The organism is Candidatus Methylopumilus universalis, from assembly GCF_006365315.1.
GTDB lineage: Bacteria > Pseudomonadota > Gammaproteobacteria > Burkholderiales > Methylophilaceae > Methylopumilus > Methylopumilus universalis.
Window position 1 is genome coordinate 801,615 of sequence record NZ_CP040968.1, and the last position, 57,671, is coordinate 859,285.

44 protein-coding genes, 4 tRNA genes and 3 rRNA genes (2 of these 51 cut by a window edge) are annotated in these 57,671 nt (G+C 40.3%); 11 read left to right on the forward strand and 40 right to left on the reverse strand.

Annotated elements, in window-relative coordinates; all coding sequences use genetic code 11:
- Positions 1–350: the 3' portion of an ABC-F family ATPase gene (locus FIT79_RS04265; protein WP_139875738.1), read on the forward strand. It extends 1,249 nt beyond the left edge of the window; the window shows 350 of its 1,599 coding nt (coding positions 1,250–1,599); its start codon lies off the left edge, out of view; the stop codon is at positions 348–350.
- 1 nt (position 351) lies between these two features.
- Here FIT79_RS04265 and typA read toward each other — a convergent pair whose 3' ends face one another.
- On the reverse strand, positions 352–2,160 hold the full coding sequence (gene typA / locus FIT79_RS04270) for a translational GTPase TypA (protein ID WP_139868861.1): 1,809 nt from the start codon (positions 2,158–2,160) through the stop codon (positions 352–354).
- 195 nt (positions 2,161–2,355) lie between these two features.
- Here typA and FIT79_RS04275 point away from each other — a divergent pair, with 195 nt between their 5' ends.
- Positions 2,356–4,104: a DEAD/DEAH box helicase gene (locus FIT79_RS04275; RefSeq protein ID WP_139875740.1), complete on the forward strand. Its 1,749-nt coding sequence runs from the start codon at positions 2,356–2,358 to the stop codon at positions 4,102–4,104.
- 5 nt (positions 4,105–4,109) lie between these two features.
- Here the strand turns inward: FIT79_RS04275 and FIT79_RS04280 are convergent, their stop codons facing one another.
- The 4 genes from FIT79_RS04280 to FIT79_RS04295 all read right to left on the reverse strand — a co-directional run bounded on the left by FIT79_RS04280 (position 4,110) and on the right by FIT79_RS04295 (position 7,941).
- The gene (locus FIT79_RS04280; RefSeq protein WP_139875742.1) at positions 4,110–4,520 is read right to left on the reverse strand and encodes a group II truncated hemoglobin; all 411 of its coding nucleotides are present in this window, start codon (positions 4,518–4,520) and stop codon (positions 4,110–4,112) included.
- Positions 4,520–5,716 (reverse strand): formate-dependent phosphoribosylglycinamide formyltransferase, encoded by a 1,197-nt coding sequence (gene purT / locus FIT79_RS04285; protein ID WP_139875743.1) that lies wholly within the window; start codon positions 5,714–5,716, stop codon positions 4,520–4,522. Before purT ends, FIT79_RS04280 begins: the two co-directional genes overlap by 1 nt.
- 224 nt (positions 5,717–5,940) lie before the next feature.
- Positions 5,941–6,582, reverse strand: a complete 642-nt coding sequence (locus FIT79_RS04290; RefSeq protein ID WP_139875744.1) for a response regulator — start codon at positions 6,580–6,582, stop codon at positions 5,941–5,943.
- Complete coding sequence (locus FIT79_RS04295; protein WP_139875745.1) at positions 6,583–7,941, reverse strand: sensor histidine kinase; 1,359 nt, start codon at positions 7,939–7,941, stop codon at positions 6,583–6,585.
- Between the two features lie 156 nt (positions 7,942–8,097).
- Between FIT79_RS04295 and FIT79_RS04300 the strand changes: the two genes are divergently transcribed.
- On the forward strand, positions 8,098–8,502 hold the full coding sequence (locus FIT79_RS04300; RefSeq protein ID WP_139875747.1) for a zinc ribbon domain-containing protein: 405 nt from the start codon (positions 8,098–8,100) through the stop codon (positions 8,500–8,502).
- A gap of 58 nt (positions 8,503–8,560) precedes the next feature.
- On the opposite strand, the gene FIT79_RS04305 is transcribed toward FIT79_RS04300, so the two are convergent.
- The 4 genes from FIT79_RS04305 to dnaE form a co-directional block, all read right to left on the reverse strand.
- Entirely contained in the window at positions 8,561–10,963 is a 2,403-nt protein-coding gene (locus tag FIT79_RS04305; RefSeq protein ID WP_139875749.1) for a TonB-dependent receptor, read from the reverse strand.
- Between the two features lie 202 nt (positions 10,964–11,165).
- Positions 11,166–12,566, reverse strand: a complete 1,401-nt coding sequence (tilS, locus tag FIT79_RS04310; RefSeq protein ID WP_139875750.1) for a tRNA lysidine(34) synthetase TilS — start codon at positions 12,564–12,566, stop codon at positions 11,166–11,168.
- Positions 12,538–13,506, reverse strand: coding sequence for an acetyl-CoA carboxylase carboxyltransferase subunit alpha (locus tag FIT79_RS04315; RefSeq protein ID WP_139875752.1), 969 nt, complete (start codon positions 13,504–13,506; stop codon positions 12,538–12,540). The genes tilS and FIT79_RS04315 overlap by 29 nt, the downstream gene beginning before the upstream one ends.
- Before the next feature lie 27 nt (positions 13,507–13,533).
- On the reverse strand, positions 13,534–16,995 hold the full coding sequence (gene dnaE, locus FIT79_RS04320; RefSeq protein WP_139875753.1) for a DNA polymerase III subunit alpha: 3,462 nt from the start codon (positions 16,993–16,995) through the stop codon (positions 13,534–13,536).
- A 125-nt stretch (positions 16,996–17,120) separates the two neighbouring features.
- Between dnaE and tpx the strand changes: the two genes are divergently transcribed.
- Positions 17,121–17,621 carry a thiol peroxidase gene (tpx, locus tag FIT79_RS04325; RefSeq protein ID WP_139874660.1) on the forward strand — a complete coding sequence of 167 codons (501 nt, stop codon included), beginning with the start codon at positions 17,121–17,123 and terminating at the stop codon, positions 17,619–17,621.
- Here the strand turns inward: tpx and FIT79_RS04330 are convergent.
- From FIT79_RS04330 to FIT79_RS04350, 5 genes are read right to left on the reverse strand one after another with little or no spacing between them, the layout of a single operon-like run.
- Entirely contained in the window at positions 17,618–18,769 is a 1,152-nt protein-coding gene (locus FIT79_RS04330; protein WP_139875754.1) for a THUMP domain-containing class I SAM-dependent RNA methyltransferase, read from the reverse strand. The two genes, tpx and FIT79_RS04330, sit on opposite strands and share 4 nt — an antisense overlap.
- A gap of 19 nt (positions 18,770–18,788) precedes the next feature.
- On the reverse strand, positions 18,789–19,586 hold the full coding sequence (locus tag FIT79_RS04335; protein WP_139875756.1) for a polyamine aminopropyltransferase: 798 nt from the start codon (positions 19,584–19,586) through the stop codon (positions 18,789–18,791).
- On the reverse strand, positions 19,583–23,344 hold the full coding sequence (hrpA, locus tag FIT79_RS04340) for an ATP-dependent RNA helicase HrpA (protein ID WP_223259618.1): 3,762 nt from the start codon (positions 23,342–23,344) through the stop codon (positions 19,583–19,585). The genes FIT79_RS04335 and hrpA overlap by 4 nt, the downstream gene beginning before the upstream one ends.
- A 10-nt stretch (positions 23,345–23,354) precedes the next feature.
- Positions 23,355–23,783, reverse strand: coding sequence for a hypothetical protein (locus FIT79_RS04345; RefSeq protein WP_223258060.1), 429 nt, complete (start codon positions 23,781–23,783; stop codon positions 23,355–23,357).
- A gap of 15 nt (positions 23,784–23,798) precedes the next feature.
- Positions 23,799–24,620, reverse strand: a complete 822-nt coding sequence (locus tag FIT79_RS04350; protein ID WP_139875757.1) for a class I SAM-dependent methyltransferase — start codon at positions 24,618–24,620, stop codon at positions 23,799–23,801.
- 74 nt (positions 24,621–24,694) lie between these two features.
- Between FIT79_RS04350 and ylqF the strand changes: the two genes are divergently transcribed.
- Entirely contained in the window at positions 24,695–25,597 is a 903-nt protein-coding gene (gene ylqF / locus FIT79_RS04355) for a ribosome biogenesis GTPase YlqF (protein WP_139875759.1), read from the forward strand.
- 285 nt (positions 25,598–25,882) lie between these two features.
- Here the strand turns inward: ylqF and FIT79_RS04360 are convergent, their stop codons facing one another.
- The gene (locus tag FIT79_RS04360; protein ID WP_139871737.1) at positions 25,883–26,362 is read right to left on the reverse strand and encodes a ribonuclease H-like YkuK family protein; all 480 of its coding nucleotides are present in this window, start codon (positions 26,360–26,362) and stop codon (positions 25,883–25,885) included.
- Positions 26,363–26,424: 62 nt separating this feature from the next.
- The gene (locus FIT79_RS04365; protein WP_139875761.1) at positions 26,425–26,625 is read right to left on the reverse strand and encodes a hypothetical protein; all 201 of its coding nucleotides are present in this window, start codon (positions 26,623–26,625) and stop codon (positions 26,425–26,427) included.
- Positions 26,626–26,896: 271 nt separating this feature from the next.
- Between FIT79_RS04365 and FIT79_RS04370 the strand changes: the two genes are divergently transcribed.
- Positions 26,897–27,280 (forward strand): surface-adhesin E family protein, encoded by a 384-nt coding sequence (locus FIT79_RS04370; RefSeq protein WP_139875762.1) that lies wholly within the window; start codon positions 26,897–26,899, stop codon positions 27,278–27,280.
- Positions 27,281–27,352: 72 nt separating this feature from the next.
- Here FIT79_RS04370 and FIT79_RS04375 read toward each other — a convergent pair.
- Positions 27,353–27,428, reverse strand: a tRNA-Arg gene (locus FIT79_RS04375).
- A 12-nt stretch (positions 27,429–27,440) separates the two neighbouring features.
- Entirely contained in the window at positions 27,441–28,895 is a 1,455-nt protein-coding gene (locus tag FIT79_RS04380) for a M17 family metallopeptidase (RefSeq protein WP_139875764.1), read from the reverse strand.
- 248 nt (positions 28,896–29,143) lie between these two features.
- On the opposite strand from FIT79_RS04380, the gene aceE reads away from it, so the two are divergent.
- The 3 genes from aceE to lpdA are packed head-to-tail and all read left to right on the forward strand — an operon-like array spanning position 29,144 to position 34,908.
- Entirely contained in the window at positions 29,144–31,798 is a 2,655-nt protein-coding gene (gene aceE / locus FIT79_RS04385) for a pyruvate dehydrogenase (acetyl-transferring), homodimeric type (RefSeq protein ID WP_139875765.1), read from the forward strand.
- Between the two features lie 2 nt (positions 31,799–31,800).
- The gene (gene aceF / locus FIT79_RS04390; RefSeq protein WP_139875767.1) at positions 31,801–33,120 is read left to right on the forward strand and encodes a dihydrolipoyllysine-residue acetyltransferase; all 1,320 of its coding nucleotides are present in this window, start codon (positions 31,801–31,803) and stop codon (positions 33,118–33,120) included.
- A 6-nt stretch (positions 33,121–33,126) separates the two neighbouring features.
- Positions 33,127–34,908 (forward strand): dihydrolipoyl dehydrogenase, encoded by a 1,782-nt coding sequence (gene lpdA, locus FIT79_RS04395; protein ID WP_139875768.1) that lies wholly within the window; start codon positions 33,127–33,129, stop codon positions 34,906–34,908.
- Between the two features lie 9 nt (positions 34,909–34,917).
- Here the strand turns inward: lpdA and FIT79_RS04400 are convergent, their stop codons facing one another.
- Positions 34,918–35,658, reverse strand: coding sequence for a type III pantothenate kinase (locus FIT79_RS04400; RefSeq protein WP_139875769.1), 741 nt, complete (start codon positions 35,656–35,658; stop codon positions 34,918–34,920).
- 2 nt (positions 35,659–35,660) lie between these two features.
- Positions 35,661–36,653 carry a biotin--[acetyl-CoA-carboxylase] ligase gene (locus FIT79_RS04405; protein ID WP_139875770.1) on the reverse strand — a complete coding sequence of 331 codons (993 nt, stop codon included), beginning with the start codon at positions 36,651–36,653 and terminating at the stop codon, positions 35,661–35,663.
- 118 nt (positions 36,654–36,771) lie between these two features.
- On the opposite strand from FIT79_RS04405, the gene FIT79_RS04410 reads away from it, so the two are divergent.
- The gene (locus FIT79_RS04410; RefSeq protein ID WP_139875771.1) at positions 36,772–38,541 is read left to right on the forward strand and encodes a glutamine--tRNA ligase/YqeY domain fusion protein; all 1,770 of its coding nucleotides are present in this window, start codon (positions 36,772–36,774) and stop codon (positions 38,539–38,541) included.
- 73 nt (positions 38,542–38,614) lie between these two features.
- Here FIT79_RS04410 and rrf read toward each other — a convergent pair.
- The 20 genes from rrf to rpoE form a co-directional block, all read right to left on the reverse strand.
- A 5S ribosomal RNA gene (rrf, locus tag FIT79_RS04415) occupies positions 38,615–38,728 on the reverse strand.
- A 140-nt stretch (positions 38,729–38,868) separates the two neighbouring features.
- A 23S ribosomal RNA gene (locus FIT79_RS04420) occupies positions 38,869–41,749 on the reverse strand.
- 316 nt (positions 41,750–42,065) lie between these two features.
- Positions 42,066–42,141 (reverse strand) — tRNA-Ala (locus FIT79_RS04425).
- 25 nt (positions 42,142–42,166) lie between these two features.
- Positions 42,167–42,243, reverse strand: a tRNA-Ile gene (locus FIT79_RS04430).
- Between the two features lie 84 nt (positions 42,244–42,327).
- Positions 42,328–43,869: ribosomal RNA gene (locus FIT79_RS04435) — 16S ribosomal RNA — on the reverse strand.
- The 16S, 23S and 5S rRNA genes sit together here with 3 tRNA genes alongside, the layout of an rRNA operon.
- A 265-nt stretch (positions 43,870–44,134) precedes the next feature.
- Positions 44,135–44,211: transfer RNA gene (locus FIT79_RS04440), tRNA-Met, on the reverse strand.
- An 86-nt stretch (positions 44,212–44,297) separates the two neighbouring features.
- Positions 44,298–46,187, reverse strand: a complete 1,890-nt coding sequence (htpG, locus tag FIT79_RS04445; RefSeq protein ID WP_139875772.1) for a molecular chaperone HtpG — start codon at positions 46,185–46,187, stop codon at positions 44,298–44,300.
- 77 nt (positions 46,188–46,264) lie between these two features.
- Positions 46,265–47,014, reverse strand: coding sequence for a tRNA threonylcarbamoyladenosine dehydratase (locus tag FIT79_RS04450; protein WP_139875773.1), 750 nt, complete (start codon positions 47,012–47,014; stop codon positions 46,265–46,267).
- A gap of 7 nt (positions 47,015–47,021) precedes the next feature.
- A complete protein-coding gene (gene acpS, locus FIT79_RS04455; RefSeq protein ID WP_139871762.1) occupies positions 47,022–47,399 on the reverse strand; it encodes a holo-ACP synthase in 378 nt (125 codons plus the stop codon).
- A gap of 22 nt (positions 47,400–47,421) precedes the next feature.
- Entirely contained in the window at positions 47,422–48,147 is a 726-nt protein-coding gene (pdxJ, locus tag FIT79_RS04460; protein ID WP_139875774.1) for a pyridoxine 5'-phosphate synthase, read from the reverse strand.
- 8 nt (positions 48,148–48,155) lie between these two features.
- The gene (gene recO / locus FIT79_RS04465) at positions 48,156–48,872 is read right to left on the reverse strand and encodes a DNA repair protein RecO (RefSeq protein WP_139868021.1); all 717 of its coding nucleotides are present in this window, start codon (positions 48,870–48,872) and stop codon (positions 48,156–48,158) included.
- An 8-nt stretch (positions 48,873–48,880) separates the two neighbouring features.
- Positions 48,881–49,771, reverse strand: coding sequence for a GTPase Era (gene era / locus FIT79_RS04470; protein WP_139871765.1), 891 nt, complete (start codon positions 49,769–49,771; stop codon positions 48,881–48,883).
- The gene (gene rnc / locus FIT79_RS04475) at positions 49,771–50,454 is read right to left on the reverse strand and encodes a ribonuclease III (protein ID WP_139871767.1); all 684 of its coding nucleotides are present in this window, start codon (positions 50,452–50,454) and stop codon (positions 49,771–49,773) included. The genes era and rnc overlap by 1 nt, the downstream gene beginning before the upstream one ends.
- Positions 50,454–51,197, reverse strand: coding sequence for a signal peptidase I (gene lepB, locus FIT79_RS04480; RefSeq protein ID WP_139875775.1), 744 nt, complete (start codon positions 51,195–51,197; stop codon positions 50,454–50,456). Before lepB ends, rnc begins: the two co-directional genes overlap by 1 nt.
- Positions 51,194–52,987: a translation elongation factor 4 gene (gene lepA / locus FIT79_RS04485; RefSeq protein WP_139875776.1), complete on the reverse strand. Its 1,794-nt coding sequence runs from the start codon at positions 52,985–52,987 to the stop codon at positions 51,194–51,196. Before lepA ends, lepB begins: the two co-directional genes overlap by 4 nt.
- 110 nt (positions 52,988–53,097) lie before the next feature.
- Positions 53,098–54,522 carry a DegQ family serine endoprotease gene (locus FIT79_RS04490; protein ID WP_139871773.1) on the reverse strand — a complete coding sequence of 475 codons (1,425 nt, stop codon included), beginning with the start codon at positions 54,520–54,522 and terminating at the stop codon, positions 53,098–53,100.
- A 23-nt stretch (positions 54,523–54,545) separates the two neighbouring features.
- Entirely contained in the window at positions 54,546–54,980 is a 435-nt protein-coding gene (locus FIT79_RS04495; RefSeq protein WP_049814361.1) for a SoxR reducing system RseC family protein, read from the reverse strand.
- Positions 54,981–55,937 (reverse strand): MucB/RseB C-terminal domain-containing protein, encoded by a 957-nt coding sequence (locus FIT79_RS04500; protein ID WP_189644849.1) that lies wholly within the window; start codon positions 55,935–55,937, stop codon positions 54,981–54,983. It lies immediately after the preceding gene.
- 7 nt (positions 55,938–55,944) lie between these two features.
- Positions 55,945–56,403, reverse strand: a complete 459-nt coding sequence (locus tag FIT79_RS04505) for a sigma-E factor negative regulatory protein (protein ID WP_139875778.1) — start codon at positions 56,401–56,403, stop codon at positions 55,945–55,947.
- Positions 56,404–56,426: 23 nt separating this feature from the next.
- Positions 56,427–57,146, reverse strand: coding sequence for an RNA polymerase sigma factor RpoE (rpoE, locus tag FIT79_RS04510; RefSeq protein ID WP_139875779.1), 720 nt, complete (start codon positions 57,144–57,146; stop codon positions 56,427–56,429).
- Between the two features lie 102 nt (positions 57,147–57,248).
- On the opposite strand from rpoE, the gene nadB reads away from it, so the two are divergent.
- Positions 57,249–57,671, forward strand: partial view of an L-aspartate oxidase gene (gene nadB, locus FIT79_RS04515; RefSeq protein ID WP_139875780.1) — the start only. It continues 1,200 nt past the right edge of the window; 423 of the gene's 1,623 nt are visible here — the first part of the coding sequence; the start codon lies at positions 57,249–57,251; its stop codon lies off the right edge, out of view.

Sequence of the window (57,671 nt, forward strand, 5' to 3'; positions counted from 1 at the left end):
AAGCCATCCGTAGTATTTTAGGTAGACTTTTATTTTCAGGTGAGGACACGAAAAAATCAGTGAAAGTTTTATCTGGGGGAGAACAAGGCCGCATGCTCTTCGGAAAATTGATGCTTGCAAAAACGAATGTACTTCTTATGGATGAACCTACAAATCACATGGATATGGAATCGATCGAGTCTTTAAATACCGCACTCGACAAATACAAAGGCACTTTATTTTTTGTGAGTCACGACCGTGAATTTGTGAGTTCTATTGCAACGCGTATTATTGAGATCAAAGAAGATCGCATTATTGATTTCTCTGGCAACTACGAAGACTACCTCATCAACCAGGGACAGGCGACTTAATTTATTCTTTCGATGCGCGCTTACGCTCGTGTTCGAGTAAGAAACGTTTACGAATACGAATCGATTTTGGCGTAATTTCAACTAACTCATCATCCTCAATAAATTCCACTGCGGATTCCAATGTTAACTGAATAGGTGGTACCAATCTCACCGCCTCATCCGTACCTGATGCACGCACGTTCGTGAGTTGCTTACCTTTAATTGGATTCACAATAAGATCATTGTCTCTGGAATGAATACCAATCACCATACCTTCATATAGTTTATCGCCCGGGCTTGAATACATGCGACCGCGGTCTTGGAGTTTCCATAAGGCATAAGCAACAGCTTCACCGTGCTCCGCTGAAATCAATACACCGTTTCGACGTCCTGGCATATCAGGTTTCACGGGTGCGTATTCATCAAACACGTGAGCCATCAATCCAGTACCTTTAGTCATCGTCATGAATTCACCTTGGAAACCAATAAGTCCTCGTGCAGGAATTTTATATTCTAAACGTGTACGGCCATTACCATCGGATTCCATATTTTGCACTTCGCCACGGCGACGGCCTAATTCTTCCATCACAGCACCTTGCGTATCATCTTCTAAGTCAACTGTTAAGACTTCATAAGGCTCACACTTTTGACCATTGATTTCACGATAGACGACACGTGGTTTACCCACAGCCATTTCAAAACCTTCACGACGCATATTCTCTAATAAAATAGTAAGGTGAAGTTCTCCCCGACCTGAAACGCGGAATACATCTGCATCTTGCGTGTCTTCCACTTTAAGTGCCACATTCACTAATAATTCTTTTGTTAAACGATCCCGAATTTGTCGACTCGTCACAAACTTACCTTCGGTACCAGCTAGGGGCGAAGTATTAACCATAAAGTCCATCGTCAATGTCGGCTCATCCACTGCCATGATAGGAAGACCCACTGGGTTATTTGTGTCAGCAATTGTCACACCAATACCAATTTCTTCGATACCAGAAATAATCACAATATCGCCAGCTTCAGCTTCTTCTACTGGAATTCTTTCTAAACCTTTAAAGCCTAAAACTTGATTGATACGGCCTTGTGAGACTTGTTTATCGCCATGCATGACAACGACAGATTGGCCTGATTTGATCACACCATTTTTAATTTTACCGACACCCAAGCGACCCGTATAAGTCGAATAATCAAGTGCTGAAATTTGTAATTGAAGCGGCTTATCACGACTGCCCTCTGGAGGTGCAACATGCTTTAGTACCGTTTCAAATAATGGTTTCATTGTGTCTGATTTTTGGTTCATATCAAGCGTTGCAAAACCATTCAATGCAGATGCATATACAATCGGAAAATCGAGCTGCTCATCCGTTGCACCTAAGTTCGCAAATAAATCGAATGTATGGTTAATCACCCAATCAGGGCGTGCACCTGGACGATCTACTTTGTTAATGACGACAATAGGTTTTAAACCTAATGCCAAAGCTTTTTTAGTCACGAAGCGTGTTTGAGGCATAGGGCCTTCAACTGCATCCACAAGCAACACCACGCCATCAACCATACCTAATACGCGCTCTACTTCGCCACCGAAGTCCGCGTGTCCTGGGGTATCCACAATATTAATGTGCGTACCTTCAAAGTTCACTGCGGTATTTTTAGCTAGAATTGTAATGCCGCGTTCTTTTTCAATATCGTTGGAATCCATAACGCGTTCAGTGACTGCTTGATGCTGTGCGAAGGTGCCTGATTGCTGAAGAAGTTTATCGACGAGGGTGGTTTTGCCATGGTCCACGTGGGCGATGATGGCAATGTTTCTTAAATTGCGTGACATAAAAAGTGCTACCAAAATTGAATTGAGGCCGAATTCTAGCATATTATGGGCAAAATAAGCTTTGATATTCATGGATTTATCTATATACTGCGCACTCACATCAAGTAACACATTGCGCGTTTAAATCTAGTGATTGGAAGTTTTGAATTTTTTAAAAGATTAAATGCACCCAACCCCTTTTTAAGGAGTACGACATTGTCTTTTGAATCATTAAACCTCGACCCACAAATCCTGCGCGCTTTAAGTAGCGTAGGTTATACAACGCCCACCCCCATTCAAGCCAAATCCATCCCTGTCATTATGGAAGGTCATGATCTCATGGCATCCGCACAAACAGGAACGGGTAAAACAGCCGCATTTATTTTGCCCGCATTAAATCTTCTTGCCACACCACATCCCCTGAAGGATCGTGGCCCACGTATTTTGGTGTTAACCCCAACGCGAGAACTAGCAGCACAAATTAATGAAGCCGCGCGCAAGTACGGCACATTTATCAAAGCTAAAACCACTAGCATCGTTGGTGGCATGCCTTATCCATTACAGAATAAATTATTGTCACAACCTTTGGATATTTTAATCGCGACCCCAGGTCGACTCTTAGACCACATGGAACGTGGCCGTATCAATTTGTCTAGGTTACAAATGTTAGTGTTAGATGAAGCTGACCGTATGCTTGATATGGGATTTATTCCTGACGTTAAAAAGATTTGTGCAGCCATTAATACAAAACATCAAACCTTATTATTCTCAGCAACACTTGACGGACAGATTAGTAAGATTGCCAAAGATCTTTTACACAATCCTAAAACGATCGAGATCTCACACTCTAAAGAGAAGCACGAAAATATTACGCAAAATATGTATTTCGTGGATAACTTAAACCACAAAAATAAATTACTTGAACATCTTCTGATTCAACCGGGTGTGAAACAAACGATTATTTTCACCTCCACTAAACGTCATGCTGATTTATTAGCTGATGAGCTCTATAACGCAGGCCACAAAACAGGGGCACTTCATGGTGATATGACACAAGGAGCTCGTAATCGAACGCTAACTAAATTTAGACATGGTGATATTAGTGTTTTAGTGGCAACTGATGTTGCAGCGCGCGGTATTGATGTCGATGGTATTACGCACGTGATCAATTACGATCTTCCTAAATTCGCAGAAGACTATGTGCATCGTATTGGTCGTACAGGTCGAGCTAAAAAAGAAGGTGTCGCAATTTCATTTGTAGCACCCATGGATGGCAAAGCACTTCGTGATATTGAAAAATATACAGGCCACAAAATTGATGCGAAAGTGATGGTAGGCTTTGAACCTAAAGTTCAATCACGTGATCAGTTAGGTGAAGAAAGAAAATCAAAATCTCGCGGTGGAAAACGTAGCTTTGGAGACAAAAAATCATTTGGTGACAAAAAGCCCTATGGAGATAAGAAATCCTTCGGAGATAGAAAACTTTTTGGTGAGAAAAAATCCTTTGGCGACAGAAGCTCTAGTGAACGAAAATCATTCGGTGATAAAAAGCCATTTGGCGATAGACCATCTTTTGGAGAAAAGAAATCCTTCGGAGATAAAAAACCGTTTAGAAAAGACTTTGGTGCGACCGATGCACCTAAGCGAGATAGCGAACCTAGAACGCCTAGAAGTCCTTTTGAGAAAAAAGCTACTGAAAAAAGATTGTTTGGAAAAACATCAGACACAAAACCTAGCTTTAATCGATCAGATGCAGATAAAAAAGCATTTGGCGATAAAAAGACTTTCGGTGAAAAAAAATCCTTTAGTGACAGAAAACCAAGTGACAGGAAATTAAGTGATCGAAAGCCGGCTGCCAAACGTGAATCCGCGCCAAAAACTTTTGCTAAAAAGCCAACAACGATTAGAACATTTAGATCTTCCGATTCAAAATCAGAAGCACCAAAACGTAAATCACGCGTTTAAAATAATTACTGATTTCGCATGAAGTCAGCGATGGGATAAAGCGCATTCAAAAGCGCTTTTATTTTTGCTTCTTCCATATTTAAATTAAGCATACCCTTCGTCATGCAATAAATCCATTGGTCACGCTCCTCTTCGCCTATTTTAAAAGGTAAGTGACGACGTCTTAAGAATGGATGTCCATATCGCTCAATATAAAGTTGCGGTCCACCTGTCCAACCACTTAAGAACATAAAAAGTTTTTCACGCGATGAAGTTAAATCTTCCGGATGCATCTGGCGAATTTTTTTGGCTTTTTCATCCTTATCCATCACATCATAAAACGCTTCAACGATGGCTCTTATTTGATTTGTGGCATCAGGCTCACCGCCTAAAAGATCAAAAAGAGATTGCGGTGTTGACGCGGAGGGTTGAGACATTAAACAGATGTTTTAACGAGGGATGCTACTTTTTGGGCTCTTGCTCTTGCCTCACTTATATTATCAGCAGATGCTAAAGCCACACCCATGCGTCGACGCTTAAATGAAGTGGGCTTACCAAAAAGTCTTAGATCTGATTCTGGAACTCCTAATGCTTTTTCAATATTTTCAAAATGAATACCATCTGCATCGTGATTACCATAAATCACAGCGCTCGCAGACGGACGGGTTAAAGTTGTATTCACTGGCAAACCTAAAATGGCACGTGCGTGTAATTCAAATTCGTTCTGACATTGGCTCGCCATGGTTACCATGCCTGTGTCATGCGGTCTTGGGCTTACTTCTGAAAACCATACTTGGTCATCTTTAATAAAGAGCTCCACACCAAATAAACCTAGACCACCTAAAGCATCCGTAATTTTTTTAGCAATATCGCGTGCTTTTTTTAATGCCACTTCATGCATGGGTTGCGGTTGCCAACTCTCTACATAATCACCCTGCTCTTGTTTGTGTCCAATCGGCTCACAGAAGGTTGTTTCGATGCCACCCTTTTCGTTTTTGGCTCTAACGGTCAGTAAAGTAATTTCATAATCAAAATCAATTTGACCTTCAACAATGACCACCCCCTTATCAACCCGTCCTGCTGACGCTGCATAATCCCAAGCGTCTTTGACTTTCGATGTATCAGTGATACGTGATTGGCCTTTGCCAGAAGATGACATGGTAGGTTTCACAAAGCATGGATAACCAATCCCACTATCAATGGCCTTTTGTAATTCATCTAAACTTTTAGCGAACGCAAATGGGGATGTAGGGAGCTTTAATTGATTAGAAGCTAAATCACGAATACCTTCGCGATTCATAGTAAGCTGAACAGCATTCACTGTTGGGATCACAATCGCATCACCACTTTTTTCAATTTGCGCTAAAACGTCAGTATTAATCGCTTCAATTTCAGGAACAATATAATGGGGTTTTTCGAGTTTAACTAAATTTAAAAGGGCATCACCATTCGTCATATCAATAACATGGGATCGATGCGCAACCTGATGTCCCGGAGCATTCTCATAACGATCTACCGCAATGACTTCCACACCTAAACGCTGCAAAGCAATAATAACTTCTTTACCAAGTTCACCGCTTCCAAGAAGCATGACGCGTGTGGCATTTGGGGATAGTGGGGTACCGATCTTCATACTTAAAATAATATCACGAGGGAGGGCTCTCTTTTGACTTCTTGGGATAAAAAAAGGGATTCAAAAATGAATCCCTTTTAAAAAAACCCTTTACTCGTGGAGTCGAGCGCGTCTCGTTATAAGCTTTAATGGCAAGTATTAAGACAAGACCACTTTAGCTTTTCCTTTTCAATCACGCCTGATCTTTACTCCCAAAATTGTTTAAGAATTCTTCCCGAAAACATCTAATTTTTAATGATGCCCACTTTAATCGCATAACGAATGAGTTCAATGGGGGTATTGATATTAAGCTTTTGCTTGATCATGGTTTGATAATTTGACACCGTCTTCGAACTTATATTAAGTGTCGATGCAATCGCGTCAATATCCAAGCCCTCAGCTAACAATCTAAATATCTCGAACTCACGCGCTGATAATTCATGAACAGGGTCTTGATTCCCTGAAATTGACTGCATGGCCATTTTCTTTGCGATCTCATCACTTAAGAACACATCGCCCTGGGTCACCGTTTCAATCGACTTCACTAAGTCATCCGCCAATGTATTTTTAGTCAAATAACCCTTAGCGCCTAACTTCAAGGCTTGGTTCGCAAATGATAAATCTTCATGCATGGATAAGACTAAAATTTTAGCCTTCTCATAGCGCATGAGTATGCGTCGAATACCTTCTAACCCGCCCATGCCAGGCATAGACAAATCCATCACCATCACATCAGGCTTTAATTCACCAAAGATTTGGTATGCCTTCTCACCACTCTCAGCTTCCCCTATCACCTCAAATAAAGGCTCCTGCTCAAGAAGACGCCTCACCCCTGCTCTTACGACAGCGTGATCATCCACTAAAACGATGGTTGTTTTTTTTTCCATTTACTTTTTTCTTGTAATAGGTAATTGAATATTTAATTTAAGGCCGCGATTGATGTCACTCACGATGTTTATTTTTCCATGGATCTCATTAATACGTTCACGCATGCCTGATAATCCAAAGCCATCGCGATGTGATTTACTAAAACCTACACCGTCATCATTCACCGCAATATCAATCAAAGCGCTAGATGTATTTTTTTTAATGTAATCAATATGAATATCTACATTTTTCGCTTTTGCGTGCCTCGAAATATTCGTCAAACACTCCTGAATAATACGGTAGCTTGTAATAGATATCGTTTCATTCATTTTAGGTAATGCTTTTAAGTTAATTTGATAACTAAGGTTAATTTTTGGGTGTCTTAATTGCCATGTGTTTAATAAATCTTTTAAAGCTTCTTCCAATCCAAGTTCATGAAGGACCCCTAACTTCAGACTATTTAGCATGCCGCCCACGAGATTCATGAGATGTTTCGAGAGATCAGAGATCGCATTGACTGAGGGTTTAATCTTTGGGTAGTCCTTATTGGCTAATGCCTTTAATACAGCAGCGTCTGCATGAATGGCTGTCAGTGATTGCCCGAATTCGTCATGAAGGTCTCGTGCCAAACTCTTTCTCTCTTCTTCCTGAATGCGAATTAATTTTTGTGAGAGCTGGTGATTTTGTTCGATGCTGGTTCTTAATGTTCTAACCATGACATTAAACTTGGTACTGATCGCGGATAATTCTGAAGTTTTTAAGTTAGGCATCTTCACTTTTAAATTACCAGACTCTAATTCAGTCAAAGCTTTCAAAATAAACTCCACAGGGCTTAATGCTCTAAACACAATCCACGCCACCAAAATATTCGTCAAAATAAAAAAAGCACCGGCGAGATAAAAGATGCCAGTGAACTGGTTCCATATCTCGCCAAATTCATAACTAGGGTCAGGGGTGATCACAATCGCACCCTTTGGCTGACCCAAGATCTCAACTGTTAATCGTTTAGGCTGCCACGGCTCTGAAAATAATCCCATGAAGCCTACAAACCAGTTAGGGGCTTGGTCGATTGCCTTGGCATGAGTCTCAGACACATTACTATCCACCAACTTACCATCTAAATTAAAGAACTCTATTTTGAGGTGTCGCATGTGCACCAGGCTCTGCAAATTAAGAGGCTTAAATTCACTCTCAATCGAGTAATACTTCGGATTCTTTAAAACACCAATCTCAAATAAATAGAGCGCTAATTTTTCAGATGAGGCAACCTCAGCACGTACATTTTTCTTGGCGGTGTCTATCGCTAAAATGCCTCCTAGTATTAAGATAAGAAGCAATACCGCGTTAATAATCAAAATAAGACGAAGCTTTAAGCTCAAACTCTAACCCTTCTTAGTATGTTTACTATTGTGACTTAATTGATATCAAAGCATATCAGGAAAACTTCCTAAATAATTTTGGGATGAATTCATGGATAGCTTTGGGAAGATCGGTTTAAGATCGCAAGCTTATTTATTTGAATCAACCTCACCATTATGATTTGTTACGAATGTGGTCACCTCATCAATAAAGATTTTGCTAAGTTCTGTGATCATTGTGGATCAAGTTTAGAAACCAAACCAACAAATGCCTCTCCAAAAAAAGAGATTAAAAAAAATATCAATGATGAGATAGATCAAGCCACGAACCTATTTCTATTATGGAATGCTTCGATTACTGCAACATTTATTTTTTATATCATTTACATTGTGACAGATGGTTACATTTACCTCTTTCTTTTGGTACTCATGATGTTGACGATGTCTTGGATGCTTCTCTTAACGAAACTCCATGATCTAGTCCTAATAAAACATCAATCAACTAAGGAATTTATTTTTACGAATTTTGGAATGCCCATCATCGGTACCTTTTATTCCTTTATAAAACTCACAAAAAAATAAAATCTAGGCAATAAAAAAGGGAGCTTAAGCTCCCTTTTTAGTTCTTTAAATAAATATATTATTTAAATTCGTATCTAACGCCTAACCAGCCTGCGCGAGGCGCGCCAGGGGAAACAAAAGCTGCTCCTCTCCAAGAGTCAGTATTTGCATTAGCTGAATCACTAAATGTATTGCCTGTATCCGTAAATGCATTGACACCTAAACGTCCAGTTGTGTAGTAATCACTATCAAAGACATTAATCGCCTTAGCCCAAATCTTCCAACCGTTACCGAGATTATATTGTGAGTCTAGATTCACAATCGCAAATGCTGGAAGCTTTCCTTTAGCGCAAGGCGTATTATGAACTTCCTCACCTGCATCATATGTTTGGCATTCAGCCGAATTAGCTTGATGTCCATTATTTTCATTGCCGTGCATATAACGACTTGAGAATGCGATTAAATTACCGCCAAAGCTCCATTCCGGGGTGATTTGGTATTGCGCTCTCAACTTAAGCTGATGTTTAGGAATGCCTGGTATAAAATTACCTTTCTTAACATTCAGCTCGTCATTATCGGTTCTTGATGAATTGGTTTCGTTAACTAAAGTAAAGTCAGTATCATATGTTGCCCTTATGTAACTATACGATGCGTTCCATGTTAGTTTATTGACAAGGCCGCTTAAACCAAGGTCTAAACCTTGTCTTTTGGTTCTACCAACGTTATTAAAGTAGCCGGCTGAATTGTTGGTTGTATTCGTGTAAACAAACTGAATATCGTTATGATTAACAGCTTGAAACACTGATGCAGACCATTTCATATCGAATGGAAGTTTGCCTCTTGCGCCAAAATCATATGTCTTAGCTACGACTTGTTTTAAAGGTGGGTCACTTGCCATCGCATTAGGGAGTAGGCATGGGTTGGCTGGATCTGAACAACCTAATTCCATGGCTGAAGGCGCTCTTGCTGACTCACTATAAGAACCGAAAACGGTCACATTTTCATTTGGCGTAAGTGTAAGACCTAAAGATGGGTTGATACGTTGAAATAGATGATTTCCACCCGAGTTAGAGTCTTTTGCGCCACTTAAATATAATTGGTCAGTATTTTTCACTTCCGTCCTATTGTACCGTGCCGCTCCTGTCAGATGAATCACATCATTAAGGGATATCGTATCAGTTGCCAACAAATGGAATGTTTCCGTTTTTCCTTTAAAGGCTGTCGTTAATGTGAGTTCATCAGGGCTATTTGGCATTCTGGTAGCATCAAAACCTTCCATCTCATGCTCTGTTTGATTAAATCTTTGAATTGAACGATCAAAACCCGTGCCGACTATGAATTGATTTTTCTTGTCGAAAAGTTTCTGATTGAATGTTAATTGTCCTTGGACACCGTAACTATTAGAACGCGTCCATGTTCTGTTATTTACGCCAGGGGCACATTGTTCACCAGCATTTAAATTATTATTACTTGCAAGAGTGTCTGAACTTGAACAAGTATTAGCGTTAGTTGAAGTGCTTAATGCTCCGGTATATTCATCATTTACATCACCGTTTAAAGTATTTCGATTAGATCTTCGATAGTAAGCATTCGCACTCGCCATCACATCATTGTTAATCCAATGGGAGGCATTCAAAGTAAATTGGTTTAAGAAATTACGCGTTTGGTCAGGACGTGAATAGATTGCATCTCTGCCCTCTGATGAAATTATTGACTGAGGAACCAAGCCATTGCCAATCATATCGTTATTAACATTTAAATAACTTAAGTCAATCTTGGTTGACTCATTTTGCCAGCCCACCTTACCGAAGGTTTGCTTGACTGTGGTAGGTGAATATTTTCTCCAACCATCTTCATCAAAATAATTAGCGCCTAGGTAGTAGTCGACAGAGCCATCTTTTGAAACACCGCCATATTCAGCAGATACATTTTTACGACCCCAAGATCCGCCTGAAGCTTCGAGCGCAGCGCCTTGGTTAGTGCGGCCACTCTTAGTTTGAAGGGCGATAGCTCCACCGAGGGTATTTAAACCATAAAGTGGATTGGAACCCGGAATAAGTTGCATGCCTTGAATTGCAAATGATGGGATAAGATCCCAACGCACGGAGTCGCCAAAAGGCTCATTCACACGAACGCCATCTAAGAATACTGACAAACCTTGAGGATTGCCGTCTAATGGCGACGCTGAGTAACCTCTGAACGTGACATCAGGCTGGAATGGATTACCTTGCGTCTCTTGAATGCTAACACTTTGCAAATTATTGTTAGCAAAATCAGCTATGGTGACACCCACTTGATTTTTTAAATCCTCACGCTTTATCACCTGAATATTTGCAGGCACTAAATCAAGAGGTAATCCGATCGATGGAAGCGGGGTTGCGCTATAAACATTGATGGTGCTCGTTGTGAACTTTTCAGCGGCACCAAGAGAGGCTGAACTTGCAAGGGCTAAAGCAACGATTGCAGATAATTTTAGTTTCATTGAGATCAATCCATACTATTTGAAGATGATGAGACTATAAGGAAGCCGTGAATAAATTTCAATCATTCGGGGCTTTAAAATGCATAGGAAAACTTCCCGAAGAAAGCCCCCCCATTTATGCAAAAAATTATCATATAAATCAATGGATTAATGTGTTGCGAAAATGCTAGTTATTACCCATTTGTGTTGTAAAAAAACAACACTATATTCGGCTTACAAAATTTACGTTCAAACCAAAATCTTTGGGCTTAGCTTGAAACTTAATATCGATACCAAAATTTGGCACAGAAGCTAATTCGTCACCAATAAAAATTAAGGGTAAAGACTCTCTTTCCCAAGGGGGTAAATCTGATTCCTGTAAAAGCTGCTTAATTTTTTTAGTGGGTCTTTTGGAGTCGGGTTTAAAAAATTCGCCGCCTTGTCGATTTCTAATAATTAATTTTTGATCATTCAAATGTTTAAAATTAATGCCCCTACCTTTTATTTTTTTAAAATTTAATTGGGTACCATTGGGCAATAAAATTTCTGACTCCCCCTTCCAAATAATTTCATAATTTTTTTGGTCTTTTAAATCTTTTCGAACGATATAAATCTCATCTTTATAACGACGAATTTCATAATCTTTTGAGAGCTGTATTTTCAATTCCGCATCTTTTTTGGCCGTTAAAACCTGCCTTAATAACTCATCCAAAAGGTCCTTAGATGGCATTAATTGATGGTTTAATTCAAGCCAATAACGTAATACATTTTTAGCTCTATAGTTTGATAATTTATCTAAAGTGTTTACTTTAATTTTTTGTCTATAATTACCTGATTTTAAACAATTTTTTAAATCTATTTTTGCTAAATCATCGAGCAAATGTTGCGCTTCTGCTAAATGGGTTGAAGACCTAGAAATTACTTTAATAATATGATTAAATCTATTCTTTAATATAGGTAAAACTTTTGATCTAATGAAATTTCGATCAAAATCAATATTCAGGTTACTTTCGTCCTCAATCCACTTTAATTGATGTTTTTTGGCATAACTTTCTATCTCAGTTCTTGAGGTGTTTAGTAGCGGTCTCCATAAGCGTCGGCTATAATCAAAATGCGCCATGGATGACAAACCCTTGACCCCTGCTCCCCGGATTAATTGTAATAAAAATGTCTCCGCTTGATCATCTGCATGATGTGCTAAAACCACTAAATCGGATTTAGATTTAAGAAGTTTTTCATAACGAAGTTGTCTTGCTTCCCCCTCAATTCCGAGTGACTTTTTTTGAGGTAATTTGATGTGATGTACCTCCAAAGGGATAGATAATTTCGTACATAACCTCTCACAAAACTTGACCCACTTATCTGCATTTTTGCTCAAACCATGATGCACATGGCTGGCTTTTAAAGTGAAATTTTGGGTCTTTTGAAGTTGATGTATAAGATGTAAAAGAACCACCGAATCGATACCGCCACTTAAAGCGACCGTCATCGATTTAACTTTTTTGTGTGATGCCGATAAAGATACAAAACCTTTCTCGACTACATCGAGTAAGGATAGTGGTTTAGTTTTTTTGGGGGTAGTAGCTGAAACTTTGTTACTTAGCGGTTTCTTTGAACTTGCCATAGCTAAGTAGACGTTCGTATCTTAAATCGAGGAGTTGCTTTAAAGATTTCTTTTGCAGTTTTGTGAGGTGTTCTTTTAAGGATTTTCGGACAGTTTCCATAAGCTGATTAGGGTTGCGATGTGCACCTCCTAGAGGTTCTGGAAGGATCGTATCGATCAAGCCTAATTCTTTTAAGCGGGTGGCTGTAATACCTAAAGTCTCAGCCGCAGTGGACGCCTTATCCGCACTCTTCCATAAGATAGAGGCGCAACCCTCAGGGGAAATCACAGAATAAGTTGCAAATTGAAGCATGATGAGTTGATCGACGACACCCAGTGCTAAAGCCCCACCTGAGCCGCCTTCACCAATCACAATGCCAATGATAGGCACTTTTAACTCGGCCATGACATATAAGTTACGCGCAATGGCTTCAGATTGACCGCGCTCTTCAGCGTTAATACCTGGATATGCACCTGGAGTATCGATCAAGGTCACAATAGGCACGTTGAATTTTTCGGCTAATTTATAAAGGCGTAAGGCTTTTCTATAACCTTCTGGCTTTGGCATACCAAAGTTGCGGTGTTGTCTTTCCTTCACATCGCGTCCCTTTTGATGCCCTATGACCATGACAGAAATACCTTCAAATAAAGCTAAACCACCCACAATTGCTGGGTCATCGGCAAACGCGCGATCACCATGCAACTCTTCAAAATCTGTGAAAAGTTTCTCAATATAATCAAGGGTATAGGGTCTTTGCGGGTGACGTGAAACTTGGGAGATTTGCCAAGCATTTAAATTGTCGTAGATCTCGTGGAGAAGCTTTTCAGTCTTACCTTCTAGCTGACTGAGTTCTTTTGAAATATCAAGATTCTTATTCTTGTCATGCGTCTCTTTGAGCTTCAGGGTCTGAGCTTCAAGTTCTGAGATTGGCTTTTCAAAATCTAAATAACTAATTTTCATAGATCTAAAGCTTTTAAAATCGGGAGATCAATTATAAAGGATTTTTACGTTTTCTTCGCTCAACCATTGGGTTAAACCGTCTATCAATTCATCATGTAAATCGACCTGCCAATCGTGTCCTAGCAAGAGTTCTACATGACCCTTTTCATTATGGTAATCAATCTTAACGCGGCAACGTTTGAGATTATTTTGCGATACCCCACAGTAAGGCTTTAGGATGTCTCTTAATTTAGCGGCATCCGATTGACCGTTACATGAGATCTTTAAATGGTGTGCGAATTGATTCCTTGCAGTGGCTAAATCAAAAAGTTTACGCGCAGTCACCCTTATACCGCCTGTGAAGTCATCATGACTCACACGTCCTTCGACGATTAAAAGTTGATCTTCTTGCACTAGTCTTTGTGATTGTGTGAGGAGATCATTGCCTACCACCACATCCACACGAGAAATTGCATCATCCAATGTGACAATCGCCATTTTGCCCCGAGCCGTCATGCGAATTCGAATCCCCACAATCACGCCTGCAATTAAGTATGGTTGCTCTTGCGGTTTTAATTCTTTAATTTGAGTTTTGATGAATGGTCGAACACGCTTTTCAAAGAAGGTGAATGGATGGCCACTAAAATAAAAACCAAGCGCTGCTTTTTCTTCTTGCAGTTTTTGTTGTGGCGTCCATGGATCCATATGCACCATATCCACTTTTTGTGTTTGCTCTTCACCAAATAAACTGTTTTGTGCGATGTTCGCTTTTCCTTGTTCGGCTGCGGTGATCGCTAGATTCACGCTCGCGAGTAATGAGGCACGATTAGATTCAAGTGTGTCGAATGCACCGCCACGGATGAGAGATTCCACGACACGACGATTCACTTTTCTTAAATCAAGTCTCGCACAAAAATCAAAAAGATTTTTGAATGGGCCTTTACTCTCGCGCGACTCTAAAATAAGTTCAATCGCTGCCAAGCCTGTTCCTTTGATGGCACCTAATCCATATAAGATTTGTGTCGTATTGGTTGGAATAAATTCGAAACCACTTTGATTAATATCAGGCGGCAACAATTCCACGCTATTCGGCTTGCAATCCTCAAAAAATATTTGAATGTTGTCGGTATTATTCATATCAGCCGACATGGAAGCGGCTAAGAATGCTGCGGGATAGTGTGTTTTTAAATAAGCCGTTTGGTACGCAACCATCGCATACGCTGCTGCATGAGATTTATTAAAGCCATAGCCTGCAAATTTTTCGAGCAAGTCAAAAAGTTCACGCGCTTGTCTTTCATTGAGTCCATTCTTTAAAGAGCCCGCAATAAAACCTTCTCGCTGCGCATCCATCTCCTCAACTTTTTTCTTACCCATCGCACGACGAAGTAAATCAGCCGCACCCAATGAGTAACCTGCAACCGTTTGTGCAATCTGCATTACCTGCTCTTGGTAAACAGCAATACCGTATGTTTCTTTTAAAATCGATTCGGTGGAGGGATGTGGGTATACAATGCGCTGTTGTCCGTGTTTACGTTTACAAAAGTCAGGGATCAAATCCATAGGGCCCGGACGATAAAGTGCCACGAGTGCCACAATATCTTCAAAGCAATCCGGCTTCGCTTGTTTTAACATGTCTTTCATGCCACGCGATTCAAGCTGAAAGACGGCAGTAGTATTTGCACTCTTTAAAAGTTGGAAAACTGTTTTGTCATCAAGAGGCAAATGATTAAGATCAAGCGGTGGAAGGTTTTCAGCTGCACGCAAAATATTTGCATTCTTTAATGCCATCGCTAAAATCGTGAGTGTACGAAGCCCTAAGAAGTCGAACTTCACTAAACCTAGAGCTTCAATGTCATCTTTGTCGAATTGACTCACCAAACTATCGCCATTCGCCTGACAATAAATCGGTGTGAAGTTTGAAATTTTTCCGGGAGCAATTAAAACGCCGCCAGCGTGCATACCCACGTTTCGCACCACGCCTTCTAACCTTAATGCGAGATCAATCAGCTCTTTGACTTCTTCTTCTTTGTTATAACGATCTTGTAATTGTGGTTCTTTGTTTAATGCATCTTCTAATGTGATCCCTAATTCCATGGGGATGAGTTTCGCAATACCGTCGACAAAATTAAATGGGAGGTCAAGGACGCGTCCCACATCTCGAATCACAGCGCGCGCTGCCATCGTACCGAAAGTGACAATTTGTGAAACAGAACCTGCGCCATATTTTTGTTTGACGTAATCAATCACACGATCGCGACCTTCTTGACAAAAGTCGATATCAAAGTCCGGCATCGACACACGATCAGGATTTAAGAAACGCTCAAAGAGGAGTTGGTAGCGAATCGGATCGAGATCAGTCACACCTAAGCTATAGGCTACCAATGATCCAGCGCCGGATCCGCGACCTGGGCCTACCGGGACTTCATTATTTTTAGCCCAATTAATAAAGTCAGCAACGATTAAGAAGTAGCCTGCAAAACCCATCTGGTTGATGATGGACGTTTCAAAAAGAATACGTGCATCATAATCATGTCTAACTTCATGACGTTTTACTTCATCTGGAAAAAGTTCTTTTAAGCGAACTTCTAATCCTTTTTTAGATTCTGAAATTAAAAAGTCTTCGAGCTTTTCTTGATTAGGTGTTGGGAAGTCAGGTAAGTAATTTTTACCTAAGGTGAATTCGAAGTTGCAACGCCTTGCAATCTCGACAGAATTTTGCAGCGCTTCTGGAATGTCACTAAATAAAGTGGTCATCTCCACTTCATTTTTAAAATATTGCTCGTGTGAAAATAATTTAGGTCGACGGCTATCGGCCATGATGAAACCTTCAGCGATACAAGTTCTCGCCTCATGGGCTCTGTAATCATCTTGATCCATAAACTGAATAGGCTGGGTGGCTACCACAGGAATTTCTAAACTTGTGGCCAAACTTAAAGACTGATTGATAAAACGCGCTTCATTTTTTTTATCATCGCCCTCAGCAATCCTTTGGATTTCGATATAGAAACGATTCTTAAAATGTGTTGCCCACTCTTTCATGGCATTCATCGCGATATCGGTATGTTCTTGGAGGATCGCTTGGCCCACATCTCCCATAGCAGCCCCTGAGAGAATAATGAGGCCTTCATTTTTTTCTAACAACCAAGATTTTTTCACTTCAACGCGACCACGATACTGATTTTCTAAGTAAGCACGCGATAAGATTTCGGATAAAGCTAAGTAACCTTTATCGTTTTGACAGAGCGCTAAGACGCGATAAGGTTGATCACGGTTGACCTCATTTTCAATCCAAAGATCAGCACCTAAAATAGCTTTAATACCTTTTTCTCTTGCTGCCTTATAAAACTTAACCAAACCAAATACATTATTTAAATCCGTGAGCGCCAAGGCTGGCATATTTTGAGATGAAGCCTTGTCGATATAGTCATCAATGCGCACAATCCCATCAGTGATGGAATATTCACTATGGCACCTTAAATGAACAAATGAGACGGGATGGACTTCAGACATGGCTCTATTTTAAAGGATGAATGACTTAAATCTTAGGGCTTAGTCACAAAAAAATTACTTGATCTACCCATAAAAAAATAACTGATGTATATTGTCAAGTATTACTCAATTTCAAAGGAATTTAGATCATGGCAGTGACTCTCAAAGGCGGCCCAGTCAAAATAGGTGGTCAATTTTTAAGCAAGGGACAAAAAGCACCTGACTTTAGTCTCGCAGATAAAACACGTGCTGACGTTAACCTGGCTAGCTTTGCTGGAAAACGTAAAGTACTCAATATTTTCCCAAGTGTAGACACGCCAACCTGTGCAACATCTGTGAGGAAATTCAATGAGGCAGCTGCTTCACTTAATAATACCGTAGTCTTATGTATCTCAGCTGACTTACCTTTTGCGCAGAATCGTTTTTGCGGTGCTGAAAAAATTGAGAATGTACAAACACTCTCAACATTTCGTAACACGAAAAAATTTGCCACTGACTTTGGTGTATCTATTGATGATACAAGTTTGGCTGGTTTAACTTCTCGCGCTGTGATCGTGTTAAACGAAAACAATGAAGTACTTCATAGCGAACTTGTTTCAGAAATTACAGAAGAACCTAACTACGAAGCTGCGTTAAACGTACTTTAGTCTTTTGGTTTTCGGTTACTACCTGCCACCATTTTAATTTCGAACAAACGACACTCTAATGCCCCGTTATACAACGGGGTTTTTTTTGAAGGCTTTAATCGCATATCTTTTGGCATCTCAAGATCTGCAGTTAAAAAATAAGTATTCCAACCCCCGAAGGATTCTTTCATATGCTTTGCCCAGACGGGATAGACTTCTTTTAAATCTTCATCCTCCCCTATACGTTGTCCATAAGGCGGATTGGTCACAAGCGTTCCTTCTGATGCGGGAGGTTCTAATTTTATAAAATCACTTTGCATGACTTTTGCAACCTCTTCCAAGCCTGCCACTTTTAAATTGTGACGCGCAACTCGCACTGCCCTTAAATCCAGATCCGAGCCATAAATATCCAAAAACTCAATAGGCTTCATTTTATTCATAGCTTCGGTTTCAATTTTTTTCCAAAGGCCTTCATCGAATGAAGTAAGTTTTTGAAAACCAAATGTACGTTTCATACCAGGTGGTTGATTCACTGCCATCATGGCCGCTTCAATTAAAAAAGTACCACTACCGCACATGGGATCTAAAAATGGTGTGCCTGGTATCCAACCGGACAACATAATGATGCCTGCCGCTAAGTTTTCACGTAAGGGTGCGATCACACTTACATCGCGGAATCCTCTTTGATAAAGCGGGGCACCCGAGGTATCTAGATAAAGTTGGTATTGATCTTGTGTAAGATAAGCATGAATGCGAACGTCAGGATCTCTGACACTTACTGATGGTCTTAACGCACCCTCTTCACGGAAACGATCACACACTGCATCTTTAATACGGAGCGTCACAAAGTCTAAACTTTTTAAAGGGCACTTCACGCCTGTGACTTTGACGCGAATCGTTTGATTCACTTTAAACCATGAAGGCCAATGAAGTTTAAACGTCGCTTTATAAATATCTTCTTCTGTAGCATAACTACCCTGACCTACTCGAGACATAATGCGCGTAGCTATTCGACTATGTAAATTGACGCGATACATCGTGTCCAAACTACCTTCAAACGATACGCCCCCATCAGTCACAATAATCTTTAATGCACGCTGTGCTAAAAGTTCATCTGCCAACAAAGCTTCAAGACCGCGTGGACAAGTAGCAAAAAATTGAAAATTCAAATGTCTTAACCTTTAAAAATTATTGATCGAATGTAATCATGCTCGATGCTTGGTGATTATGAAGCATAAGCTGATTAAAAAATGATAAAAATTCGAGCCCATAAGTTTTTTCAAGTAACTTCGCTTTTGCTCGTAATGTCTTTACATCCAATTCTTTTGGTGTGTCATGAAAACCCAACACAATTTGGTTGCCTGGTTTGCCTGTGGGAATGATCAGGATGAGCCCTTCGAAAACGCGATGCATACGGTCAACGTAAAGATCATAATGTGGATCACTCGCCCATATATTCATCACAAAGATACCATTTGTCCGCAAAGTCGATTTACATAGGTCAAAAAATGAGAGGCTCCTAAAATTTCGAGGAATGCCATCAGGGTCGAAAGCATCAATCATTAATACATCGGTCGACTCCGGATGTTCTTTCATAAAAGGGATACCATCGCCGTGAATCACCTTGAGTGATTTATCGTTAGGCGGAAGATGAAACATAAGGTGCGCCACACCAATCACTTTTCGATGAATCTCAACCACAACCGATTTCATATCAGGTAAAAACCGATGAATAAATTTAGGTATAGATGCGCCCCCTAAACCAATCAATAAAATTTTACGAGGTCGAGCATGAAAGAGAAGAAACATCATCATGGCTCGTGTATAAGTGAGTTCTAAGTGATAAGGTTTTTTTAAGCGCATTGAACTTTGAATTGCGTGCGATGCAAAATGCAAAGAACGTACACCTTCAGATTCACTGACATCAATACTGATATCATCATCCATCACTTCTTCACGAAATATTTTTTTAAATAAGTCTCTCATGGGTAAAAAGGAATGTCATCCAATACTTTTTCTAATCGCTTAAGTGACACGGGATATGCTGTTTTCAGATCTTGGGCGAATAATGACACATGAAGCTCTTCAATCTGCCATTGAAAATCTTTTAGGGCTTTAGGAGGTGTCATTTTTTTTGAGACATAAGGTTTTAATCGCTCACCAAGCAATTGTTGAACACGATCTATATCTTTTTGCATGATTGCGTCTTTATCTGCTCTTGAAGGATATTTCTCAATACGAATAATTAGTGCTTTCAAGTATCTTGGAAGGTGTGAAAATATCTCTGAAGGTGTCGATATAATAAATTCATTATGAATTAAGAAGTTCATACGACTTACAAAGATAGATTCTGATCTTTTCTGTATGGGACTTAACGTTTTTAATAATTGTTTAATTTGGTGGTAATAAGTAGCACTTAAATGAATAGTATCTAAGAGGGCCTTCATCGTTTGTGGCAGCGCATTTTTAATACGTTTAATCAGTGCAATAAAATCACCTGAAGTTCTTGGCATCACTTCTTCAGAATTCAAGGCTGTATCTAAAATCATTTCGATCACATCGCCTTTTAATTCTTCAGCATCAATCATATCTCTTAAAAAAAGCTGGGCTTCTTTCAATTTGTTCAAATCTTTTTCAAGCTGTTTGAGTTGTGGTTTCAATTCAAAACTGAGTAATCTTAAAACACCTTGACGATGTGATGCTTTAGCCTCCTCTTCTGAGACAAACACACGGATAGCTACCGATTCATCTTCGTCAGATAATCCCACAAAACCTTTGTAGTCTTTTTGATGCGTATTTAATTCAATAGCATGCGGTAGTTCGTCAAAATCCCACCGTTTTAAATTAAATCGTTCAACCGCATTAGTCTTATCATTCTTTTTGACATGCACTTGTGGCTTGACTGAACCTTTTAGAAGATTTAAATCACGACCTTGCGATACAAGCTCATTTTTTTGGTTCACCACTTCAATATTCATAAAACAATGACGAGGCAGACTTTCAATTTCCTCTTCACTTATCATGTAAGGTTCTTTTGTTTTCTTTAAAACAAAATCACTGATTGATTGAAATAAATGGTGATGGGTTTTGTATTGAGTTAAGAATTCGGTCACAGTATCTGAGAGTGGAAAAAGTTGAGTGCGAATATTTTTAGGCAATGACTTAAAAATACAATTCAGTTTTTCGCGAATCATCCCAGGAACTAGCCACTGCATGATATTTAAATCAAGCTGATGAAAATTAATTTCAGATATAACTGCTGTCACACCGTCATCAGGATGTCCTGGTTCAAAACGATATTTCAGCGGAATCGTGACGCCTTCGATATTTAAAGTTTCTGGGTATTGAACTTCCGTAATCTCTTTAGCGTCACGCCTCATAAGAAGTTCTTTGGTGAGGAATAAGACTTGAGGATGCTTTTCCTCTATCTCACGACGCCAATCTTCAAATCCCACACCATTGATAATACCCTGCGGTATTTTTTCATCATAAAACTGAAAAAGATCTTCCTCATTAACTAATACATCAAGTCGTCTTGCTTTATGTTCTAAAAGCTCAACCTCTTCTATGAGGTCTTGATTATGTTTCCAAAATAATCCTTTTGAAACGTAGCCCCCTGAGACCAGACCTTGTCTAATAAATATTTCGCGTGCGATTTCTGGATTGATCGGCCCAAAGTGCACATTGCGTTTCGCCACAATCGTCAATCCATAGAGTGTAATTCTTTCATGCGCATTCACACGAGATAACTTAGTATCCCAATAAGGATCTGTATGGTGATGCTCTACTAAATGTAAGCTTAAAGATTCAATCCATTCCACATCGATTTCAGCCGCTGTTCTTGCATACAGTTTTGTCGTATCGACAAGATCAGCTGCCATAACCCATTTCGATCTTCTCCTCTTAATGTTTGATCCTGGGGACAAGTGAAATTCAATATTTCTAGCGCCCACGTATGAATCATCTTCTAGTGCTTTAATACCAATATTTCCTAAAAGCCCTGAGAGTATCGATCGGTGAATTTGGACATAATTAGCCGGCTTATCATTCTCTTTATAATTCATATCTAAAATGAGTTCTCGAATTTGCTCATGCAAATCTCGCCACTCACGCATTCTCAGATAAGACAAGAAATGTGCATGACAAAGTTTTCTTAAATTGTTTTGTGTTGTCTTCTTCTGAATGACCTCATCAAAAAATGCCCAAAGTTTTAAAAAAGATACAAAATCAGATTTTTCGTCAAAGAATCGAACTTGCGCTGCTTCACTTTCGGCTTTTTTATCCAAAGGTCGCTCTCTTGGATCTTGAATACTTAACGCACTCACAATAATTAAAAGTTCAGACAGTGCATTTTCTTTTTTTGCCTGAAGCAACATGCGACCTAATCTTGGATCTATAGGAAGTTTAGCTAGATCACGGCCTATGATTGTTAACTCATATTGATCATCTACAGCACCTAATTCTTGTAACAATAAATAACCATCTTGAATGAATCGTCTGCTGGGTGGCTGAATAAAAGGAAATTGTGAGACATCGCCCAAATGAAGCGAAGCCATTTTTAGAATAACGGATGCGAGTGATGATCGATAAATTTCAGGATCTAAAAATAAAGGTCTCGCGTTAAAATCATCTTCTGAATAGAGCCTTACACAAATACCATCAGACACACGCCCACATCGACCGCTTCGTTGCTTAGCTGATGCTTGAGAAATTTTTTCAATTTGTAATTGTTCAACTTTATTTCTGGTGCTATAGCGATTCACTCTCGCAATACCAGGATCGATGACATATTTAATGCCAGGAACAGTCAGTGATGTTTCAGCAACATTGGTAGACAAGATAATACGTCGTCCATTTGAACCTCTAAAAATTTTTTGTTGTTCTTCATTGGAAAGTCTTGAAAAAAGTGGAAGGATTTCATAATGCGGTGGCAATTTATTTTTTAGAAATTCAGCGATATCTCGAATTTCACGCTCGCCTGGTAAAAATATTAGGGTATCTCCTCCTACTTTTGAGAAATCCTTCACAACGTCAAGAATAGCCTCTTCAATTTTTTCTACTTGGTCGTCTTCGTCTTTGACTTCTAAGGGTCGGTAACGAATCTCAACAGGATATGTCCTACCTGAGACTTCAATAATGGGTGCATGATTAAAATGTTTGGAAAAGCTCTCCACATCAATGGTTGCACTGGTAATAATAATTTTTAAATCAGGACGCCTAAGAGTGAGTTGCTTTAGGTATCCTAAAAGAAAATCAATATTAAGACTTCGCTCATGGGCTTCATCAATAATAATGGTGTCGTATTTTTTAAGATCCGGGTCAGTTTGTGTCTCAGCCAAGAGGATGCCGTCAGTCATCACTTTAATGAGTGTTTGTTGAGAGACTTTATCTGCGAATCGAATCTTAAAGCCAACGGCATCGCCTATAGGTGACTTGAGTTCCGATGCTATACGAGAGGCCACAGATCTCGCCGCAAGACGTCTAGGTTGTGTATGACCAATGAGGCCTTTGATACCTCGACCTAAATGAAGACATATCTTGGGGAGTTGTGTGGTTTTACCTGATCCCGTTTCGCCACACAAGATCACAACTTGATGATTAAGAATCGCTTCATTAATCTCTTTGATTCTTTGTGAGACTGGAAGTGTTTCGGGAAACTCAATAGGTAACAAGCTTTCTAGTCGAGCTTGTCTTGATGCTTCAATCGCTAAATTTTTATCTTTGTTTTTTAATGGCTCACTCACAATTTAAAAATTACTGCTTCACGCAATCTTCAAATCCTGAATTACCACCCTTAAATTGTGGTTCAAAATAAAACTTATGAAATTGCCATTGTCCTTTTGCATTTTTACTAAACTGTGAAATGCCTGTACCAAAATCATGAGTCGATTGGTTTTCTAGGGCAAAGTGCATGGCGGCACTTAAGCCATTTGCTGCCATATGGCCTGGGTACTTACCATAACCAGGTACTTCGAGTAAAAAGTCATAACTTCCATATTGAGCTTGGCTATGCTCTTTTTTTAGCTTTAATGTTACCTTGCCTTTGTATTCGCCTTCATGCATATCCAGTCCGGTACATTGATAAACGCCAGTGAAATCTGGTCCAGTGAACGCGGGGATCTTATGTGCTGCAAAGCTGAGTGACGAGGTAATTAAAAAAATAAAACTTAAAACAAAACGCATACCGCTCTCCTTTTTTTAAATGATAGGTAAAAATCTAGATTTTAAAGACTCTAGATGACATGTTTTTAAAATTTCTTCTAATCGATCTAATGCAATTTTTTTAGGATGATGAATATTCTCAGCCATGATCAGTTCATTTTTCATGGAGTGTTCCCAGCCTACCAACTCAGTGACTGTGACCTTGTAACCCATACCTTCTAGCAGTAAGCATCTTAATACATTCGTGAGATGACTTCCAAATTCTCTTGTATGCATGGGATGTCGCCATAATTCAGATAATGTATATTTTAATTGATCTGATTTCTCAGATCGTAAAGTTTTTGATACCTCTGCCTGACAACAAGGGATGAGCACAATATATTGCGCCTCCTTTTTAAGTCCAAAAAGAATGGCATCATCTGTGGCTGAATCACATGCATGAAGTGCTGTCACCATATCTACTTTTTTTGGAAGGCTCGAATCATCCAGTGAATTTTTTATATTGGATGCAAAGAAATGCATGCGATCAAATTTTAAAGTGTCAGCCAACGCTTTAGCTTTCTCAATAAGCTCTGGTCGGTGTTCAATCGCAAAGAGTGCCCCACCTTTATCTTTTAAAAAAAGATCGTACAAGATAAAGCCTAAGTAAGACTTTCCGGCACCATGGTCTACCAAGGTAAGTTGAGGATTCGTGGCTAACGCTTTTTCAAGATAAGGTTCGATCAACTGATAGAGATGATAAACCTGCTTGAGTTTCCGCCTTGAATCTTGATTCATCCGGCCATCCCGGGTAAGGATATGGAGCGCCTTTAAAAGCTCGATGGATTGCTGGGGTTTAATGTCTTTTAGATCTTCCATAACTTGATCAGTTTAACGTATACGTGTTCACTTATGACAGAGTAAAATGATGCTCTATAAATGAAAAATCAATTATGAGCATTCAGTGGTTTCCAGGACACATGGTCGCAGCGCAAAAAAAAGCTGCTGAAACCATGGAATTTACAGATGTAGTCATCGAAGTACTAGATGCGAGGATTCCGGGTGCGTCACAGAATCCAATGATTAAGGAGCTTGGTGCTGCTCGCCAACGAGCACATCTTAAGATACTTAATAAGTCCGACTTAGCAGACCCGAATGTGACTGAACAATGGATTCATTACTTCAACAAAATACCCCAAACAAAAGCCGTTGCCATCTCATGCAAAAAAGTGAATGAGCCAAAAAAAATACTAGCGCATTGTCAAACATTAGCGCCCCATCGAGGCGACACTCTCAAGCCACTTCGTATGATGATTATGGGTGTGCCTAACGTTGGTAAATCAACACTTATGAATGCCATTCTGAATCGTCGAATTGCCAAAGTTGGTGATGAGCCCGCTATCACCAAACAACAGCAACGACATCAAATTAACGACCACATGATACTCATCGACACACCTGGCATGATGTGGCCAAAAATCCGCTATCCCTCAGATGGCGATTTATTAGCGGCAAATAACAATATAGGAAAGAACGCTTATTTCGAGGAAGAGATAGCGGATAAATTAGGTGGCATTCTTTTAGAACAATATCCAACACTACTCAAGTCACGTTATAAATTAGAAAATTTAAGTACGGATGGAATTGCACTCTTAGAATCGATTGCAAAGAAAAAAGGATTTCCGCTTAAAAACCATGGTATCGATTTGGAAAGAGCGGCCATTACTTTATTGAATGATTATCGACAGGGTTTATTAGGTCGTATTAGTCTAGAAACGCCTGAATCTAGAATGCTTATGATAAGTCGCCAAAGAACGCCAGGAGAAGATAATCCTTCTCAAGATAAAGAAATATAATATTTAGAAGTGCTAAAAAACTATGTTTAGATCTCTATCTTTTGACATTATCTTTTTTATATAACTTCCATAGAGCTTTAATGCCTTTAATGATAAAAAAAATGATAAGGCCTGCGTTGATAATGTAAAAAATAAAAATAGAAATATCAAGCAAATTAATCTTTGAAATCCATTCCAAAAAATCTACTATGATTTGCATAAAAAGTTGTGCCTATATTAATTTATGTATTTAAATTTATACAGCCTACTGAAATAAATAAGCCCTTTACGTTTAAGAAAATTTTACTAACCGACCTTTCGGTCTTCAAGGGTTTTAAATTTTCCTGCAGCATAAGACGCTGCAAATGCATTTGGTTTGACCATTGGAATCACATTACATGTACCGCGAATGTAGCCGATAGCCTCATGAATAACACAATTAGAACCAAACATTTCATCTGGATTGATATCGAGATGAACTTCGACAGCTCTGTCTTCTAATATGTCGGCTAATTTAAGGTATAAGTCAGATACTTTATATACTTCGTTCATTAATCTATAGCGAGGTTTGTTCTTTTTTTGATCATAGTCCCTCTCGCGTGCTACTTCGCCAAAAATTTTGCATCCGTTATTACCATTAATATGAACGACTATTGCCATAACATAATCTGCATACCAATCTTTTCCAATTCTAATTCTTTCAGAATCACAACCAATATAAATTTTTGACTCTAAAGTTTGTGCTTCAATAAAATCTCGAACTTCTTCTAAATTTATTTTTTTCATTATTTATTTAATAGTATTTAACAAATTAGTTTCTTCATAATGGTTATACGTAGGAATTCTTTTTAACGTCTACGCTTCTTCCAAGTATAGTCTGACCCATCGGGACACTTCCCTTCAAGCACAAAATCAACACCAAATAACCCAATGATTTCAATACCATGACCTTTAATAGTCACTAGCTCATTCATTTCCTTGGCTGACTTCATAGCATCATCTAAAGTCATAACTTCGATTATTTTTGTTTTACTCTTAACTTTATACATTCTGATTAAATAGTCTCAGACTTAATAAAAAATATCTAAAAAATCTTTTACTAGATAAATCCTCATTTAATTTATAAGCCTGACTTATTGACTATATTTTGCTCTATTTAACACACTGAGTATAGCTATTACCCTATGAGATATTTCATTCTTGATCCTGGTTCAAAAAATTTATGTTTGGCACAAATCAAGAATCAGAAAAGTTATTGTTATAGTATCTAATCTAGTGATATTAGGAATTAGTGTTTAGCAGTTCTAAAATAGGATCGAAATGAAAAAACTAAATTTGTTTTTTGCTCTAATCTTTATAAGTTCCTCTGTTTATGCCGAGCGGATAAAAATTTGGGAGTCTGATACGAGTGAACATTTTATTAAATCAGATACAGTGAAATACAAAGGTAAATTGGTAACATTTTGGTTATTAACAAATAATTATTCGCCAGATGAATCAGGTCATTTATCTTATAAACAAAAAATTGAAATTGATTGTAGTTATGATCAATTAAGAATGCTTGCACAAATAGGTTATCAACAAGCTATGGGATCAGGGACATCAACCCGCTTCCGCAAAACTTATGAAGAATGGGCCGAAATTACTCCCGAGAGCCTTGGTGGTGAACTTTATAAGTATCTTTGCACAAAAAAAATAAAATGAAGTTAATTGCGATCAAATTGCGATATTTCAATTAAAACGTTACAAATTTTGACCTCTTAACGTTCTGAAGAGTGGCGCCCTCGACACGAATCGAACGTGTGACCCTCCCCTTAGGAGGGGGATGCTCTATCCACTGAGCTACGAGGGCAAAATTTAAAAGTTACTTTTGTAAAACTTTTTTCAAAACCTGAATACCAAAACCTACACCAAAGCCATTCACTTGACTTAACGCCGCACCAAGACCGCCTTTTCGATTGCTTGATGAGAGGTCGGTATGTAACCAAGGCACATTGTTTTCAATAAAACGATTTAAGAAGCGCGCGGCATGAATATGATCCGCACCGCCTTCAAGTGTGCACTGCTTAATGTCTGCAATACCACTTTCAAGATCTTCTTCGTAATCTTCATCAAACGGGAATGCTGCGATGCGCTCTCCTGATTCACTTCCAGCCCCCACTGCTAAACAAGATAACTCAGGTCGATTAGATATCACACCACTATAACGATCGCCTAATGCTGTCGCCATGCTGCCTGTGAGAGTTGCAAAATCCATCATCATGTCAGGCTTCAAACGAGAGGCCAAGGTTAAGGTGTCAGCCAAGACCATGCGACCTTCCGCATCGGTATGAATGATTTCGATGGAAGTACCATTAAGAGACTTCACCACATCATTTTGTTTATAAGCTTTAGGTCCAATATGATTTTGCGCAATGGCTAACCAGCAATCAATTTGAACTGGAAGTTTTAAGACAGTAGCTGCCAATAAAATACCAAGGGATACTGCAGAGCCATTCATATCCTCATGCATGCCATGCATATAACGTGCTGGCTTTAAATTATGTCCGCCTGTGTCAAAACAAATACCTTTACCAATGACTGCAATTTTTTTCTTAGATTGCTTAGGCTTATAGGTTAAATGAACGATCGCTGCATCTTGTGGTTCAGAACCTTGGCCTACTGCCACAAAGGAACCTGCGCCCATCTTTTTTAGTTTCGACATATCAAACTCTTCAATCTTCCAGCCATTTAACTTCGCGAGCGACTTAATTTTTGTGCGATAGATGGAGGGGGTAAGGTCGTTAGGTGGCAACATCGTCAATTCACGTGTCAACGTATTACCAGTCACTATAGCCATTTCATCTTTAAATTTATCTTCAACTTCGATACCAAATAACTCAATAGATTTGATGTTTTTTTTAATGCTTTCTTTTTTTCGAGTGGGTAATTTTTGACTATTCATAAGCGCTACATAGATAGCAGCACGTGCATTAATTTCTTTGGAATGCTCGTCGCCAAATACACCAATAACAAGCGTTTCGGGGTTTTCTACAATTAAGGGCTGGAGTGCTTTTCGAATTAAAGTATGACGCTGAAAGGTGTTATTTTTTTTGTCCAAAACAACAAAACTCAACAAGCGACCATCCTGGACCTCAATAGTGACAGGCTCCTTGGTGAGGCTCGACATTTTTTTATGGGTACGTTTCAGTTTTCGATCAAGCTCTTTTATAAAAGGAAATGTCTTTGATGTCGCATCACTTAAAACACAAAGAAAATGAGCCCCTTTGATGTTTTTTTCTGTCGCCACACTTCTTTTTTGTACAATTTGAATTGTCATAAGCCTTAACCCTTAAATATATGTCCTATAAAAAAATATCAATAAAATCAATAGAATATTGCTTTTTCTCACACTTTTAACTTACTTTTTTACTTGACCCAAACGCTTAAAAACGCCAAACTTGAAGCTATATGAGTTCATTCAATGCGTTATCGCTCACAAAATTGGAATACCCTTTAGGCGCTAGGTAAACACAGTCCTTATTATACCGTTAGCGTCCTCATAAAATTCTGGAGTTATATTAAAACATGGCATCTATACCTGACATCGACAATCAAGAAACGCAAGAGTGGCTTGACGCCCTCAATGCCGTCATTGAAACAGAAGGTGTAGAGCGCGCTCATTTCTTAATTGAATCCATGATCGATCAAGCACGAAGATCAGGGGCTAATTTACCTTACAAAGCGACCACCGCTTACGTCAATACAATACCTACGCACTTGCAACAGCGTCATCCAGGTAACCCCGATATGGAGCGTCGCATCCGCGCACTCATCAGATGGAATGCCATCATGACGGTATTACGTGCAAATGAAAAATCACCAGGTGTAGGAGGCCATATCGCAAGTTTCCAATCAGCGGCGACTTTATATGATGTCGGCTTCAACCATTTCTTTAGGGCGGCGAATGATAAATTCCAAGGAGATCTTGTGTACTTCCAAGGCCACTCATCCCCTGGTGTTTATGCAAGAGCGTTTCTAGAAGGCCGTATCAGTGAAGACCAATTAACTAACTTCCGTATGGAAACGGGCGGCAAGGGATTATCAAGCTACCCTCACCCATGGCTTATGCCTGACTTCTGGCAGTTCCCAACTGTATCGATGGGGCTAGGTCCTATCATGGGTATTTACCAAGCACGATTCTTAAAATATTTACATGATCGCGGTATTGCAGATACTTCAGATCGTAAAGTCTGGGTCTTCTGTGGTGATGGAGAAATGGATGAGCCTGAGTCGCTCGGCGCTATTTCATTGGCGTCTCGAGAAAAGCTCGATAACCTTATTTTTGTGGTCAACTGTAACTTACAGCGTCTTGATGGTCCTGTGCGTGGCAACGGCAAAATTATTCAAGAACTCGAATCAGATTTTAGAGGCTCCGGTTGGAATGTGATTAAAGTGATTTGGGGCTCTTACTGGGATCCATTAATCGCGATGGATAAAACAGGATTACTCAAAAAACGCATGGAAGAATGTGTGGACGGTGAATACCAAAACTTTAAAGCTAAAGGTGGTGCTTACACACGTGAACACTTCTTTGGTAAATATCCAGAACTAAAAGAGATGGTAGCTGCCATGTCAGATCAAGATATCTGGCGCTTAAATCGTGGCGGACATGACCCTCATAAAGTGTTCGCTGCATACGCTGCAGCCACTTCACATAAAGGCCAACCTTCAGTCGTCTTAGCTAAAACCGTTAAAGGTTACGGCATGGGAGATGCAGGTGAAGGTCAAAATATTACCCATCAACAAAAGAGCATGGATATCGATTCTTTAAAAGCTTTCCGTGATCGTTTTGATTTGCAAATTACTAATGAAGAAGTTGAGAAGTTATCTTTCCATAAACCTGCGCCTGATTCTCCTGAAATTAAATACATGATGGAAAGACGTGAAGCGCTTGGTGGATTTGTACCCCAACGTAAACGTAAAGGTAACCCACTCAAAACACCACCACTCTCTACTTTTGAAAATATGTTAACCGCTACTGGTGAGAGAGAAATATCAACAACGATGGCGTTCGTGAGAATTCTATCCACCCTTGTACGTGATAAAGAGCTCGGTAAATATATTGTACCTATTGTGCCTGATGAGGCGCGCACATTTGGTATGGAAGGCATGTTTAGACAGCTTGGTATTTATTCGTCCGTCGGTCAATTGTACGAACCTCAAGATTCAGATCAAGTCATGTTCTATAAAGAACAAACAGATGGTCAAATTCTAGAAGAAGGTATCAATGAAGCAGGCTCATTCTCTTCCTGGGTAGCAGCTGCGACTTCATATACCGTTAACGGTATTCAAATGATTCCGTTTTATATTTTCTATTCCATGTTTGGTTTCCAACGTATTGGGGACCTTGCTTGGGCGGCTGGTGACTCACGTGCACGTGGATTCTTGTTAGGTGCTACCGCAGGTCGAACCACATTGAATGGTGAAGGTTTGCAACATGAAGATGGTCATAGCCAATTGATGGCGGCCATGATTCCTAATTGCGTATCATACGACCCTACTTTTGCATACGAACTTGCAGTGATTATGCAAGACGGTTTAAAACGCATGATTGAAAATCAGGAAGATGTTTTCTACTACATCACAGTCATGAATGAAAACTATAGCCACCCTGAAATGCCAAAAGGAAGTGAAGCAGACATTATTAAGGGTATGTATTCGTTCTCCAATTCAAAAATCAAAGGTGAAAAAGTTCAGCTCATGGGCAGTGGTGTGATTTTACGTGAAGTGATTGAAGCGCAAAAAATATTAGAAAGTGATTATCGTGTGTCAGCCGATGTATGGAGTGTGACGAGTTTTAATGAGCTTCGTAAGGATGCATTAGAAGCGGATCGTTGGAATCGCATGAATCCTGATAAACCACAAAAAGAATCCCACGTCGTAAAACTGCTTAAAAAAGCAGAAGGTCCCATCATTGCATCGACCGACTATATGAAATCATTTGCAGAGCAAATCGCTGTCTTCTTGCCTCATAAATTTGTAGCTCTCGGTACTGATGGTTTTGGACGCTCTGACTCAAGAGAAAAATTACGTCACTTCTTTGAAGTCGATCGTCATTATGTCGTGGTGGCAACACTCAAGGCTTTAAGTGATGAAGGTAAGATTAAATCATCAGTGGTCACTGACGCGATTAAGAAATTTAAGCTTGATCCTAACAAACCTAATCCGGTGACGCAGTAATTATGGCTATTGAAAAAATACTTGTTCCCGACATTGGAAACTTTGATAGTGTCGATGTGATTGAAATCATCGCGAAGATAGGCGATGCCATCAAAAAAGATGATCCACTCATTACGCTAGAAACAGATAAAGCTTCGATGGATATTCCAGCGCCTCATGCAGGCACTGTGAAAGAGATTTTTTTAAAAGTGGGTGATAAGATTAAACAAGGCTCACCTATATTGATGCTTGATATTGTGGAGTCTGATAAAAAATCGGAAGTGAAAGAAAGTCCGAAAGAAACTAAAAAAGAAGAAGCGATAAAAACTTCTATGCCTGAACCTTCACGTCCAGCACCAGAGCCTCCACAAAAAATTAAGCCACAGCAAACGCCAGCGCCTATTGGCGATAGTGTGGTTGTGGCGCCCAATAAAAAATCGCACGCGAGCCCTTCGGTCAGAAAATTTGCGCGTGAACTTGGTGTTAATTTGGCCTTCGTGCAAGGATCAGGTCCTAAAAATCGTATTCTTGAATCTGACATACAAAGTTATGTGAAAGGTGAATTAGCGAGACCTCGCACAGACAATATGGGTAACGCACCGACTGTGATTCCCATGCCTGTGATTGACTTTAGTCAATATGGAGACATTGAAACCAAACCACTTTCAAAAATTAAAAAATTGTCAGGGGCTAATCTTCATCGCAATTGGGTCACCGCACCTCACGTCACTCAATTTGATGAAGCAGATATCACCGACCTCGAAGCTTTTAGAAAATCAATGCAAGTCGATGCTGAAAAAAAAGGTGTCAAACTCACTCTTCTTGCCTTCCTTATGAAGGCTTGTGTCAATGCACTTAAGACTTATCCTAACTTTAACGCCTCTCTCTCAGCGGATGGCGATCAACTTATTTTAAAAAGTTATTACAACATCGGTTTCGCATGCGACACACCCGATGGTTTGGTGGTACCTGTCGTGCGTGATGTTCACCAAAAAGATGTGCTCGCCATCGCTAAAGATTTAGGTGAGCTTTCCGCCAAAGCGCGCGAGCGCAAACTTAAGATGGAAGAGATGCAAGGTGGTTGCTTTACGATTTCAAGTTTAGGCGGTATTGGTGGCACAAAATTTACACCGATTATTAATTGTCCTGAAGTGGCCATACTTGGAATCTCGAGGTCCTCTATGGAGCCTATATACGACCCTAAAACGAAAGCATTTGAAGCAAGGCTTATCTTGCCACTCTCTCTATCATACGATCACCGCGTCATTGATGGTGCAGATGGTGCGCGTTTTACCAGCCACTTACGCATGATGCTATCTGACGTGCGTCGATTGCTTCTTTAATACTATATGGCAAATACTTTTCAAATCACGGTACCTGATATCGGCAACTTCGATAGTGTTGAAGTCATCGAAGTGATTGTCAAAATTGGTGACATGATTAAGAAAGAAGATTCACTCATTACGGTTGAATCTGATAAAGCATCTATGGATATTCCTTCCACACACGAAGGCAAAGTGACAAAGATTGATTTAAAAGTAGGTGATAAAGTCAAACAAGGATCCAATATTCTTGTCATTGAATTAAGTGAGTCTAACGACAAGCCGCAAAAGGCTGAAACTAAAACAGAAGTTAAGGTTGAAGCAAAGCCGGAAGTAAAAAAAGAAATCCCTTCGGAAGTGTCTTCACAAACCAGCACTAAAAAATCAAATATGACATCGACACATGAAACTGAACTTGTTGTTTTGGGTTCAGGCCCAGGCGGTTACACAGCTGCATTCCGCGCTGCAGATTTAGGTAAGAAAGTAGTGCTTATCGAAAGATATGGGACCTTAGGTGGTGTATGCCTTAACGTGGGCTGTATTCCATCGAAAGCACTTTTACATACAGCTAAAGTCATCACAGATGCTGAAGAAACAGCAGAGCATGGTGTAACTTTTGGTGACCCTAAAATTGATTTAGAAAAAATTCGCCATTGGAAAGCAAACGATGTGGTCGGTAAATTAACGCAAGGCTTAAGTGCTATGGCCAAACAAAGACAAGTCACTGTGATACAAGGTGTCGGTGAATTTACTTCCCCCCATCAAATTAAAGTGACAAAAGCAGATGGGAGTTCTGAAACGATAGGTTTCGAGCATTGTATTGTGGCTGCAGGATCGCAAGCGACAAAATTTCCTGGTGTTAAAGATGATCCACGTATTATGGATTCCACAGGTGCGCTAGAACTGAAAGACATACCTAAGCGTTTACTCATTGTAGGTGGTGGCATTATTGGACTTGAGATGGGAACTGTATACGATGCATTAGGCAGCCGTGTGAGCGTTGTTGAATTATCAGATGGACTCATTCAAGGATGTGATCGAGACTTAGTACGTCCATTACAAAAACGTATGGAACAGCGTTTTGAAAAAATTATGCTCAATACTAAAGTTAATACGATTGAACCTAAAGCAGATGGTATTCATGTGGCTTTTGAATTTGAAGGTAAATCAGAATCGCAAATTTATGATCGCGTTTTAATTGCCATTGGTCGTCGTCCTAATGGCAAAGTTATTAAAGCTGAGTTAGCTGGAGTCAACGTCACGGATCAAGGATTTATTCCGGTAGATAAACAAATGCGCACAAACGTGTCACATATCTTTGCCATTGGAGATATTGTAGGCCAACCCATGCTGGCACATAAGGCAACCCATGAGGGTAAGGTCGCAGCGGAAGTCATTGCAGGACATAAAGTTGAGTTCCAAGCGATCGCGATTCCATCTGTTGCCTATACCGATCCTGAAGTTGCTTGGGCAGGTATGACTGAAACAGAAGCTAAATTACATAATATTGAAATAGAAAAAGCAAGCTTCCCATGGGCAGTGAGTGGTCGAGCGTTAGCTAACAATCGATCAGAAGGTACGACTAAACTTATTTTTGATAAAGAAACACATCGACTTATTGGTGCGGGTATCACAGGCGTTAACGCAGGAGAGCTCATTGCTGAAACAGTATTGGCGATTGAGATGGGTGCTGATGCACATGATCTTGGCTTAAGTATTCATCCACACCCTACACTGTCTGAAACAGTTTGTTTTGCAGCGGAAGTTAAAGAAGGTACGATCACAGACCTCTATCTTAAAAAACGATAAAGTCGTTTTTTAATGACTCGCGAAAATAAAAAGACCTTCAAGCACTAAATCTTTTTTGATTGAGACGTATTTTTTTAAACTTTTATACATATGCTGATCTATCAACTCAGCATCACCACCGCTTAAAATAATCGCGACATCTTCAGATTCTGAACACGCTATATCAAATAAAGATTTGATATTACCTAGCACACTCACTACAAATCCTGACTCAATCGCATTGGCTGTATTGATGGGTGGCATTTGGACAACACCCTCGAAACTTTTTAAATTAGCAGTATTATTTGCTAAAGCATTTTTTGTAAGATGCAGTCCTGGCAAAATCACACCGCCTTCGAATGTATATTGATTATTTTTTTGATCAAAGCTCACATAGTCTATCGTCACAGCAGTTCCCAGTGAGACAATGACTCCAGACTTCTTGATATGATGGGATACACTTAATGCAGACAACCATCTGTCAGCGCCTAGTTTTGTAGGTTCTTTATATCCATTTAAAAGATACTTATACTTTTTTTGTGGCTTAATAAATTCAACAGGGCACGAAAATTTTTTAAGTTTGATTTTTAAAATGGCTTCTTTTTCAAATCCTGCCACATTTGAAATAAGTATTTTTTTAATTGCAACATCGAATTCAAAATGATCTTGGTCTATATCTTCTGTTAAAAAAGAATCGTGTTTATAAATGCGATCCTTATCACGGAGCATCCATTTTGTTCTGGTATTGCCTATATCTATAAGTAGAAACATATTTATACTTTTCTTAATGTAATTTCACCTGATGAGAATGTTTCGATGCCAGCTGATGGCGTTTCAATGATAAGCGCTCCATCATCGGTCACCCCTTGCGCGAGACCTGTGACTCCTCTTCCGTCACCTAAAGATAATGTCACTGTCTGATGCTGATAGACATGATAGAACATCCACTCTTCTTTTAATGAGCTAAATTTAGATGTATTAAATTGACCCAATACATCTGCCAAATCTTTTAAGATCTGTCCAAGCAGTTCATTAGGATCGATCACTTCTAACCCCACACTTACAAGATCGATCGCTGGCTGATCAATATGGCTCATACTTTTTTTAGAAAGTTTTAAATTAATGCCAATACCAATGACAGCGCTACTCTGCCCTTCCATATCACCTTGTAGTTCAATGAGAATACCCGCTAATTTTTTATATTGAGACCCATCTTGAATTAATACATCGTTAGGCCATTTAAGCTGCGCCCCCATCACACCGAATCGATGTAAGCTTCGTATTAGAGCAATGCCAACCGCTAAACTTAATCCTGAAAGAGTTGCGGCTCCACCATTAAATCGCCATAGAAGTGAAAAAGTTAAACTTTCACCTAGAGCAGATTGCCAACTTCTACCGCGACGGCCGCGACCTTTCGTTTGAATATGCGTTACTGCTACAGAGGCATGGGGATGATCTAAAGAGGCCCTTTCCATGAGGTAACTATTGGTGGACTCCATCACGTCAAAAATTTCCATGTTAAACCAGTGATGAATTTCGCCCATGACGTTTTGGATAGAAGATTTTTTTAAAAGCGTAATGGGTTGAATTAGTTTATAACCTCGACCACGGACAGAGTAAATCTCCACACCAAACTCTTCTGCTTTTTTAATGGCATTCCAGATCGAGACGCGAGAAATATCGAAAGTTTTAGCGATGGATTCTCCCGAATGAAATTTACCATCGGAGAGCACATCTAAGACTTTAAAAACGAGGCTATGCTGCATAAAACTCGTATGACATTAAAAACTTGATCTTATCATATGAGTCTATGTTTTAGCTTTAAGATCAATGGATTGGGGGGAATTAAGCCATCATTTCAGTGTAGAATATTGCCTATATATTATGTCAGACATCAAAACTACATCTCAAGTACCTTCTAATTTTATTCGTGGCGTGATCGAACGCGACTTAACTAATAAAAGTTATGACGGCAAAACCTGGGCAGGCTCTCCAGGAGATGCTGCTCATCATGCAAAAGCACCTATTGATACCGCAAAAATTCGCACCCGCTTCCCTCCTGAGCCAAATGGTTATCTTCATATAGGACATGCAAAGAGTATTTTTTTAAACTTTGGACTAGCTAAGGATTACGACGGCATTTGTCATTTGCGTTTTGATGACACTAATCCTGAAAAAGAAAATCAGGAATATGTAGATAGCATTAAAAACAATGTGTCGTGGTTAGGCTTTACATGGGAACAAAATAAAACTTCTCATCTTTATTTTGCGAGTCACTATTTCAACTTTATGTATCACGCAGCTGAATCTCTTATTCAATCCGGTCACGCTTATGTTGATAAACAAACACCTGATGAAATTCGAATCAATCGTGGATCTCTCACTGAACCCGGTAAAAATTCTCCATGGCGTGATAAATCAACAGAAGAACATCTTGCATGGTTCCGCGAAATGCGTGATGGCAAACATCCCGATGGATCTATGGTATTAAGAGCTAAGATTGATATGACATCGCCTAATATTAATTTGCGCGATCCTGCAATCTATCGAATTAAACGCGCGCATCATCACAATACAGGAGATACATGGTGTATTTATCCTATGTATACTTTTGCGCACCCCATTGAAGATGCTCTAGAAAAAATTACACACTCAATTTGTACTTTAGAGTTTGAAGATCAACGTCCGTTTTATGATTGGATTTTAGATCGACTTATAGATAATGGTTTGTTATCTAAACCCCAACCTCGCCAGTATGAATTCGCAAGGTTAAATTTAACTTACGCAGTCCTCTCAAAAAGAAAACTCATTGAGTTGGTTGAAAATAAACATGTCACGGGATGGGATGATCCAAGGCTACCAACTTTAGAAGGTGCGCGTCGCCGCGGCTTCACACCTGAAGGCTTTAAACTTTTTACGGATCGCATTGGTGTATCTAAAGCGGATTCTTGGATTGATTATGCAACACTCGAAGAGTCAATGCGAGAAGTCTTAAATCTATCATGTGAAAGACGCATCGCAGTTTTAGATCCCATAGAACTTGAAATTACAAACTATCCAGATAATACAGATGAAGATTGTTTTGCACCGAATCATCCACTTAAACCTGAGCTTGGTAAACGTGTCGTTAAATTATCTAAGTCTCTCTGGATTGAACGCGAAGATTTTATGGAAGAACCTTCCAAACAATTCTTTAGATTGTATCCAGGCAATATGGTGAGATTAAGATACGGCTATGTTGTGAAATGCACATCCTTTGAAAAAGATGCAAACGGTAAAGTTATAAAAGTAATATGTGAATATTTACCTGATACAAAATCAGGCACACCTGGAAGTGACAGTATAAAAGTTAAAGGCAACATTCATTGGGTATCTAAAGCTCACAGCTATCGAGGTGCGATTCGCTTATATGACAAACTCTTCAGCACAGAACATCCTGGCAGTCATGACTCAAATTATTTAGAACAGCTTAATCCAAATTCGTGTATGACGATTGAAGCAGAATTAGAAAAAAGTTTAGAGACTATAAAGCCTGGTGAACAATTTCAATTTGAACGTCACGGTTATTTCGTTGCAGATATAAAAGATTCAAAAACAAATCATCCTATCTTTAATCGAACTGCAACACTTAAAGACACGTCACAAAAAATATAATTTCATTGTAAAAGTTACAGACAATAAAAAACCCTAAACTCAAATCTGAGGTTAGGGTTTTTTAATATAAGAAGCTTGGCAGTGACCTACTTTCGCATGCAAAAAGCATACTATCATTGGCGATAAGTCGTTTCACTGTCCTGTTCGGGATGGGAAGGAGTGGTTCCAACTCTCTATGTCCGCCAAGCAAACTGGTTGAGATAATGATCAAAGATCAATGTCTCGAATTCGGACAAAATTTGAAGAAGTAAAGTTATTGTGTTTCTTGATTACAATGTCAGCTTTAAAAAAATCATATACCTTAAAAAGAACAAGTCTTAAGGTTATAGGATCAAGCCTCACGAGCAATTAGTATCAGTTAGCTTAACGTATTACTACGCTTCCACACCTGACCTATCAACGTCCTGGTCTTGAACGACTCTTTAGTGTGCTTAAAGCACAGGGAAGTATCATCTCGAGGCGAGTTTCGCGCTTAGATGCTTTCAGCGCTTATCTCTTCCAGATTTAGCTACCCGGCTATGCCATTGGCATGACAACCGGTCCACCAGAGATCTGTCCACTCCGGTCCTCTCGTACTAGGAGCAGCCCCCCTCAAACTTCCAACGCCCACGGCAGATAGGGACCAAACTGTCTCACGACGTTTTAAACCCAGCTCACGTACCACTTTAAATGGCGAACAGCCATACCCTTGGGACCGGCTACAGCCCCAGGATGTGATGAGCCGACATCGAGGTGCCAAACTCCCCCGTCGATATGAACTCTTGGGAGGAATCAGCCTGTTATCCCCAGAGTACCTTTTATCCGTTGAGCGATGGCCCTTCCATACAGAACCACCGGATCACTATGACCTGCTTTCGCACCTGCTCGACCTGTCCGTCTCGCAGTCAAGCAACCTTATGCCATTGCACTATCAGTACGATTTCCGACCGTACCTAGGTTACCTTCGCACTCCTCCGTTACTCTTTGGGAGGAGACCGCCCCAGTCAAACTGCCCACCATACACGGTCCCCAACCCCGTTTCGGGGTCTAGGTTAGAACCTCAACAACATCAGGGTGGTATTTCAAGGTTGGCTCCACATGATCTAGCGACCACGCTTCAATGCCTCCCACCTATCCTACACAGATCTTGTCAAAGTCCAATGTAAAGCTACAGTAAAGGTTCATGGGGTCTTTCCGTCTAGCCGCGGGTAGATTGCATCTTCACAAACATTTCAACTTCGCTGAGTCCCAAGAGGAGACAGTGTGGCCATCGTTACGCCATTCGTGCGGGTCGGAACTTACCCGACAAGGAATTTCGCTACCTTAGGACCGTTATAGTTACGGCCGCCGTTTACCGGGGCTTCAATCAAGAGCTTGCACCCCATCATTTAACCTTCCGGCACCGGGCAGGCGTCACACCGTATACGTCCACTTTCGTGTTTGCACAGTGCTGTGTTTTTATTAAACAGTCGCAGCCACCTTTTCACTGCAACCCCATCGGCCTTCGCAAGTAAATTGCTACAACCTACCGGGGCGCACCTTCTCCCGAAGTTACGGTGCTAGTTTGCCGAGTTCCTTCTCCTGGGTTCTCTCAAGCGCCTTAGAATTCTCATCCTGCCCACCTGTGTCGGTTTGCGGTACGGTCTCAACTTAACTGAAGCTTAGTGGCTTTTCTTGGAAGCATGGTATCAGTCACTTCATGAGCAAGCTCACTCGTTATCACGCCTTGACATTGACTCTCCGGATTTGCCTAAAGAATCTGTCTACACGCTTGAACCGGGACATCCAACACCCGGCTGACTTAACCTTCTCCGTCCCCACATCGCATTAAATTGAGGTACAGGAATATTAACCTGTTTCCCATCGACTACGCATTTCTGCCTCGCCTTAGGGGCCGACTCACCCTGCACCGATGAACGTTGTGCAGGAAACCTTGGGCTTTCGGCGAGGGTGCTTTTCACACCCTTTATCGCTACTCATGTCAGCATTCGCACTTCTGATACCTCCAGCATCCTTCACAAGACACCTTCGCAGGCTTACAGAACGCTCTCCTACCGTGCATATAAATATGCACCCGAAGCTTCGGTTACGTGCTTAGCCCCGTTACATCTTCCGCGCAGGACGACTCGACTAGTGAGCTATTACGCTTTCTTTAAAGGATGGCTGCTTCTAAGCCAACCTCCTAGCTGTCTATGCCTTCCCACTTCGTTTTCCACTTAGCACGTCATTTGGGACCTTAGCTGTCGGTCTGGGTTGTTTCCCTCTTGTCCACGGACGTTAGCACCCATGGACTGTCTCCCGTAATTGCATTTCTCAGTATTCGGAGTTTGCAATAGTTTGGTAAGGTCTTATGACCCCCCTAGCTATAACAGTGCTCTACCCCCGAGAATGATATACGAGGTACTACCTAAATAGTTTTCGGAGAGAACCAGCTATCTCCAAGTTTGTTTAGCCTTTCACCCCTATCCACAGCTCATCCCCAAATTTTTCAACATTTGTGGGTTCGGACCTCCAGTACGTGTTACCGCACCTTCATCCTGGCCATGAATAGATCACTTGGTTTCGGGTCTACACCCAGCAACTGAATCGCCCTATTAGGACTCGCTTTCGCTGCGCCTCCCCTATCGGTTAAGCTTGCTACTGAATGTAAGTCGCTGACCCATTATACAAAAGGTACGCAGTCACCCTTGCGGGCTCCCACTGTTTGTATGCATACGGTTTCAGGATCTATTTCACTCCCCTTCCGGGGTTCTTTTTACCTTTCCCTCACGGTACTAGTTCACTATCGGTCGATTACGAGTATTTAGCCTTGGAGGATGGTCCCCCCATGTTCAGACAGGATTTCACGTGTCCCGCCCTACTTGTCGTTACCCTAGTTCCACACACGGGTTTTCGTATAAGGGGCTATCACCCTCTATGGCCGGACTTTCCATTCCGTTCTACTAACACGTGTGCTAAAAATAACAGGCTGCTCCGATTTCGCTCGCCACTACTATCGGAATCTCGGTTGATTTCTTTTCCTCGAGTTACTTAGATGTTTCAGTTCACTCGGTTCGCCTCTTGTCTCCTATGTATTCAGAGACAGATACCCTTGCGGGTGGGTTTCCCCATTCGGACACTTCCGGATCAAAGCTTGTTTGCCAGCTCCCCGAAAATTTTCGTAGACTACCACGTCCTTCATCGCCTGTAATCGCCAAGGCATCCGCCATATGCACTTATTCACTTGACCCTATAACATTAAAACCTGAGCCCTTTTAAACTCAAATTTTGGTGACGCATGAGACGTCTTGTTATAAGTTTTTCTAAAGCAACTTAAGACCCATATTTACATCCTTATAAAAAGCTACATATATAAGGTATAAACAAAGTCATATGTTGTTTCTGATTTTGCAATCAATTACCCATTTGAATTTATCTGCTCATCACAAGTCAGATAAATTCACTTTACTTCTTCCATTTTGTTAAAGAACATACCTAGCAATAAAGCTAAGCGTTAAAGATTGTGAATCACAACCCTTAAGGCTTGTCTTTAGTTATCAAAGAATTGGTGGAGGATGACGGGATCGAACCGACGACCCCCTGCTTGCAAAGCAGGTGCTCTCCCAGCTGAGCTAATCCCCCATGTTTCGGAAAAAAAGATTAAATCTGGTGGGTCTGGTTGGGCTCGAACCAACGACCCCCGCCTTATCAAGACGGTGCTCTAACCAGCTGAGCTACAGACCCCTTAAATAAAACGGGCCAATGATTCTTTGATAATGCCTAACAACTGATAAGTGTGAATGCTTGATAGTTCAAGACGTTCTCTAGAAAGGAGGTGATCCAGCCGCACCTTCCGATACGGCTACCTTGTTACGACTTCACCCCAGTCATGAATCCTACCGTGGTAATCGTCTTCCTTGCGGTTAGACTAACTACTTCTGGTAAAACCCACTCCCATGGTGTGACGGGCGGTGTGTACAAGGCCCGGGAACGTATTCACCGCGACATGCTGATCCGCGATTACTAGCGATTCCGACTTCATGCAGTCGAGTTGCAGACTACAATCCGGACTACGATCGGCTTTCTGGGATTGGCTCCCCCTCGCGGGTTGGCAACCCTCTGTACCGACCATTGTATTACGTGTGAAGCCCTGGCCATAAGGGCCATGAGGACTTGACGTCATCCCCACCTTCCTCCGGTTTGTCACCGGCAGTCCCATTAAAGTGCCCAACTAAATGATGGCAATTAATGGCAAGGGTTGCGCTCGTTGCGGGACTTAACCCAACATCTCACGACACGAGCTGACGACAGCCATGCAGCACCTGTGTTACCGTTCTCTTTCGAGCACTTGAACATCTCTGCTCAATTCGGTACATGTCAAGGCCAGGTAAGGTTTTTCGCGTTGCATCGAATTAATCCACATAATCCACCGCTTGTGCGGGCCCCCGTCAATTCCTTTGAGTTTTAATCTTGCGACCGTACTCCCCAGGCGGTCAACTTCACGCGTTAGCTACGTTACTCATAGATTTTACTCTACCAACAACTAGTTGACATCGTTTAGGGCGTGGACTACCAGGGTATCTAATCCTGTTTGCTCCCCACGCTTTCGTGCATGAGCGTCAGTGTTATCCCAGGGGGCTGCCTTCGCCATTGGTATTCCTCCACATCTCTACGCATTTCACTGCTACACGTGGAATTCTACCCCCCTCTGACACACTCTAGCCTTGCAGTTTCGAACGCAGTTCCCAGGTTGAGCCCGGGGATTTCACATCCGACTTACAAAACCGCCTGCGCACGCTTTACGCCCAGTAATTCCGATTAACGCTCGCACCCTACGTATTACCGCGGCTGCTGGCACGTAGTTAGCCGGTGCTTCTTATCAAGGTACCGTCAACCTCATGATTTATTCGATCATAAGTTTTCTTCCCTTGCGAAAGAGCTTTACAACCCGAAGGCCTTCTTCACTCACGCGGAATGGCTGGATCAGGGTTGCCCCCATTGTCCAAAATTCCCCACTGCTGCCTCCCGTAGGAGTCTGGACCGTGTCTCAGTTCCAGTGTGGCTGGTCGTTCTCTCAAACCAGCTACTGATCGTCGCCTTGGTGAGCCTTTACCTCACCAACAAGCTAATCAGATATCGGCCGCTCCATTAACGCAAGGTCTTACGATCCCCTGCTTTCCCCCGTAGGGCGTATGCGGTATTAGCGAATCTTTCGACTCGTTATCCCCCATTATTGGACACGTTCCGATATATTACTCACCCGTTCGCCACTCGCCACCAGAGAGCAAGCTCTCCGTGCTGCCGTTCGACTTGCATGTGTAAAGCATTCCGCCAGCGTTCAATCTGAGCCAGGATCAAACTCTTCAGTTTAATCCAAAACTATTACTTGATCCTTATCTTGCGACAAGGATCGGTATATTGCATTTGCTTTATTAAATCTCAAATTCATTGAAAAGGTTATTAGCTCATAAATGAACTAAATGTCTTGTCATAAATTTAAAAAGTGTAAAGCACTTATATTTTGAGATCCTTATGACGAACAAAGTTTGACCTTTGTAAGTCATAAGGATTTGTCATGAACTATAAGCACTCACACTTATCAGTTGTCTATTTGTTAAAGAACGGTATTTGATCTTGGTTGCGGGGACAGGATTTGAACCTGTGACCTTCGGGTTATGAGCCCGACGAGCTGCCAGACTGCTCCACCCCGCGATCGATCTGCATACATGACGCAGAGAGGTGAGACTATAGCACTTATTTTGAAGGGCTGTCAAACATTAATAGCCCCAAACTATAGGCTATTCGACTAAAAATTGATTAATTTTCTTGACAAAAGCAACCGGGTCTTTGAGCTGGCCGCCTTCAGAAATCAACGCCTGATCAAAAATCACTTCAGCGAAATCGTTGAAACGTGCTGAATCATTAGTGCTTTCGAGCTTTTGAATAAGCTTATGCGAAGGATTAATTTCTAAAATCGGTTTTGTGTCCGGTGTTTTTTGACCTGCCGCTTTGAGTAGCCGCTCTAGATTGCCTGATAAATCATGCTCTCCAGCCACCAAGCATGCCGGTGAATCCGTTAAGCGATGTGTGACTTTTACTTCTTTAACTTTATCACCCAATGCTTTTTGAATTTTTTCCACGAGTGATTTTGCATCTTTCTCGATTTTCTTTTTCTCTTCTTTTTCTTTTTCGTCTTCTAACTTTCCTAAGTCAAGATCACCCTTGGCAATGGATTGTAATTTCTTACTTTCAAATTCGTTGAAAGTCGAAAGTAGCCATTCATCCACGCGATCGCTCAGTAATAAAACTTCAATACCCTTCTTCTTAAAAATTTCTAAGTGTGGGCTATGCTTCGCTGCCTCATAGGAGTCCGCTGTGATGAAGTAGATAGCTTCTTGTCCATCTTTCATGCGAGACACATAATCTTTTAAAGACACTACCTGTGCATCTGTTTCTTCGTGTGTTGAATTGAAGCGAAATAGTTTTGCAATTTTTTCTCTATTTGCAAAATCTTCGCTGTGACCCTCTTTCATCACAACACCAAATTCTTTCCAGAATTTTTTATAGTCATCTGGTTTTTTTTCACTCATATCTTCTAAGAGATCAAGCACTTTTTTTGTAGAGCCCGCACGTATGGCTTCCACTTCTTTACTGTCTTGTAAGATTTCTCGTGAGACATTAAGAGGAAGATCAGCACTATCAATCACCCCCTTAATAAAGCGTAAATAATTAGGCATGAGTTTTTCTGACGCTTCCATGATGAAGATACGCTTAACATAGAGCTTCACACTATGATGACGTTCACGATCAAATAAATCGAAAGGGGCCTTAGCTGGTATATAAAGGAGTGAGATATATTCTTGCTTACCTTCAATACGATTGTGTGAATAAGTAAGAGGTGGCTCTTGATCATAAGAAAGATTTTTATAAAATTCTTGATACTCTTCTTCTTTAATATCATTTTTATTTCGAGCCCATAATGCTGATGCCGCATTAACTGTTTCATCTTCATTCGTCGGGACTTCTTCGCCATCTTTCCATTCGGATTTTTTCATAACAATTGGAAGCGTGATGTGGTCTGAATACTTTTTGATAATGCTCTTGAGTGTCCAGTCACTTAAGAATTCATCTTCATCTTTTTTAAGATGCAAAATGATGTCAGTGCCGCGAGTTTCTTTTTCAACTTCACTAATCGTATATTCGCCCTCACCTTTAGATTCCCATTGGATAGCTTCTTTGCTTCCAGCTCGTCTCGTGATCACAGTCACAAGATCGGCAATGATGAATGAAGAATAAAAGCCTACGCCAAACTGGCCAATTAAATTAGCGTCTTTGGCTTCGTCTCCCGTTAAGTTGTTTAAGAATTCTTTGGTACCTGATCTTGCAATTGTGCCGATATTACTAATCACTTCTTCACGATTCATCCCAATACCATTATCTGAAATGGTTAATGTGCGTGCCTTTTTATCAAAACTTAATCTAATTTTTAATTCAGAATCTTTTTCATAAAGACTAGCGTCTTTAAGCGCTTCGAAGCGTAATTTATCTGCAGCATCACTTGCATTTGAAATGAGTTCGCGAATCACGATCTCTTTATTACTATATAAAGAGTGAATCATGAGATGAAGGAGTTGCTTAACCTCTGCTTGGAAGACTAATTTTTCAGATGCATTTTCTTTTGTTGCCATGTTCAATTACCTTTTAAAAAAATAATATTGGGATTCACTTAAAATGGGGTTGAGTTATGAAATTTCAAGGGCTCTTATTAGAGTAATTTCTTTAAAGCGAGTGATGCTGCCATAAAACCAAAAGTGGCTGTAACCATCACACTTGAGCCATAACCGCCACAATGAAGGCCTGTGAGAGCCTCATCTACCTCACATGCGTCTTCAGGTTTTATCATGACCTCATCGGTAAAGACCACATCAATACCTACCTTTTGTGATTCTTTTAATTGCAGTGCCTTTTTGACATCATGCCGAATCTTGGCTGTGAGCCTATCCCCATGCGTTAAACCTAAGTCCGCTATCTTAATAAATGAAGGATCGATGCGGCCCCCTGCACCACCTGTCATGACGAGTGGAATTTTTTCTTTTAAAGCATGCAGTGCCAAACTTGTTTTAATGCTTGCCTGATCAATCGCATCGATGACAACATTAAAATGTTGCTTAATGAGCGCATTTAAATTTTCGTTAGATATAAAGTCATCCACAGTCTCCACCTGACACATGGGATTAATTTCTAGAATTCGCTCTTTCATAGCCAACACTTTAGATTTTCCAAGTGTCTGACTTAGCGCATGAATTTGCCGATTGATATTCGATTCAGCAATATGATCTAAATCGATGAGCGTGAGATGACCTACGGCACTTCGTGCCAATGCTTCAGCGGCCCATGATCCAACACCCCCAATACCAATGACACAGACATGAGCTTTCTTAAAAAGGGTTACAGCATCTTTCCCATAAAGTCGTTCGACACCACCAAAGCGCCGATTGAAATCGATGTCTTCCATTTAATTTTTAAGTTTCGAGTACAACAAAGGCAGTCGCAATATTTTTTTCATCCGAAATGGAAATATGCTGACTTAAGATATTTTTTTGTTTTAAATAGTCTTGTAATTCTTGATCAAATTCTAGAATAGGCTTTCCTAAATCATCATGGCCTACGATAATATTTTGAAAACGTACCGGTGATCTAAACCCTGTGCCTAAGGCTTTAGCAAAGGCCTCTTTGGCAGCAAAGCGTTTCGCTAAGAAACGAGATTGTGTGGATGATTGTAAATAACTTTCAAATTCGGAATCACTTAAAATACGCCGCGCAAAAGTATCGCCAAATTTTTCGATGGATGCATGAATGCGTGAAACTTCGACGACGTCAGTACCAATACCAAAGATCATAATAAGGTTATCTTTTTAAACATTACTTCGAATAATCACGTAACAATAATTTCATTTCACGGATCGCATTATCCCAGCCTATAAATAATGCATGCGCCACAATCGCATGCCCAATATTAAGTTCTTCAATACCAGGAATGGCTGCAATTAAATTAACATTATGATAATGAAGTCCATGACCCGCATTGACAATCAGACCTAACGATAACGCGTGCTCTGCAGCGGCTTTAATGCGTTTAAATTCTTTCTGCTTTGTCACTTCATCTTCTGCATCCGCATAACTACCCGTATGAATTTCAATCACAGGTGCCCCCATCTTTTTTGCCAAATCAATATCTTTTAAATCAGGTGCAATAAAAAGTGATACGCGACTGCCTTGCTCTGTAAGATTTTGTGTAGCGCGGTAAAGATGATCATAGGATTCTTTTAGGTTCAATCCGCCTTCAGTCGTTCGCTCTTCACGCCTCTCAGGGACGATGCAAACATCTTGCGGTTTTACACGTGACGCAATCGCAATCATTTCATCAGTGGCTGCCAATTCTAAATTCATTTTCGTTTGTAGCAAGGGTCGAATGGCAAAAATATCTTCATCTTGCATATGACGACGATCTTCGCGAAGGTGGAGTGTAATGCTATCAGCACCCGCTTGCTCAGCACGAAGCGCAGCTTCGACAACACTTGGATACTTCGTTCCGCGCGCTTGTCTTAGTGTTGCTACATGATCAATATTAATACCGAGCTTTATCATAAAATATCTTATCCTTGTAAATCGACAAAGAGTTGTTTCGAATGAAGTGGCTTGTCGCCCAAATAAAACCCCAATAAATAACGCATCAATTGCTTACTTTGTTGCTGTGTTTCTTTATCAACATATTGGTCGCTTGCCATATCAAGCAAGGTTTTACCTACTACTTTAATGCCGTGATCGGTCTTCGTTAAATCACACGCACCATACTCAGCCTCATAGCGGTATATTTTATCAGGGATAATCGGATTTGAATCCTCATCATGATCTAAAGTAACTGCATAACCTAAAGCTTGTAAAAGTTTTAATTCGAATCGACGTAATGTAATTGTGAGTTCACGACCCTCACTTAAAGCCAAAATAGTTTCATGATAAAAATGAAAGAGGTCAGGATGAGGCTCATCCCTCGGCAATAGACGCATCATCAATTCATTGAGATAAAAGCCACACATCAATGCGTCACCTTCTAAAATAGTCAGCTTCTCGCACCACTCCAATCCATTTAAACTTTTAAGTTCAGATTTGCCTGACCAATTCGCAAGTAACACTTGAAAGGATTGAAGCATGCCACGTATGGATGATCTTGGACGTCTGGCACCTTTAGCCACCACTGGAATGCGACCAAATTTTTCTGTAAAAACTTCTGCGATTAAACTTGTCTCTTTAAAAGGATATGTATGTAGGATATACACACGCTGATTTTCTTGACGATGATTGGGAGTCGCCATTTATAAAATTAAAGACCTAATGATTTTAAAACACGCTGATCTGTCGACCAGCCACTTTTGACTTTAACCCAAGTCTCAAGCCATACCTTACCCCCAAAGAGCTCTTCCATATCTTGTCTAGACTCAGTTGAAATTTGTTTTAACTTCTCACCATCTTTTCCTATCAACATAGGCTTCTGACTATCTTTATCCACGATAATGGCGGCAAAGATGCGACGCAAATTACCTTCGACTTCAAATTTTTCAATTTCAACCGCAATGGAATAAGGTACTTCTTGGCCTGTGAGACGGAAAATTTTCTCTCGAATAATTTCGGATGCAAGAAACCTTTCGCTCTTATCAGTAATCTCATCTTCACCATAGATGAATGGTTGTTCAGGTAAAAAATCTCGAACGGTCGATAGTAAATGATCTAGATGTTTATTTTTTTTAGCAGACACAGGTACCATAGCTTTAAAAGTATATGTCTCGCTCATGGTTTTGATTTGTTCTAAAAGTGCATTCTTGTCTTTCATTAAATCTACTTTATTCATGACGAGAATCGTCGGGCGATCTTTTGGAATGAGTTTCATCACGGCTTGATCTTCTTCAGTCATGCCTCGAGACTCAATGACAAAAAGAACTACATCGACATCACTTAATACTTGGTGCACGGTTTTATTTAAACCCTTATTCATGAGGTTCAAATATTTGAGCTGAAATCCGGGTGTATCAATAAAAAGAAACTGGGTGTCATCTATCGTTTGAATGCCTAATAATTGATAGCGTGTGGTCTGAGCTTTTTTTGATGTGATACTGATCTTGCTACCTACCAAATAATTTAAGAGTGTCGACTTACCTACATTAGGTCGACCCACAATGGCAATCGTACCGCAGCGTGTAATTTTATGTTCACTCACTAGATGATCTCCAACATAAGTTGATAAGCTTTTGCTGCAGCCTCTTGCTCCGCAATTCTTCTGCTGTTACCTATTCCTTGCGTTTTAATATCAGATTTCTTAATGATGCATTCAATGGTAAAGGTTTGGCTGTGCGCTTCCCCTTCAATGGAGACGACTGTATAAATCGGTAAATCACTCTTCTTACTTTGTAATAATTCTTGCAGTAAAGTTTTTGGATCTTTTTGAATAAGTTTGGGATCAATCTCATTTAACTGCGCCTCAAAAAAACGAAGCACAAATTGGTGAGTGGGCTCTATGCCACCGTCTAAATAAATGGCACCAATCATAGATTCAAACGTATCAGCTAAAATGGATGGGCGTCGCCATCCTGCACTTTTTAATTCACCCTCACCTAATCGGATAAAGTCACCTAAACCAATGGATGTGGCAATAGCACTTAATGAACTTTCTTTAACAAGTTGTGCACGTAGGCGACTTAAATCACCTTCATCAATACGTGGGAATCTTTTATAGAGCTCTTCGGCGATAAGAAAACTTAAAACGCTATCACCTAAGAATTCGAGACGCTCATTATGTTGCGCTGAAAAACTGCGATGCGTGAGAGCCATGATCATAAAAGCAGAATCATTAAACGTGTAATGAATGATTCGACTTAATGAGGCCTGACGCTCTTTATCCATTAATGAATGATAGACCCAATACGTTTAAATTCGCTGAAGTTAAACCAAATAAAAAAAGCACGTCCCACTAAGTTATGTTCGGGCACAAAACCCCATACGCGACTATCAGCACTATTATCTCGATTGTCCCCAAACGCTAAATAATGGCCTTGAGGGACTTCAAATTTAAAATTTTCTCCAGGCAAATCATGAATCAGGATCGAGTGATTCACACTACCTAATGCCTCTTTAAATTCTTTAGCTTCAATGTGATGAATTTCATTCATGATGTATGGGTATTTACCAACGAATGTTTGCTCTATTTTTTTATCATTAATATAAAGTGCTTTACTTTTATATTCGATCACATCGCCTGGAAGACCTACCACACGCTTGATATAGTCAATTGATGGTTTAGGTGGGTAGTGAAATACAAACACATCACCACGATGAGGCTTATCTACTTCTATGATGGTGTAGTTCAAAATAGGCACGCGAAAACCGTAACTAAATTTATTTACTAAAATAAAATCGCCTGCTAAAAGTGTCGGCATCATGGAGCCTGAAGGAATTTTAAAAGGCTCTGCAATAAATGAGCGAATAAAAAATACTAAAAAAATCACAGGAAAAAAACTTTTCGAATATTCAACCAGGATAGGCTCTTTGGCATTCGCCGCTCTTTTTTTGCTTAAGACAAAAATATCAAGCAACCAAATCAGTCCTGTGATGGTTAAGACGATGACCATGATTAGCGCAAACATCATTTTTCTTCTACCCTTAAAATAGCTAAGAAAGCCTCTTGAGGAATTTCAACATTCCCAACCTGCTTCATACGCTTCTTGCCCTCTTTTTGTTTTTCTAATAATTTCTTCTTACGCGAAATGTCGCCACCATAGCATTTAGCCAACACATTCTTACGCATGGCTTTCACTGTTTCGCGCGCAATGATGTTAGCGCCGATGGATGATTGAATAGCAACATCAAACATTTGTCTTGGGATCAATTCACGCATCTTGGATGCCACTTCTCGTCCTCGATAAATACTATTTGATCGATGCACAATTAATGATAATGCATCCACACGTTCTCCATTCACCATGATATCAAGCTTCACTAAATCAGCTGCTCTAAATTCTAAGAATTCATAATCCATGGATGCATAACCTTTTGAAATCGATTTCAATCGATCAAAGAAATCGAGCACCACTTCATTAAGTGGCATCTCGTAGGTCAGCATCACTTGTCGACCTAGGTATTGCATATTTTTTTGAATGCCTCGCTTGCCGTTACATAAGGTCATTACAGGGCCTACATAATCTTGCGGCATCAGTAAATTAATGAGAATAATCGGCTCACGAATTTCTTCAATGCGAGATGTGTCAGGTAATTTAGACGGATTTTCAATTTGGGTAACTTCACCGTCTCTTTTAAGAAGCTCATACACAACGGTCGGGGCTGTAGTGATTAAATCCATATCATACTCACGCTCTAAACGCTCTTGCACGATATCCATATGAAGAAGGCCTAAAAATCCACAACGGAAGCCAAAACCTAAAGCTGTTGAATTCTCTGGTTCAAAACGAAGGGACGAATCATTTAAACTTAATTTTTCTAAAGCGGTTCTTAAGGCTTCGAATTGATTCGACTCCACAGGGTAGAGTCCTGCAAATACCTGGGGTTTTACTTCTTTAAATCCAGCCAATGCTTCGGATGCGGGTTTGTCTGCTAACGTGACTGTATCACCCACCTTAGCACTCGCGAGCTCTTTAATACCTGCAATAATAAAACCTACCTCGCCTGCAGAGAGTGATTCTTTGCTTCTCGATTTTGGTGTGAAAACACCCACTTGCTCACAAAGATATTGATCGGCTGTTGCAATCAGTTTAATTTTATCTTTTGGTTTTAAGCTGCCATCGACCACACGCACTAACATGACAACACCCACGTAATTATCAAACCAAGCATCAATGATGAGGGCCTTTAATGGCTTAGACGCATCGCCTCTTGGCGATGGCACACGAGAAACAATTGTTTCTAATACATCTCTCACACCTTCGCCTGTTTTAGCCGAGCAGCGAATCGCATCTGAGGCATCAATGCCAATTACGTCGCCTATTTCTTCGATTACACGATCTGGATCTGCAGATGGTAAATCAATTTTATTTAACACAGGCGTGACTTCCACACCTTGCTCAATCGCGGTATAGCAATTAGCGACTGTCTGCGCCTCAACCCCTTGGCTTGCATCAACGACTAAAAGCGCACCCTCACAAGCTGCCAGAGAGCGACTCACTTCATAAGTGAAGTCGACGTGCCCAGGTGTATCAATGAGATTGAGATTATAAATCTTACCGTCAAGTGCTTTATATTGAAGTGCGGCTGTTTGGGCTTTAATCGTAATACCGCGCTCACGCTCAAGATCCATCGAATCTAAAACTTGCGCTTCCATCTCGCGATCTGATAAACCGCCGCAATACTGAATGATACGATCCGCCAAGGTCGACTTGCCGTGATCGATATGCGCGATGATTGAAAAGTTTCTAATGTTTTCCATGAGGAATAATGATGCCTTGAGTTACCTAATAACAAAGGCGCTTAAAACTCTTTAAGCGCCTTTGATTGAAAGCATGTATTTTACAACAAAGCTTTTATACCTAGCTGATTTTATCGCTCATTCGTGATCTTGACGGGCACGTAAAGAGTCTCATCATTTCTTAAAATGAGGAGCGCTACCGTCTTACCATTAGGGATAGTAGAGACTTCTTTAGTAAAAGCTTCAACGCTTTCGACTTCGCCGTTATTAAGCGCTAAGATAATATCGCCTCGACGAATACCAGCTGCTGCCGCTGAACCTTGCGCATCAACTACGAGCAATCCCTTTTTGCCATTCATTTTTTTGCGTTGTTGTGGGGGTGCTTCTTTTAAAACCAAACCTAAGCGATTCACGTCGGCCTTTTCAGGGGCCTTATTACTTGCAATCACTTCAGATTGGTCAGATGGCATTTCGCCTACTGTTAAGTTGAGTGTTTTGATACTACCTTTTCTGAACACTTCAGCAATCACCGTTTTACCCGGTTTAGTGTTACCTACCGCTTTAGGCAAATCAGACGAGGACTCAATCAACTTACTATCAAATTTAGTAATCACATCCCCAGGTTGAAGACCGCCCTTCTCCGCAGGCGCTCCTTTTTCAATCCCAGCGACTAATGCACCATTGGTATTTTTCATACCGAAGGATTCAGAAAGCTCTTTAGTCACTTCTTGAATCGCAATACCTAACCAACCTCGAATCACTTTACCGTTAGTCCTAAGTTGACTCATAACGTCCATCGCCACATTGATAGGAATGGCAAATGAGAGTCCCATATAACCGCCGGTGCGGCTATAAATTTGCGAGTTAATCCCGATCACCTCCCCTTTTAGATTAAATAACGGACCACCTGAGTTACCTGGATTAATCGCCACATCAGTTTGAATAAAAGGTACAAAATTTTCTTGAGGCAATGCGCGACCTTTAGCACTCACAATACCAACGGTCATTGTATTTTCTAAACCAAAAGGAGCACCAATTGCAGCGACCCATTCGCCTACTTTAATCGTGTCAGGATTTCCAATACTTACTTTCGGTAAGCTAGTCGCATTGACTTTTAATACGGCAACATCTGTTCTTAAATCAATCCCAATCACTTTTGCTTTGAATTCGCGCTTATCATTAAGCTTTACCATCACTTCATCTGCGTCTTTGACAACATGCGCATTAGTTAATATAAAACCATCTGTCGTCACAATAAATCCAGATCCTGTGGCAGACACTTGTTTATCTGGGGTAGGTTGTTGGCCGCGACCATTATGAGGTGGCATACCTGGCGGTACTGGAATTCCAAAACGCTTAAAAAATTCTTGCATCTGCTCATCTTCAGGCGACCCTTGTCCCATCACATTCGCACGATTTTTTTGAATCGAGCTGATATTGACGACGACAGGACTTTGCTTTTCAGCGAGTTCAGTAAAGTCCGGAAGTTCTTTAGCAACTAATCCGGTCAGAATTAAAAACTGAAATATGCATACATAAAAAAGACGTCTTATCATGGTCTATCTATTCCTTAAATAAATTATTTAAAACGAATGAGTTGCGCTTCATTGTAAAACATTTGCATCTTCTCGTTAATGGCACGCTTAATCATCATGACACCTAAAGATAAACCTAATACCGCACCCATCAAAGTATAAAATTCGATCATATGTGTGACGAAACTATTTGCAATCGCCATACCTAAAAACATTAAAAGAAGTGGCACGCCGTAAAGCATGAGCGAACCTTTGAGCATAAGCGTTTCATCGATACCTAGAATCACAACATCCCCTAATTTCGCATTCAAATTGTTTCTGGTTTCAATGAGGCCTGATTGATGTGAGAAAATTTTTCCCCAGATTGAATTACCGCATCCCCTTACCTGTCCACATAAACCACATGGCTTACTTCGAACCACTTCGAGTGTGACATGCTCTTTTGAAGCTTTGATTACAATGGCTTGCTCTTCGATCATCTAATGCGCTTTCATATCTTGAATCGAATTCGAAATTTTTTGAATGGTTGCTTGTGGCACTGCACCTACCACCATAATTTGATTACCATTCATGACTCTCGCATAAACATGGGATGAGCCCACACGCGTTTCACCCACACGAGACTTCTGATCTTTAGGAATAGGGTTTACAAATAAAGAAACAAAGGAAAGTCCATCTGAGAATACCCAGTGATGCACAAGTTGTGGTTGATTGCCCATGGTTCTGGTCACGTGACTAACTTCTTTATACCCCGCAGGCAAATTAGAAATGGTGCAATATTTTTCGTGGGATATTTTATTTTGATGCGTTTCATTCATGATGTATTTTTTATGTGTATCAACATTGGGTTTAAACCAATTTAAATCTTGACCACTAAATAATGCAATTTGATTAAAACTTGCTTGTTCAATCATTTTTTGTTGATGATCTAAAATGCTCATCTTCAGAATCAAGCCAAATTCTTTATCGAGCCATAACTTGTAAAGATATCGAAACTGATCTTTGGGTTCAAGGTAAACAATTTGAGCTTCGCGGCCACCAATTCTTTCTTGATTCGCAAAGCGAAGGGTATAAATCGCCTTAACACTTTCAATGTCTGGTGGCAAAATCGCAGGAAATAAATTCTGACCCTGTCTTTCCTGAATCATGACATTTTCTTTATTCGAATTAAACACCATCATATTTTTGCCGCGTGATAAAGCTTCATGAGGCTGGCCATCTAAAGTCACCATGCGAGCGAATTCTTCCTCGCCATTATTAAGATGGGTGATTTCGATTGAGCGGACATCTTGAAAATTTTGATAAAGAAAAATACCTTTGTAACTTAATTTTCTGGCAGCTTGAGAAGCTTTTTCTAGATGAAGCCAAGGATCCTCAGCGGCTTGCGCATAACAACTTAAGACAAGGATGATTAAACCAACGACTAATCGCTGCATAAAAAAATTACTTAGCTTGTGTTTCAACATAAAACGCGACATTAGTCGGCGCTAACGTTTGATGCGCTTCAATATATTCATTTGGAATATTCTCAGCAATTTCAATCGTATTCGTTGGTTTCATATGAAATGTATTTGTCGTGATCATCGCACCTACAAAAAGAACAGCAATAAATGATGCCGCGACCGGCCAAGACATCCATGACGCTGCAGGGAGCGCCATTGCAGATTGAAACTTAGAGGACTTATTAAACTTTAACTGGATAGGCTCTTTATCAATGGCATCTAAAATAGATTTGGATGAAAGTGTGGAGTCAATCAATTCATTCTTAATGGAGTCACGAATCAATTGGTAAGTTTCGAAGCGCTCACGTAAACGGCTATCTTTGTTAATGTCTCTTACCGTTTGACTTGAGCTTTTAAGATCGAGCTCATCATCGAGGAGTGTTGAAATTTTTTCTTTCATATAACTTTTCCTTAAATTTAAATTTACCAACGTTTATTATTGTGTTGTGACAAAAGCGGTTTTAATTTTTCCGCAATCGTTTCGCGCGCTCTAAAGATACGAGAGCGCACAGTGCCAATCGGACACTCCATCATCTCTGCAATCTCTTCATAACTTAAGCCGTCAATTTCACGTAATGTAATCGCTACCTTTAATTCTTCGGGTAAGGATTCAATCGCGGCATTGACAGTAATACCAATTTCTTTCGTGAGTAATGTGGTCTCTGGATTTTCAGCTTCCGCCACTTGGTGTGTTTCTTCAAACTCACCATCCTCATTTTCAAATTCGGTCATATTGCGCGGGCGTTTGCCCATCGCCACTAAATGATTCTTTGCGGTATTGATACCAATGCGATAGAGCCAGGTATAAAAAGCACTGTCGCCTCTAAAATTAGGGAGGGCACGATACGCTTTAATGAATGTTTCTTGGACGATGTCTTCAATCTCGGCTTGATCACGCACCATACGGGTGAGAATGCGACCGAGCTTGCGATGATATTTTTCGACTAAAAGACCGAATGCTTTTTTATCGCCCTGCTGAGCGCTTTCGACTAAAACTTGGTCGAGTGCACGATTCGGATTTTCGATTTTCTCACTCACAACGGCTGATAGCGAAGGTTTAACATGCTCGGAAGTATACACGGCAGACTTATCTTCAACGAGTGATAATTTCTTTTGTTCTATGTTATTGTTAAGTATTGGCATGGGGTTTTAGTTTAATTTCTTTCGTCAAAAAAAACATAAACATACTATATATATACATCTCTGACGCCTTCATTCTTAATTAGTTCATGAAAAATACGCAAAATGTTACGTTGTGACGTGCTCATTATAGGTAGCGGTCTCGCTGGCCTTACTTCAGCTTTAAAGCTAGCTGACCATAAAAAAGTATTGATTGTCAGTAAGCGAGAAATTCTAGATAGTTCAAGCCAGTGGGCTCAAGGTGGCGTGGCTGCGGTCATGTCAAACGAAGACTCCATTGAAAGTCATGTGAAGGATACCGAATTTGTTGGGGGTGGTTTAACTGACCCTAAGGTTGCGAATTTTGTGGCATCTCATGGCAAAGAGGCGATTGAGTGGCTTCATGGTTTGCAGGTGCCTTTTAGCCTTGATGAAACAACACAACAATTTCATTTAACCAAAGAAGGTGGCCATAGCCATAGGCGTGTGGTTCACGCAAAAGATGCTACGGGTCGAGCGATCCAGGCAACTTTGAGTGAACAAGTCAAA

Bases quoted from the DNA above. Each gene is read 5' to 3' on its own strand.
- typA (WP_139868861.1), bottom strand. From the start codon at position 2,160: ATGTCACGCAATTTAAGAAACATTGCCATCATCGCCCACGTGGACCAT.
- FIT79_RS04280 (WP_139875742.1), bottom strand. From the start codon at position 4,520: ATGTCTCAACCCTCCGCGTCAACACCGCAATCTCTTTTTGATCTTTTA.
- purT (WP_139875743.1), bottom strand. From the start codon at position 5,716: ATGAAGATCGGTACCCCACTATCCCCAAATGCCACACGCGTCATGCTT.
- FIT79_RS04290 (WP_139875744.1), bottom strand. From the start codon at position 6,582: ATGGAAAAAAAAACAACCATCGTTTTAGTGGATGATCACGCTGTCGTA.
- FIT79_RS04300 (WP_139875747.1), top strand. From the start codon at position 8,098: ATGATTTGTTACGAATGTGGTCACCTCATCAATAAAGATTTTGCTAAG.
- FIT79_RS04305 (WP_139875749.1), bottom strand. From the start codon at position 10,963: ATGAAACTAAAATTATCTGCAATCGTTGCTTTAGCCCTTGCAAGTTCA.
- tilS (WP_139875750.1), bottom strand. From the start codon at position 12,566: ATGGCAAGTTCAAAGAAACCGCTAAGTAACAAAGTTTCAGCTACTACC.
- FIT79_RS04315 (WP_139875752.1), bottom strand. From the start codon at position 13,506: ATGAAAATTAGTTATTTAGATTTTGAAAAGCCAATCTCAGAACTTGAA.
- dnaE (WP_139875753.1), bottom strand. From the start codon at position 16,995: ATGTCTGAAGTCCATCCCGTCTCATTTGTTCATTTAAGGTGCCATAGT.
- FIT79_RS04335 (WP_139875756.1), bottom strand. From the start codon at position 19,586: ATGAGAGACTTATTTAAAAAAATATTTCGTGAAGAAGTGATGGATGAT.
- FIT79_RS04345 (WP_223258060.1), bottom strand. From the start codon at position 23,783: ATGCGTTTTGTTTTAAGTTTTATTTTTTTAATTACCTCGTCACTCAGC.
- FIT79_RS04350 (WP_139875757.1), bottom strand. From the start codon at position 24,620: ATGGAAGATCTAAAAGACATTAAACCCCAGCAATCCATCGAGCTTTTA.
- ylqF (WP_139875759.1), top strand. From the start codon at position 24,695: ATGAGCATTCAGTGGTTTCCAGGACACATGGTCGCAGCGCAAAAAAAA.
- FIT79_RS04360 (WP_139871737.1), bottom strand. From the start codon at position 26,362: ATGAAAAAAATAAATTTAGAAGAAGTTCGAGATTTTATTGAAGCACAA.
- FIT79_RS04365 (WP_139875761.1), bottom strand. From the start codon at position 26,625: ATGTATAAAGTTAAGAGTAAAACAAAAATAATCGAAGTTATGACTTTA.
- FIT79_RS04370 (WP_139875762.1), top strand. From the start codon at position 26,897: ATGAAAAAACTAAATTTGTTTTTTGCTCTAATCTTTATAAGTTCCTCT.
- FIT79_RS04380 (WP_139875764.1), bottom strand. From the start codon at position 28,895: ATGACAATTCAAATTGTACAAAAAAGAAGTGTGGCGACAGAAAAAAAC.
- aceE (WP_139875765.1), top strand. From the start codon at position 29,144: ATGGCATCTATACCTGACATCGACAATCAAGAAACGCAAGAGTGGCTT.
- aceF (WP_139875767.1), top strand. From the start codon at position 31,801: ATGGCTATTGAAAAAATACTTGTTCCCGACATTGGAAACTTTGATAGT.
- lpdA (WP_139875768.1), top strand. From the start codon at position 33,127: ATGGCAAATACTTTTCAAATCACGGTACCTGATATCGGCAACTTCGAT.
- FIT79_RS04400 (WP_139875769.1), bottom strand. From the start codon at position 35,658: ATGTTTCTACTTATAGATATAGGCAATACCAGAACAAAATGGATGCTC.
- FIT79_RS04405 (WP_139875770.1), bottom strand. From the start codon at position 36,653: ATGCAGCATAGCCTCGTTTTTAAAGTCTTAGATGTGCTCTCCGATGGT.
- FIT79_RS04410 (WP_139875771.1), top strand. From the start codon at position 36,772: ATGTCAGACATCAAAACTACATCTCAAGTACCTTCTAATTTTATTCGT.
- htpG (WP_139875772.1), bottom strand. From the start codon at position 46,187: ATGGCAACAAAAGAAAATGCATCTGAAAAATTAGTCTTCCAAGCAGAG.
- FIT79_RS04450 (WP_139875773.1), bottom strand. From the start codon at position 47,014: ATGGAAGACATCGATTTCAATCGGCGCTTTGGTGGTGTCGAACGACTT.
- acpS (WP_139871762.1), bottom strand. From the start codon at position 47,399: ATGATCTTTGGTATTGGTACTGACGTCGTCGAAGTTTCACGCATTCAT.
- pdxJ (WP_139875774.1), bottom strand. From the start codon at position 48,147: ATGATAAAGCTCGGTATTAATATTGATCATGTAGCAACACTAAGACAA.
- recO (WP_139868021.1), bottom strand. From the start codon at position 48,872: ATGGCGACTCCCAATCATCGTCAAGAAAATCAGCGTGTGTATATCCTA.
- rnc (WP_139871767.1), bottom strand. From the start codon at position 50,454: ATGGATAAAGAGCGTCAGGCCTCATTAAGTCGAATCATTCATTACACG.
- lepB (WP_139875775.1), bottom strand. From the start codon at position 51,197: ATGATGTTTGCGCTAATCATGGTCATCGTCTTAACCATCACAGGACTG.
- lepA (WP_139875776.1), bottom strand. From the start codon at position 52,987: ATGGAAAACATTAGAAACTTTTCAATCATCGCGCATATCGATCACGGC.
- FIT79_RS04490 (WP_139871773.1), bottom strand. From the start codon at position 54,522: ATGATAAGACGTCTTTTTTATGTATGCATATTTCAGTTTTTAATTCTG.
- FIT79_RS04495 (WP_049814361.1), bottom strand. From the start codon at position 54,980: ATGATCGAAGAGCAAGCCATTGTAATCAAAGCTTCAAAAGAGCATGTC.
- FIT79_RS04500 (WP_189644849.1), bottom strand. From the start codon at position 55,937: ATGCAGCGATTAGTCGTTGGTTTAATCATCCTTGTCTTAAGTTGTTAT.
- FIT79_RS04505 (WP_139875778.1), bottom strand. From the start codon at position 56,403: ATGAAAGAAAAAATTTCAACACTCCTCGATGATGAGCTCGATCTTAAA.
- rpoE (WP_139875779.1), bottom strand. From the start codon at position 57,146: ATGCCAATACTTAACAATAACATAGAACAAAAGAAATTATCACTCGTT.